This is a genomic window from Melaminivora sp., assembly GCF_032059615.1.
GTDB lineage: Bacteria > Pseudomonadota > Gammaproteobacteria > Burkholderiales > Burkholderiaceae_C > Melaminivora.
Genome location: NZ_DAMCAM010000021.1, coordinates 1 through 48150, shown reverse-complemented (window position 1 = coordinate 48150; position 48150 = coordinate 1). Strand labels below are relative to the sequence as shown.

General features: G+C 66.7%; 34 protein-coding genes, 2 pseudogenes and 1 other annotated feature. Of the genes and pseudogenes, 24 read left to right on the top strand and 12 right to left on the bottom strand.

Annotated elements, in window-relative coordinates:
* From RT051_RS06635 to RT051_RS06575, 13 genes and pseudogenes are all read left to right on the top strand, one after another.
* A pseudogene (locus tag RT051_RS06635) lies at window positions 1-302 on the top strand (hypothetical protein); the annotation flags it as partial.
* Between the two features lie 36 nt (window positions 303-338).
* Complete coding sequence (locus tag RT051_RS06630; RefSeq protein WP_313073971.1) at window positions 339-1103, top strand: SDR family oxidoreductase; 765 nt, start codon at window positions 339-341, stop codon at window positions 1101-1103.
* A gap of 112 nt (window positions 1104-1215) precedes the next feature.
* Window positions 1216-1836 carry a c-type cytochrome gene (locus tag RT051_RS06625; RefSeq protein ID WP_313073982.1) on the top strand — a complete coding sequence of 207 codons (621 nt, stop codon included), beginning with the start codon at window positions 1216-1218 and terminating at the stop codon, window positions 1834-1836.
* Window positions 1833-3146, top strand: a complete 1314-nt coding sequence (locus RT051_RS06620; protein WP_409520561.1) for a cytochrome c — start codon at window positions 1833-1835, stop codon at window positions 3144-3146. Before RT051_RS06625 ends, RT051_RS06620 begins: the two co-directional genes overlap by 4 nt.
* Before the next feature lie 31 nt (window positions 3147-3177).
* Window positions 3178-3537, top strand: coding sequence for a thioredoxin family protein (locus tag RT051_RS06615; protein ID WP_313073977.1), 360 nt, complete (start codon window positions 3178-3180; stop codon window positions 3535-3537).
* A 233-nt stretch (window positions 3538-3770) separates the two neighbouring features.
* Window positions 3771-4346: a ribosome maturation factor RimP gene (rimP, locus tag RT051_RS06610; RefSeq protein ID WP_313073969.1), complete on the top strand. Its 576-nt coding sequence runs from the start codon at window positions 3771-3773 to the stop codon at window positions 4344-4346.
* Between the two features lie 100 nt (window positions 4347-4446).
* Window positions 4447-5934, top strand: a complete 1488-nt coding sequence (gene nusA, locus RT051_RS06605; RefSeq protein ID WP_313073966.1) for a transcription termination factor NusA — start codon at window positions 4447-4449, stop codon at window positions 5932-5934.
* 24 nt (window positions 5935-5958) lie between these two features.
* Entirely contained in the window at window positions 5959-8772 is a 2814-nt protein-coding gene (gene infB / locus RT051_RS06600; RefSeq protein WP_313073963.1) for a translation initiation factor IF-2, read from the top strand.
* Between the two features lie 25 nt (window positions 8773-8797).
* A complete protein-coding gene (rbfA, locus tag RT051_RS06595; protein WP_313073960.1) occupies window positions 8798-9181 on the top strand; it encodes a 30S ribosome-binding factor RbfA in 384 nt (127 codons plus the stop codon).
* Entirely contained in the window at window positions 9178-10173 is a 996-nt protein-coding gene (gene truB / locus RT051_RS06590) for a tRNA pseudouridine(55) synthase TruB (protein WP_313073958.1), read from the top strand. The genes rbfA and truB overlap by 4 nt, the downstream gene beginning before the upstream one ends.
* Window positions 10174-10231: 58 nt before the next feature.
* Window positions 10232-12061, top strand: coding sequence for a translational GTPase TypA (typA, locus tag RT051_RS06585; protein ID WP_313073954.1), 1830 nt, complete (start codon window positions 10232-10234; stop codon window positions 12059-12061).
* Window positions 12062-12137: 76 nt separating this feature from the next.
* Entirely contained in the window at window positions 12138-12980 is an 843-nt protein-coding gene (locus RT051_RS06580) for a DMT family transporter (protein ID WP_312305791.1), read from the top strand.
* A gap of 2 nt (window positions 12981-12982) precedes the next feature.
* Entirely contained in the window at window positions 12983-14074 is a 1092-nt protein-coding gene (locus tag RT051_RS06575; protein WP_313073974.1) for an enoyl-CoA hydratase/isomerase family protein, read from the top strand.
* Window positions 14075-14149: 75 nt separating this feature from the next.
* Here the strand turns inward: RT051_RS06575 and RT051_RS06570 are convergent, their stop codons facing one another.
* Both RT051_RS06570 and smpB read right to left on the bottom strand, forming a co-directional pair.
* Window positions 14150-14545, bottom strand: coding sequence for an ATP-binding protein (locus RT051_RS06570; RefSeq protein WP_313073952.1), 396 nt, complete (start codon window positions 14543-14545; stop codon window positions 14150-14152).
* A 103-nt stretch (window positions 14546-14648) separates the two neighbouring features.
* A complete protein-coding gene (gene smpB, locus RT051_RS06565; RefSeq protein WP_313073948.1) occupies window positions 14649-15122 on the bottom strand; it encodes an SsrA-binding protein SmpB in 474 nt (157 codons plus the stop codon).
* Window positions 15123-15228: 106 nt separating this feature from the next.
* Between smpB and RT051_RS06560 the strand changes: the two genes are divergently transcribed.
* The 5 genes and pseudogenes from RT051_RS06560 to RT051_RS06540 form a co-directional block, all read left to right on the top strand.
* A complete protein-coding gene (locus RT051_RS06560) occupies window positions 15229-15669 on the top strand; it encodes a type II toxin-antitoxin system RatA family toxin (protein WP_313073945.1) in 441 nt (146 codons plus the stop codon).
* Window positions 15662-16000: an RnfH family protein gene (locus RT051_RS06555; RefSeq protein WP_313073942.1), complete on the top strand. Its 339-nt coding sequence runs from the start codon at window positions 15662-15664 to the stop codon at window positions 15998-16000. Before RT051_RS06560 ends, RT051_RS06555 begins: the two co-directional genes overlap by 8 nt.
* Before the next feature lie 55 nt (window positions 16001-16055).
* On the top strand, window positions 16056-17531 hold the full coding sequence (gene guaB / locus RT051_RS06550; RefSeq protein ID WP_313073940.1) for an IMP dehydrogenase: 1476 nt from the start codon (window positions 16056-16058) through the stop codon (window positions 17529-17531).
* A 72-nt stretch (window positions 17532-17603) separates the two neighbouring features.
* Complete coding sequence (gene guaA / locus RT051_RS06545) at window positions 17604-19220, top strand: glutamine-hydrolyzing GMP synthase (protein WP_313073937.1); 1617 nt, start codon at window positions 17604-17606, stop codon at window positions 19218-19220.
* Between the two features lie 301 nt (window positions 19221-19521).
* A pseudogene (locus RT051_RS06540) lies at window positions 19522-20590 on the top strand (tyrosine-type recombinase/integrase); the annotation flags it as partial.
* A gap of 22 nt (window positions 20591-20612) precedes the next feature.
* Here the strand turns inward: RT051_RS06540 and RT051_RS06535 are convergent.
* A protein-coding gene (locus RT051_RS06535; RefSeq protein WP_313073934.1) for an IS3 family transposase occupies window positions 20613-21823 on the bottom strand; the annotation gives its coding sequence in 2 pieces (ribosomal slippage) (window positions 20613-21511 and window positions 21511-21823; 1212 coding nt in all).
* On the opposite strand from RT051_RS06535, the gene RT051_RS06530 reads away from it, so the two are divergent.
* Window positions 21726-22957, top strand: a protein-coding gene (locus RT051_RS06530; RefSeq protein WP_409520560.1) for an IS3 family transposase whose coding sequence is annotated in 2 segments (ribosomal slippage) — window positions 21726-22017 and window positions 22017-22957 — 1233 coding nt in all. Because the reading frame shifts where the segments join, the coding sequence is not laid out codon by codon here. The two genes, RT051_RS06535 and RT051_RS06530, sit on opposite strands and share 98 nt — an antisense overlap.
* Window positions 22004-22120, top strand: a sequence feature (AL1L pseudoknot). Its footprint overlaps the gene before it by 117 nt.
* Here RT051_RS06530 and RT051_RS06525 read toward each other — a convergent pair.
* Genes RT051_RS06525 through RT051_RS06510 form a run of 4 tightly spaced genes read right to left on the bottom strand, consistent with a single transcriptional unit; the run spans window position 22912 to window position 31413 of the window.
* Window positions 22912-23805, bottom strand: a complete 894-nt coding sequence (locus RT051_RS06525) for a DUF5710 domain-containing protein (RefSeq protein WP_313073930.1) — start codon at window positions 23803-23805, stop codon at window positions 22912-22914. The genes RT051_RS06530 and RT051_RS06525 overlap by 46 nt on opposite strands.
* A gap of 32 nt (window positions 23806-23837) precedes the next feature.
* A complete protein-coding gene (locus RT051_RS06520) occupies window positions 23838-26621 on the bottom strand; it encodes an RNaseH domain-containing protein (protein ID WP_313073928.1) in 2784 nt (927 codons plus the stop codon).
* On the bottom strand, window positions 26621-30070 hold the full coding sequence (locus RT051_RS06515) for an ATP-binding protein (protein ID WP_313073925.1): 3450 nt from the start codon (window positions 30068-30070) through the stop codon (window positions 26621-26623). The genes RT051_RS06520 and RT051_RS06515 overlap by 1 nt, the downstream gene beginning before the upstream one ends.
* Entirely contained in the window at window positions 30067-31413 is a 1347-nt protein-coding gene (locus tag RT051_RS06510; protein ID WP_313073922.1) for a hypothetical protein, read from the bottom strand. Before RT051_RS06510 ends, RT051_RS06515 begins: the two co-directional genes overlap by 4 nt.
* Window positions 31414-31826: 413 nt before the next feature.
* On the opposite strand from RT051_RS06510, the gene RT051_RS06505 reads away from it, so the two are divergent.
* Genes RT051_RS06505 through RT051_RS06495 form a run of 3 tightly spaced genes read left to right on the top strand, consistent with a single transcriptional unit; the run spans window position 31827 to window position 37756 of the window.
* Window positions 31827-34172 (top strand): TerB N-terminal domain-containing protein, encoded by a 2346-nt coding sequence (locus tag RT051_RS06505; protein ID WP_313073919.1) that lies wholly within the window; start codon window positions 31827-31829, stop codon window positions 34170-34172.
* A complete protein-coding gene (locus RT051_RS06500; RefSeq protein ID WP_313073916.1) occupies window positions 34169-35473 on the top strand; it encodes an ATP-binding protein in 1305 nt (434 codons plus the stop codon). The genes RT051_RS06505 and RT051_RS06500 overlap by 4 nt, the downstream gene beginning before the upstream one ends.
* An 18-nt stretch (window positions 35474-35491) precedes the next feature.
* Complete coding sequence (locus tag RT051_RS06495) at window positions 35492-37756, top strand: DEAD/DEAH box helicase (RefSeq protein WP_313073913.1); 2265 nt, start codon at window positions 35492-35494, stop codon at window positions 37754-37756.
* A gap of 395 nt (window positions 37757-38151) precedes the next feature.
* Here RT051_RS06495 and RT051_RS06490 read toward each other — a convergent pair whose 3' ends face one another.
* Together RT051_RS06490 and RT051_RS06485 are read right to left on the bottom strand one after the other, a co-directional pair.
* Complete coding sequence (locus RT051_RS06490; RefSeq protein WP_313073910.1) at window positions 38152-39111, bottom strand: NAD(P)/FAD-dependent oxidoreductase; 960 nt, start codon at window positions 39109-39111, stop codon at window positions 38152-38154.
* 37 nt (window positions 39112-39148) lie between these two features.
* Window positions 39149-39439 carry a GNAT family N-acetyltransferase gene (locus RT051_RS06485; RefSeq protein ID WP_313073907.1) on the bottom strand — a complete coding sequence of 97 codons (291 nt, stop codon included), beginning with the start codon at window positions 39437-39439 and terminating at the stop codon, window positions 39149-39151.
* A gap of 268 nt (window positions 39440-39707) precedes the next feature.
* On the opposite strand from RT051_RS06485, the gene RT051_RS06480 reads away from it, so the two are divergent.
* Together RT051_RS06480 and RT051_RS06475 are read left to right on the top strand one after the other, a co-directional pair.
* Window positions 39708-43952, top strand: coding sequence for a response regulator (locus RT051_RS06480; RefSeq protein WP_313073904.1), 4245 nt, complete (start codon window positions 39708-39710; stop codon window positions 43950-43952).
* A 69-nt stretch (window positions 43953-44021) separates the two neighbouring features.
* Complete coding sequence (locus tag RT051_RS06475; protein ID WP_313073901.1) at window positions 44022-44618, top strand: hypothetical protein; 597 nt, start codon at window positions 44022-44024, stop codon at window positions 44616-44618.
* Window positions 44619-44733: 115 nt separating this feature from the next.
* Here the strand turns inward: RT051_RS06475 and RT051_RS06470 are convergent, their stop codons facing one another.
* From RT051_RS06470 to RT051_RS06460, 3 genes are read right to left on the bottom strand one after another with little or no spacing between them, the layout of a single operon-like run.
* On the bottom strand, window positions 44734-45570 hold the full coding sequence (locus RT051_RS06470) for a TlpA disulfide reductase family protein (RefSeq protein ID WP_313073898.1): 837 nt from the start codon (window positions 45568-45570) through the stop codon (window positions 44734-44736).
* A complete protein-coding gene (locus tag RT051_RS06465; RefSeq protein ID WP_313073894.1) occupies window positions 45567-47036 on the bottom strand; it encodes an ATP-binding protein in 1470 nt (489 codons plus the stop codon). The genes RT051_RS06470 and RT051_RS06465 overlap by 4 nt, the downstream gene beginning before the upstream one ends.
* On the bottom strand, window positions 47033-47728 hold the full coding sequence (locus RT051_RS06460) for a response regulator (RefSeq protein WP_313073889.1): 696 nt from the start codon (window positions 47726-47728) through the stop codon (window positions 47033-47035). Before RT051_RS06460 ends, RT051_RS06465 begins: the two co-directional genes overlap by 4 nt.
* Window positions 47729-48150: the final 422 nt, after the last annotated feature.

Sequence of the window (48150 nt, the reverse complement as noted above, 5' to 3'; positions counted from 1 at the left end):
GCGTGCAGGTCAGCCGCGTGGACCTCGACGGGCGGCGCATCGACTTTCGCCTGGTGCGCGACGATCTACTGCCTCCCGCGGGTACCCCGGGCAAGGGCCGCGAGGGCGCGCGGCGCCGCGCTGCCGAGCGCGGTGCCGGAACGGACGAGGGCGCGGCCCCAGACGCCGCCGAGGCCGCCCCGGCGGCGCGCAAGCGCGGAAAATCCGCTCCAGCCTCGGCGCCGCGCACTGGCGACACCAAGGGCAAGGGCAAGAATGGCGCCAGGACGGGTGCGCGCAAGACAGGCCGTTCGCGCTCCTGAGCGCTCGGAGAACCCATGCAGGAGGAATCGAAAGTCATGGCACAGGCAGAGACTGCGCCGCGGGTGGCGCTCGTCACCGGCGCCGGGACGGGAATCGGCAGGGCCGCGGCGCTGGCGCTGCTGGCAGACGGGTGGCGCGTCGCGCTGACCGGCCGGCGCGAGGCGCTGCTGGCACAGGTGGCGCAGGAGTCGCAGGCCGGCGCGCGCGCCTTCGCGGTGCCTGCGGACGTCACCGACCCGCAGGCCGTGCAGGCGTTGTTCGACCGCGTGGCGCAGCACTTCGGCCGCATCGACCTGCTGTTCAACAACGCTGGCACGGGCGCGCCCGCCGTGCCTCTGGAAGACCTGAGCGTGCAGCAGTGGCGCAGCGTGGTGGACGTGAACCTGAATGGCATGTTCTGGTGCATCCAGAGCGCCTTTCGCGTCATGAAGGCCCAGGCGCCACGCGGCGGCCGCATCATCAACAACGGCTCCATCTCGGCCCACGTGCCGCGCCCCAACTCCATCGCCTATACGGCCACCAAGCACGCCGTGGCGGGGCTGACCCGTGCAGCATCGCTCGACGGGCGCACGTACGACATCGCCGTGGGACAGATCGACGTGGGCAACGCCCACACCGAACTGGCCGAGCGCATGACGCAGGGCGTGCTGCAGGCCAATGGCGAGATCGCCTCCGAGCCCATGATCGACGTGGGGATCGTCGGGCAGTCGGTGCGCTACATGGCCGACCTGCCGCTGTCGGCCAACGTGCTGTTCCATACCGTGATGGCCACCAAGATGCCTTTTGTGGGCCGTGGCTGAGGGCGCGCTCCGCCGTGGGCGGCGCTGGCTGGGCGGGGCCTGCGCGGCCGTGGCACTGGCAGGCGCCGCGCTGGCGCAGCCGGTGCCCGGCAGTGGCACCGATCCGGACGGCATGCAGCGGCGCACGCTGGCCTGCACAGCCTGCCACGGCAGGCAGGGCCAGGCCACGCCGCAGGGCTACTTTCCGCGCATCGCGGGTAAGCCCGCGGGGTATCTTTACAACCAGTTGCTCAACTTCCGCGAGGGTCGGCGCAGCTATCCGCAGATGTCCTATCTGCTCGAGCACCTGACGGACGACTACCTGCGAGAAATGGCGCAGCACTTCGCCAGCCTGCAGTTGCCTTACGCGCCGGCCCCGGCGGCGCAGCTGCCCGCCAGCCTGCTCGAGCGCGGCAGGCAACTGGCGCTGCACGGCGACAAGACCCGTGACATACCTGCCTGTGTGAGCTGCCACGGACAGGCGTTGATGGGCGTGGCGCCCTGGCTGCCCGGCCTGCTCGGTCTGTCGCGCGACTACGTGGCCAGCCAGCTGGGAGCCTGGCAGACCGGCCAACGCCATGCCCAGGCGCCCGACTGCATGGCCGAGCTGGCGCGCCGGCTCGATGCGCAGGACGTGGGTGCCGTGGCGGCCTGGCTGTCTACCCAGCCGGTGCCGCCGGGCGCCGCGCCGCAGTCCGGCCCGGTCGCCGAACTGCCGCTGCGCTGCGGCGGCGTGCAGGGGGCGGGGCCGTGAAGCCGGGGGGGCGCCGCCGCACTCTGGTTCGGGCCTGGACGGCGCTGTGCCTGGTGCTGGCCGCCGTGGTGGTGGCCGTGGTCGTGCTCAACCGGCTCGATGAGGCGCCGCTGCCGGCGCATGAAGTGGCCGTCCCCGCCACCCCCGAAATCATCGTCCGTGGGGCCTACCTGGCCCGGGTGGGCAATTGCGCCGGCTGCCATACGACACCCGGCCAGCCGCCCTATGCGGGCGGGCCTGGCATCCAGACGCCGTTCGGCGTGGTGAGCGCGCCCAATCTCACGCCGCACGAAGGCGCGGGCCTGGGACGCTGGACGGGGGCGCAGTTCTGGCGCGCGCTGCACAACGGCCGCTCGCGCGACGGCCGCCTGCTGTACCCGGCCTTCCCCTATCCGAGCTACACCCAGGTCACGCGGGAAGATTCGGACGCCCTCTTTGCCTACCTGCGCAGCCTGCCGCCGGTGGACCGGGCAGCGGCGCCGCATGCGCTGCGATTTCCCTTCAACACCCAGGCGGCGCTGGCCGTGTGGCGCGCGCTGTTTTTCCGCCCCGGCGTGCAGCCGCCGGACCGGCCGGCCGACGAGGACGCACTCCTGGCGCAGCGCAACCGCGGAGCCTATCTGGTCCAGGGCCTGGGCCACTGCGCGGCCTGCCATACGCCACGCAACGCCTGGGGCGCTGCACGCTCGGGCGCGGGGCTTGCCGGCGGCATGGTGGCCGGGCAGGGCTGGTATGCGCCAGCGCTCGACAACCCGCGTGAGGGCGGCGTTGCCGACTGGCCGCTGCCGGAGGTCGAGGCCCTGCTGCGAACGGGCGTCTCGCCACGCGCGGGCGTCTCCGGGCCGATGGCCGAGGTGGTGTTCCACAGCCTCCAGCACTGGAGCGAAGCCGACGTGCGCGCTGCAGCCGTGTATTTGCAATCGCTGCCCGTGCGCAACAGGCCGGCGGTGCCCGGGCCGCGCCCGTCCGCGGGCGTGCTGCGCCAGGGCGAGAAGCTTTATGAACAACACTGCGCCTCCTGCCATGGCAGCCGGGGCGAAGGCGAGGAGGGCGCTTTTCCGGCACTGGCGGGCAACCGTGCCGTCGTGCTCGCCGAGCCCACCAACCTCGTGCGTGTGGTGCTGCAGGGCGGCTACCTGCCGGCCACGGCGGGCAATCCGCGCCCGTACGGCATGCCGCCTTTCATGCAGAAGCTGAGCGACGTGGAAATCGCCGCCGTGCTCTCCTACATTCGCAACGCCTGGGGCAACGAGGCCGGCGAAGTGGATACGATGGCGGTCCACCGTGCCCGCGAGCGGCGCGGCTCGTGAAACGGCGCACGGCGCCAGAGAGCAGATGAGCATGGACAGCGGGGCCGGGCAGGCCGCACAAGGGCAGGAGTGGTGGGTGGTCTGCCTGTGCGCGCAGTGGTGCGGCGTGTGCCGCGAGTACCGCCCGACGTTCGAGGCCCTGGCCCGCCCAGGTCTGCGCCTGGCCTGGGTGGACGTGGAGGACGAGGAGGACATCGTGGGCGATCTCGACGTCGAAACCTTCCCCACGGTGCTGATCGGCGGCGGCGGGCGAGCCCGGTTCTTCGGCACGGTGCTGCCCCAGCCGGGGGTGCTGACGCGCCTGATCGACAGTCTCAGGGAAACCCCTGACGCAGCGCCCGCCGACCCGGACGCGCAACGTCTTCTCGAGAGCATCATGGCAAGCCGGTGAGCACGTGCCGCGGCGCCTGCGCGCTGCGGCCCCACCTCGTTTCCCGAGGCGCCATGCAAGATGCATGCCGCGGGCTTTTGCATTCCCTGGTTTTCGCGGATACAATACGCGCTTCACGACCAAACGGGCGGGTATCAACCGCCCTTTTTTTTTGGCGTTTCATTTGTCTGGCCCGTGGGCGGGCTTGCTGCCCGGGCCGTATGAATCGGGTTTTTCAGGCAGAGCGCAGACACGTGGCATTGCAGCAAATCGTTGAACAGACCGTCACCGGACTGGGGTATGACCTGGTGGAGATCGAGCGCTCCGCAGGAGGCTTGCTGCGCATCACCATCGACATGCCCTGGGTGGAGGGCGCTGCGCAAGAGCAGTTCGTCACCGTGGAGGACTGCGAGAAGGTGACCCGCCAGCTGCAGTTCGCCCTCGAGGTCGATGGCGTGGACTACAGCCGCCTCGAAGTGTCCTCGCCGGGCATCGATCGGCCGCTGCGCCACGAGCAGGATTTCATCCGTTTCCAGGGCGAGGTGGTGGACCTCACGCTGCGCCAGCCCATAGGGGCGGCCGCCGGCGGCGCAGTTGCCGCCAACCGCAAGAAGTTTCGCGGCACCCTGGAGCGTGCCGAGGAGGGCGGCTGGCAGATCGTCTGGAGCGACGAGCCTCCGGTCAAGCCCGGCCAGCGCGTGAGCAAGAAGCGCGCGCCGGCGCCACTGCAGGCGCTGGGCTTCACGCTCGACGAGCTGCGCGAGGTGCGGCTGGCCCCCATCGTGAATTTCAAGGGCCGGGCTGCCAAGCCCGGGCCGGCCTCGGACTGAGGCAGCAATACAAGCCAAGCAAACAAACACACAAAGCGTGGCGGGCCGCCGTTGTTCAGACAGGCGCCGCCAGGAATTGAGAAACAGGAGAGTCGCCTTTATGAATCGCGAACTGTTGATGTTGGTGGATGCCATCTCGCGCGAGAAGAACGTCGAGCGCGACGTGGTGCTGGGCGCCGTGGAATCGGCCCTGGCGCAAGCCACCAAGAAGCTGTACGAGGGTGAGGTGGACATCCGCGTGGCCATCGACCGCGACAGCGGCGAGTACGAGACCTTCCGCCGCTGGCTGGTGGTGCCCGACGATGCCGGGCTGCAGAACCCCGAGGCCGAAGAGCTGCTTATGGACGCGCAGGAGCGCGTCGAAGGTGTCGAAGTGGGCGACTACATCGAGGAGGCCGTGGAGTCCGTGCCCATCGGGCGCATCGGCGCCATGGCGGCCAAGCAGGTCATCCTGCAGAAGATCCGCGATGCCGAGCGCGAGATGCTGCTGTCCGACTTCATGAGCCGCGGCGACAAGATTTTCACCGGCACCGTCAAGCGCATGGACAAGGGCGACATCATCGTCGAGAGCGGCCGCGTCGAAGGCCGCCTGCGCCGCGGCGAGATGATTCCCAAGGAAAACCTGCGCAACGGCGACCGCGTGCGCGCCATGATCATGGATGTGGACCTGACCCTGCGAGGCGCTCCCATCATCCTGTCGCGTTCGGCGCCCGAGTTCATGATGGAGCTGTTCCGCAACGAGGTGCCGGAGATCGAGCAAGGACTGCTGGAAATCAAGAGCTGCGCCCGCGACGCCGGCAGCCGCGCCAAGATCGCCGTCCTCAGCCACGACAAGCGCGTCGATCCCATCGGCACCTGCGTCGGCGTGCGCGGCACGCGGGTGAATGCCGTGACCAACGAGCTGGCCGGCGAGCGCGTGGACATCGTGCTCTGGTCGGACGACCCGGCGCAGTTCGTGATCGGCGCGCTGGCGCCGGCCAACGTGTCCTCCATCGTGGTCGACGAGGAAAAGCACGCCATGGACGTGGTGGTCGACGAGGAAAACCTGGCGATTGCCATCGGCCGCGGCGGCCAGAACGTGCGCCTGGCCTCCGACCTCACGGGCTGGAAGATCAACATCATGGACGCAGCCGAGTCGGCCCAGAAGCAGGCCGAGGAAAGCAGCACCCTGCGCAAGCTGTTCATGGAAAAGCTCGACGTGGATGAGGAAATCGCCGACACCCTGATCGAGGAAGGCTTCGAGAACCTGGAGGAGGTGGCCTACGTGCCGCTGTCCGAGCTGCTGGAGATCGAGAGCTTCGATGAGGACACGGTGAATGAATTGCGCGCACGCGCCAAGGACGCCCTGCTCACCATGGAGATCGCCCGCGAGGCGAGCGTGGGCAGCGTGTCGCAGGACCTGCGCGAACTCGAAGGGGTGGGCCCCGAGCTGTTGGCCAAGCTGGCCGAGGGCGGCGTGCACACCCGCGATGACTTGGCCGATCTGGCCATTGACGAGCTGACCGAACTGACCGGCCAAACTGAGGAAGAGGCCAAGGCCCTGATCCTGAAGGCGCGTGAGCACTGGTTCGATCAGGAGCAGGAATAAAGGTCGGGGAGGGACGAACGAAATATGTCGAACAACACAGTCGCCGAGTTTGCTGCCGAACTCAAGAAAACGCCCCAGGACCTGCTTGACCAGCTCAAGTCGGCCGGAGTGGCAAAGTCCTCTGCCTCTGACGCCCTGACCGAGGGCGACAAGCAGAAACTGCTGTCCTACCTGCAAGCCAGCCATGGCACCGCAGGCACGGACCGCAAGAAGATCACGTTGACCAAGAAATCCACCAGCGAAATCAAGCAGGCCGATGCCTCCGGGCGTGCACGCACCATCCAGGTGGAGGTGCGCAAGAAGCGCACCTTCATCAAGCGTGACGACCCCGCCGAGGCCACCGCCGCACCCCCGCCCGCGCCCTCCGCCGAGGACCAGGAGCTGGCCCGCCGCGCCGAGGAGGCGCGCCGCCAGGCCGAGCTGATCAGCCGCCAGGAGGTGGCTTTGGCCGAGGAGCGCGCCGAGCGCGAGCGCCGCGAGCAGCGTGAGCGCGAGGCTGAAGAGCGCGCCGCCGCCTACGCGGCACAGCAGGCCGGCAAGAAGGCCCAGGAAAACGCCGAACGCGAGGAAGCTCGCCGCGAGGCCGAGGCCGATGCCCAGGCACGTGCTGCCGCGCAGGCCGAGTCCCGCGCCAAGGCCGAGGCCGAGTCGCAGGCCCGCGCTGCCGAAGAGGCAGCGCGCGCCGCCGACCTGGAAGACCGCCGCCGCAAGGCCCTGGCCGAGGCCGAGGCCATCCGCGCCATGATGGCCGCGCCGCGCAAGGTGCTGGTGGCCAAGAAGCCCGAAGAGCCCAAGCCTGCTGCCAAGACGGCAACCGCCGACGCCAAGAAGGGCACGCTGCAAAAGCCCGCTGCCGGCGCGACCGGCGCCCGCCCGGGCGCTGCGCCTGCAGGCGGCAAGGAGCTCAAGTCGGCCAAGCTGTCGTCCAGCTGGGCCAATGACGCGACCAAGAAGAAGGAAATCAAGACCCGCGGCGACAGCAGTGGCGGCGTGGGCCGCAGCAACTGGCGCGGCGGTCCGCGCGGCCGCCGGGGCGACCGGGGCGACGATCGCCATCAGGCGGCCGCGCCGGCGGAGTTCCGTGCGCTGGAAGTGCACGTGCCCGAGACCATCACGGTGGCAGAACTCGCGCACAAGATGGCCATCAAGGCGTCCGAGCTGATCAAGGTGCTGATGAAGATGGGCCAGATGGTCACCATCAACCAGCCCCTGGACCAGGACACGGCCATGATCGTGGTCGAGGAAATGGGCCACACCGCCAAGGTGGCGGCGCTGGACGATCCGGAAGCCTTCACCGCCGAGGAAGTCTCCGGCCATCAGGCCGAGGCCGTGTCGCGCGCACCAGTGGTCACCGTCATGGGCCACGTGGACCACGGCAAGACCTCGCTGCTGGACTACATCCGCCGCGCCAAGGTCGCGCCGGGCGAGGCCGGCGGCATCACGCAGCATATCGGCGCCTACCACGTCGAGACGCCGCGCGGCATCGTCACCTTCCTGGATACCCCCGGCCACGAGGCGTTCACCGCCATGCGTGCCCGCGGTGCCCAAGCCACCGACATCGTCATCCTGGTCTGCGCTGCCGACGACGGCGTGATGCCCCAGACGCGCGAGGCCATCAAGCACGCCAAGGCGGCGGGGGTGCCCATCGTCGTGGCCATCACCAAGGCTGACAAGCACGAGGCCAACCCCGAGCGCGTCAAGCAGGAGCTGGTGGCCGAGCAGGTGGTGCCCGAGGAATACGGCGGCGACTCGCCCTTCGTGGCGGTGTCGTCCAAGACCGGCATGGGCATCGACGAGTTGCTGGAGCAGGTGCTGCTGCAGGCCGAGGTGCTGGAGCTGAAGGCTCCCGTCGAGGCCCTGGCCAAGGGCCTGGTGATCGAGGCGCAGCTGGACAAGGGCCGCGGCCCCGTGGCCACGGTGCTGGTGCAGTCGGGCACGCTCAAGGTGGGCGACGTGGTGCTGGCAGGCCAGACCTTCGGCCGCGTGCGCGCCATGACCGACGAGAACGGCCGCACGACGCGCGAGGCCGGCCCCTCCATTCCGGTGGAGATCCAGGGCCTGTCCGAAGTGCCTCTGGCCGGCGACGAATTCATGGTGCTGCAGGACGAGCGCCGCGCCCGCGAAATCGCCACCTACCGCGCCGGCAAGTTCCGCAACACCAAGCTCGCCCGCCAGCAGGCCGCCAAGCTGGAAAACATGTTCGCCGACATGCAGGCGGGCGAGGTGCAGCACCTGCCCATCATCGTCAAGGCCGACGTGCAGGGCTCGCAGGAAGCGCTGTCGCAGTCGTTGCTCAAGCTCTCGACCGACGAGGTCAAGGTGCAGCTGGTGTATGCCGGCGTGGGCGGCATCAGCGAGTCCGACGTGAACCTGGCGCTGGCATCCAAAGCCATCATCATCGGCTTCAACGTGCGGGCCGACGCCGGTGCGCGCAAGCTGGCCGAGACTCACGGCGTGGATCTGCGCTACTACGGCATCATCTACGACGCTGTGGATGAGCTCAAGGTCGCCATGTCCGGCATGCTGGCTCCCGAGCAGCGCGAGGAAGTCATCGGTATGGCCGAGATTCGCACGGTGTTCGTTGCCTCCAAGATCGGCACGGTGGCGGGCTCCTACATCACGCAGGGCATGGTGCACCGCAACGCACGCTTCCGCCTGCTGCGCGACAACGTGGTCATCTACACGGGCGAGGTCGAGTCGCTGCGCCGCATGAAGGACGACGTCAAGGAAGTGCGCGAAGGCTTCGAGTGCGGTATCAAGCTCAAGAACTACAACGACATCCGCGAGGGTGATCAGCTCGAGTTCTTCGACATCAAGGAGATCGCGCGCACGCTGTGAGGCGTGGCGCGAACGGGAAGCGACGATGGCAGCACGCAAGTCCGCCAGCTCCGGCCAGCACCGCGGCTTCAAGGTCGCGGACCAGATCCAGCGCGACCTCACTGAGCTCATCCGTGAGCTCAAGGACCCGCGCATCGGCATGGTGACGCTGCAGGGCGTCGAGGTGACGCCCGACTACGCGCACGCCAAGGTCTTCTTCAGCGTGCTGGTGGGCGACCCCGAGGCCAGCCGCGAGGCCCTGACCCAGGCGGCGGGCTTCCTGCGCAACGGCCTGTTCAAGCGCCTGCACATCCACACCGTGCCCACGCTGCACTTCGTGTATGACCGCACGCCCGAGCGGGCGGCCGACATGAACGCGCTGATCGCGCGCGCCGTGGCCTCGCGTTCCAAGGACGACGACGGGCAATGACGGCACGCGCTCCCCGCATCCGGGTGCAGCGGCGCCCGGTGCACGGAGTGCTGCTGCTGGACAAGCCCCTGGGCCTGTCCTCCAACGACGCCCTGCAGAAGGCCAAGTGGCTGCTGCGCGCCGAGAAGGCCGGCCACACCGGCACGCTCGACCCGTTGGCCACCGGCGTGCTGCCGCTGTGCTTCGGCGCGGCAACCAAGTTCAGTGCGCTGCAGCTCGATGCCCCCAAGACCTACGAGGCCATCGCCCTGCTGGGCACGACGACCAGCACTGGCGACGCCGAGGGCGTGGTGCTGCAGGAGCGCGCGGTCGACCCCGCGCAGCTCGCGCCCGAGCGCCTGGAAGCGGCGCGCCGGCAGTTCCTGGGGCGCATCCGCCAGGTGCCGCCCATGCACAGCGCCCTGAAGAAGGACGGGCGTGCGCTTTATGAATACGCCCGCGCCGGCATCGAGGTCGAGCGGCCCGCACGCGAGGTCGAGATTTTTGAGCTGAATCTGGCCTCAACCGTTGTGGGGAAAGGGCATGCAGCTATCAAAATGGTAGTCCGCTGCAGCAAAGGCACCTACATCCGCACCCTGGCCGAAGACCTGGGCGAGGCGCTGGGCTGCGGCGCGCACCTGATTGGCCTGCGGCGCACCGAAACCGGCGGCCTGCAGGTGACCGGGTGCATCACCCTGCAGGAGCTCGAAGCCCTCGACGAGCAGGGGCGCCTGGCCCGGGTGCAGCCCGTCGAGACGCTGCTGGCAGGGCATGTCGGCATCACCCTGGACGAGCAGGAGGCCGGGCGCTTCCTGTCGGGCCTGCGCCGGCGCGGCAGCTGGCCCGACGCGTCGGCCGTGGCCGTGCATGCCGAGCGGCCGCGCGCGCTGCTGGGCGTGGGTCACGTACGCGGCGGCGAGCTGATTCCGGACCGGCTGCTCAGCCCGCTGGAGATCCAGCAGATCCTGCAGGGCCCCCCGCCCGTGCCCGACCCCGGCGGCGGGCCCCCTTGAAGATTCCCCACCAGACAGATTGCCAGCCCAGGCACCAGCCATCCAACCAGACAACGCCATGAGCAAACAAATCCGCAACATCGCCATCATTGCCCACGTGGACCACGGCAAGACCACCATGGTCGACCAGCTGCTGCGCCAGTCGGGCACCTTCGCCGCCCACGAAAAAGTGGTCGATACCGTGATGGACAACAACGCCATCGAACGCGAGCGCGGCATCACCATCCTGGCCAAGAACTGCGCCGCGTCCTGGAAGGGCACGCACATCAACATCCTGGACACGCCCGGCCACGCCGACTTCGGCGGCGAGGTGGAGCGCGCCCTGTCCATGGTCGACGGCGTGGTGCTGCTGATCGACGCGCAGGAAGGCCCCATGCCGCAGACGCGCTTCGTGACCAAGAAGGCGCTGGCGCTGGGTTTGAAGCCCATCGTCGTCGTCAACAAGGTCGACAAGCCCGGCGCCAACCCGGACAAGGTGGTCAACGCCGCGTTCGACCTGTTCGACAAGCTGGGCGCCACCGACGAGCAGCTGGACTTCCCCGTGGTCTATGCCTCCGGCATCAACGGCTGGAGTTCGCTGGAACAGGGCCAGCCGGGCGAACAATGGGGCCCGGACATGTCGGCGCTATTCGATACCGTCCTGAGCCACGTGCCCGTGGCCGGCGGCGACCCGGCCGCGCCGCTGCAGCTGCAGATCTCGGCGCTGGACTACTCCACCTTCGTCGGCCGCATCGGCGTGGGCCGCATCAATGCGGGCGTGCTGCGCGCCGGCCAGGACGTGCTGGTCATGCATGGTGTCGATGGCGACAGCTACAAGGGCCGAGTGAACCAGATCCACCAGTTCCAGGGCCTGGACCGGGTGCAGGTCAGCGAGGCCGGCCCCGGCGAGATCGTGCTCATCAACGGCATCGAGAACGTCGGCATTGGCGAGACCATCACCGATCCGGCCAAGCCCAATCCGCTGCCCATGCTCAAGATCGATGAGCCGACCTTGACCATGAACCTCGGCGTCAACACCTCGCCGCTGGCCGGGCGCGAGGGCAAGTTCGTCACCAGCCGCCAGATCTGGGACCGGCTGCAAAAGGAGCTGCGCTCCAACGTCGCCCTGCGCGTCAAGGAAACCGCCGAAGACGGCGTGTTCGAACTCGCCGGCCGCGGCGAGCTGCACCTGACCATCCTGCTGGAGGAGATGCGCCGCGAGGGCTATGAGATGGCCGTCGGCAAGCCGCGCGTGGTCTTCAAGGAGATCGATGGCGAGCGCTGCGAGCCGATTGAACTCGTCACGGCGGACATTGAGGAAGGCCACCAGGGCGGCGTGATGCAGGCGCTGGGCGAGAGGAAGGGCGAGCTGGTGAACATGGAATCCGACGGACGCGGGCGCGTGCGGCTGGAATACCGCATCCCGGCGCGCGGCCTGATCGGCTTCACCAACGAATTCCTGAACCTGACGCGCGGCTCCGGCCTGATCAGCAACATCTTCGACGGCTACGAGCCGCACCGCGGCGACATCGGCGGGCGCAAGAACGGTGTGCTGATCAGCATGGACGACGGCGAAATCTTCACCTATGCCCTGGGCAAGCTCGATGACCGCGGCCGCATGTTCGTGCGCGCCAACGACCCGGTGTACGAGGGCATGATCGTCGGCGTGCACAACCGCGACAACGACCTGGTGGTGAATGCCACACGCACCAAGCAGCTGACCAACTTCCGCGTATCCGGCAAGGAAGACGCCATCAAGGTCACCCCGCCCATTGACCTGACGCTGGAGTACGGCGTGGAGTTCATCGAGGACGACGAGCTGGTGGAGATCACGCCCAAGAGCATCCGCCTGCGCAAGCGCTACCTGAAGGAACACGAGCGCAAGCGCGCCAGCCGCGAAAGCGCCTGATGCCGTGGACGGCACGCTGACCGTTCCTCCTGCCGCCACGCCCGCCGGCCTCACGCATGGCCGCGCGGTCTGGCTGATGGCTGCCGCCGCGCTCATGTGGTCGATTGCCGGCGTGGTCACGCGCCATCTGGAGCAGGCGCGCAGCTTCGAGATCACCTTCTGGCGCAGCTTCTTCATGCTGCTGTCGCTGATGGTGATCCTGCCCGCGCTGCGCGGGCGTACCGCCCTCGCACCGGTGCTGCGCGCCAGCGCCCCGCTGTGGCTGTCGGGTGTGTGCTGGAGCGTGATGTTCACCGCCTTCATGGTCGGCATCACCCTCATGCCCGTGGCCAACGTGCTGGTCACCATGGCCGCCGGGCCACTGCTCACCGCCCTGTTGGCGCGGGTGTTCATCGGGCACCGCATTGCGCCGCGCACCTGGTGCGCCATTGCCATGGCGGGCGCCGGCATCGTCTGGATGTACGGAGCCGAGGTTGGCAACCTGTCACCCCTGGGCTTGGCGGTGGCGCTGTGCATTCCGGTGGCCGCCGCCGTCAACTGGACGGTGGTGCAGCGCGCCCAGACGCAGGGCCACGCGGTGGACCTGGTGCCGGCGGTGTTCATCGGCGCGGCGCTGTCGGCGCTGGCCACGCTGCCCTGGGCGCTGCCGTTTGCCGCTTCGGGGCGCGACTTGGCGCTGCTGGCCCTGCTGGGCCTGGTGCAGCTGGCCATCCCCTGCGTGCTGGTGGTTTATTGCGGGCGCGTGCTCAAGGCGCCCGAGATTGCCCTGCTGGGCCTGCTGGAGGTCATTTTCGGCATCCTGCTGACCTGGGTGGGCGCGGGCGAGAAGCCGGCGGCCGCCGTTTTGATGGGCGGCACGCTGGTCATCGCCGCACTGGTTTTCAACGAACTGCTTGGATGGAAGGAGCAACAACAATGACGATGGAGATGAAGAGCGGCGAGATCGTGGCAGAGGTGCGAGGGCAGGTCGGCTGCATCACGCTGAACCGGCCCAAGGCGCTGAACGCGCTGTCGCTGGCCATGGTGCGCGATCTGATGGCTGCGCTGCTGGCCTGGCAGCATGACGACAAGGTGCTGGCCGTGGCCATCCGCGGCAATGGGCGCGAGGGCGCCTTCGGAGCCTTCTGTGCGGGCGGCGACATCCGCTTCCTGCACGCCGCGGGCAGCACGGGCAACCCCGAGCTGGAGGACTTCTTCACCGAGGAATACGCCCTCAACCACCTGATCCACACCTTCGGCAAGCCCTACATCGCCTTCATGGACGGCATCGTCATGGGCGGCGGCATGGGCATCAGCCAGGGCGGCAGCCTGCGCATCGTGACCGAGCGCACCAAGATGGCCATGCCCGAGACCATCATCGGCCTGTTCCCGGACGTGGGCGGCGGCTACTTCCTGTCGTGCTGCCCGGGCCGGGTGGGCGAGTGGCTGGCACTCACCGGCGAGACCATAGGCGCGGCCGACGCCATCGCCTTCAAGCTGGCCGACGGCTTCCTGCCCTCCGGCCAGCAGGCCGCCGTGTGGGAGCAGCTGGGCCAGCAGCCGTTTGCCGACGGCCAGGCGGTGCAGGATTTCGTTGCTTCGAAATTCGTAGCTGCAGGCCCTTGCCAGGTAACGGAAACAGCCCAAATCGACCAATATTTCGCGCTGCCCGGAGCCACGGCCATCCTGCACGCGCTGGAGGCCGTCGAGGGCGAGTGGGAGCGCGCCACCGCCGCGCTGCTGCGCAAGCGCTCGCCGCTGATGCTGCACGTGGTGCTCGAGCAGATCCGCCGCGCGCGCGGCATGACGCTGGCCGAGGACCTGCGCATGGAGCGCGACATGGTGCGCCACTGCTTCTACCTGCGTCCTGGCGAGAGCGAGACGGTGGAGGGCATCCGCGCGCTGGCCGTGGACAAGGACCATGCGCCCCGGTGGAACCCGGCGCGCGTCGAGGACGTGGCCCCGGGCCTGGTGCAGGCGTTCTTCCATAGCCCGTGGCCGGCCTGGGCGCACCCGCTGGCGGGGCTGCGCTGAAAAAAAGCCGGGATGGCGGCGCAGCCATCCCGGCAGTGTCATGGGGCCGGTGTGCCCACGAGCGGGCTCAGCAGTTCAGGGGCGCACCGTCTTCCAGTGGCCGCCCATACCGTGGCCGGCCATGTCGCCCGGCTTGGTGTCGCGGACGAAGTAGTACAGCGGCTGGCCCTTGTAGGCCCACTGGCGCGTGCCGTCCGAGCGCGTGATGATGGTGTAGTCGCCCATGGGCCGGGCGGTGGGGGCGACGGTGAGGGGCGGCCAGTTGGTGGCACACTGGTCATAGCAGCTCGATGCGCCATCCCGGTCCTGGCCATAGACGTAGAGCGTATTGCCGTTGGGGCCGATCAGGCGACCGTCGGCGGCGCGGGTGGGCATGTCCGGCCCGCGGGCGTCGCTGCCGTGCGAGAACGGGCCGCTGGCGCAGCCGGCCAGCAGGGCGGTGGTCATGAGGGCGGTGGCAAAGGCTTTCATCGGACGCTCCTGGTTGAAACACCGGCGCAGTGTAGGAGCGCCTCCGGGGCGGGCAATGTCGGAGAAAAGGCCGTCTTCCAGCGCCGATCCTGCCGCGGCAGGCTCAGCGGTGGCGGCTTTTCATGACCCGCTCCACCTCGCGCTTGCCTTCGCGCTCCTTGATGGTGTCGCGCTTGTCATGCTCGGCCTTGCCCTTGGCCAGGGCAATCTCGCACTTGGCGCGGCCGTCCTTCCAGTAGAGCTTGAGCGGCACCAGCGTGTAGCCCTTTTGCTCCACCTTGCCGATCAGGCGGCGGATCTCGTCCTTGTGCATCAGCAGCTTCTTGATGCGCGCCGCGTCGGGGTTTACGTGGGTGGAGGCCGTGCGCAGCGGGTTGATCTGGCAGCCCAGCAGGAAGAGTTCGCCATTCTTGATGACCACATAGCCATCGGTCAGCTGCGCCTTGCCGCTGCGCAGCGCCTTCACCTCCCAGCCGTGCAACACCATGCCGGCTTCGTGGCGCTCCTCGAAGAAATAATTGAATTGCGCCTTCTTGTTCTCGGCGATGCGCGGATGGGGATCGGGTTTCTTGGCCATGGTTCTCTACATGCGGTGCGAATGGCAGGATGAAAGGGCCTTCCCTACAATGCCAGCCGTCCCGCGCCGTCGATTCTAGGGGGCGCGCTGGCGCACACTGGCTCACATGAAAACCGTCAACAAATCCGTCCTCATCTGGTACAGCCCCGGAGAAATGTTCGCTCTCGTCACCGATGTGGCGCGCTACCCGCAGTTTCTGCCATGGTGCGACCATGCCCGGGTGCTGGAGCAGCGCGAGCATGGGATGACGGCCGAGGTGGGGATCGCCTTTGGCGGCATCAAGAAGTCCTTCGTCACGCGCAACACCCATGAGGAGGGGCGGCGGGTGGTGCTGGAGCTGGTCGAGGGGCCGTTTTCCCAGCTGCAGGGCGACTGGCAATTCCACCCCGTGGGCGACAGCACCCAGCGCGCGTGCAAGGTCGAGCTCACGCTGAGCTATGGCTTTGACAGCCGGGCGCTCGCTCTGGTTGTGGGCCCCGTGTTCGACCGTATCGCGGCGACGCTGGTCGACGCCTTCATCAAGCGCGCCGAGCAGGTCTATGGCTGAGGACGGCGCGCCGCTGGCCGTCACGGTGAGCGTCTCGCTGCATCCGGGCGAAGTGCGCGAATGGACGCTGCAGCTGCCCCGGGGCGCCACCGTGGCTGATGCCCTGCAGGCCTGTGCCCTGGACGCGGCCGAGCGGGCGAGCCTGGAGTTCGGCATCTGGACACGTGCCGTACCGCTGTCGCAGCCCCTGGCCGACGGCGATCGCGTCGAAGGCTGCCGCCCCCTGCGGGTGGACCCGAAACTGGCCCGCCGCCAGCGCTTTGCCCGCCAGGGTGCACGCACGGCCGGCCTATTCGCCCAGCGCCGGCCCGGCGCCAAGCCGGGCTACTGAGGCGCCTGCCCGGGGCGCGGGCCGTGGCTACAATCCATCTTTTGGAGCCAAACTCATGCGCCTTCTTGGAAAAGCGCTCACCTTCGACGACGTGTTGCTGGTGCCGGCGTACTCCCAGGTCCTCCCGAAGGACACCTCCCTAGCCACGCGCTTTACCCGCAACATCCAGCTCAACCTGCCCCTGGTGTCCGCCGCCATGGACACCGTGACCGAGGCGCGCCTGGCCATCGCCATCGCCCAGGAGGGCGGCATCGGCGTCATCCACAAGAACATGACGGCCGAGCAGCAGGCGGCGGAAGTGTCCAAGGTCAAGCGCCATGAGTCCGGCGTGGTGCACGACCCGGTGGTCATCACCCCCGAGCACACCGTGCTGCAGGTGCTCGAACTCTCGGAGAACTTGGGCATCTCGGGCTTTCCGGTGTGCGACGGCGGCAAGGTGGTCGGCATCGTGACCAGCCGCGACGTGCGTTTCGAGACGCGCTACGACGTCAAGGTGCGCGAGATCATGACGCCGCGCGAGCGCCTGATCACCGTCAATGAAAAGGACGGCACCACACCGGCCGAGGCCAAGCAGCTGCTGAACCGCCACAAGCTCGAACGCCTGCTGGTGGTCAATGACGCCTTCGAATTGAAGGGCCTGATCACCGTCAAGGACATCAACAAGCAGACCATCTTCCCCAACGCCGCACGCGACGCCACTGGCAGCTTGCGCGTGGCCGCCGCCGTGGGCGTGGGCCCGGGCACCGAGGAGCGTGTGGACCTGCTGGTCAAGGCCGGCGTCGACGCACTGGTGGTGGACACCGCGCATGGCCACAGCAAGGGCGTGATCGAGCGCGTGCGCTGGGTCAAGCAGAACTATCCGCAGGTCGATGTCATCGGCGGCAACATCGCCACCGGCGCGGCGGCGCTGGCGCTGGTCGAGGCCGGCGCGGACGCGGTGAAGGTCGGCATCGGCCCAGGCTCCATCTGCACCACGCGCATCGTCGCTGGCGTGGGTGTGCCGCAAATCATGGCCATCGACAGCGTGGCCACGGCGCTCCAGGGCACGGGCGTGCCGCTGATCGCCGATGGCGGCATCCGCTTCTCGGGCGACATCGCCAAGGCCATCGCGGCGGGCGCATCCACAGTGATGATGGGCGGCATGTTCGCCGGCACCGAAGAGGCGCCCGGCGAGGTCATCCTGTACCAGGGTCGCAGCTACAAGAGCTACCGCGGCATGGGCTCCATCGGCGCCATGCAGCAGGGCAGCGCCGACCGCTACTTCCAGGAAGCCACCACCGGCAACCCCAACGCCGACAAGCTGGTGCCCGAGGGCATCGAAGGCCGCGTGCCCTACAAGGGCTCCATGGTCTCCATCGTGTTCCAGATGGCCGGCGGGGTACGCGCGGCCATGGGCTACTGCGGCTGCGCCACCATCGCCGAGATGAACGACAAGGCCGAGTTTGTCGAGATCACCGCCGCCGGCATCCGCGAGTCGCACGTCCACGACGTGCAGATCGTCAAGGAAGCGCCCAACTATCGCGCCGACTGAGCGCACTTCAGTATTGATAGCGCCCGGCCCTTGATACATAAGGGCCGGGCGCTGATTTGTTTCAAAACCGCCATGCAGCACGACAAGATCCTCATCCTCGACTTCGGCTCCCAGGTCACCCAGCTCATCGCCCGCCGCGTGCGCGAGGCGCAGGTGTATTGCGAGGTGCACCCATGCGACGTGAGCAGCGAGTGGGTGCGCGAGTTCGCCGCCGATGGGCGCTTGAAGGGCGTGATCCTGTCGGGCAGCCACGCCAGCGTGTACGAGGTCGATGACCGCGCGCCGGACGCCGTGTTCGAGCTCGGCCTGCCGGTGCTGGGCATCTGCTACGGCATGCAGACCATGGCCATGCAGCTGGGCGGCAAGGTCGAGGGTTCGCACCAGCGCGAATTCGGCTACGCCGAGGTGCGCGCACACGGCCACACCCAGCTCCTCAAGGACATCCAGGACTTCGCCACGGCCGAGGGCCACGGCATGCTGAAAGTCTGGATGAGCCACGGCGACAAGGTCACCGAGCTGCCGCCCGGCTTCAAGCTGATGGCCTCCACCGCGTCGTGTCCGATTGCCGGCATGGCCGATGAGGCGCGGCACTACTACGCCGTGCAGTTTCACCCCGAGGTCACGCACACGCCGCAGGGCGCGGCGCTGCTGGCGCGCTTCGTGCTGCAAATTTGCGGCGCCCGGCCCGACTGGGTCATGGGCAATTACGTCGATGAGGCCGTGGCGCGCATCCGCGAGCAGGTGGGCGACGAGGAAGTGCTGCTGGGCCTGTCGGGCGGCGTCGATTCGAGCGTCGCTGCCGCGCTGATCCACCGCGCCATCGGCGACCGCCTGACGTGTGTCTTCGTGGACCACGGCCTCTTGCGCCTGCACGAGGGCGACATGGTCATGGAGATGATCGCCGGCAAGCTGCACGCCCGCGTCATCCGCGTGGACGCGAGCGAACTGTTCCTGGGCAAGCTGGCCGGGGTGAGCGAGCCCGAGCAAAAGCGCAAGATCATCGGCGGCCTGTTCGTGGACGTGTTCAAGGGCGAGGCTGAAAAGCTCAAGACCGCCGGCGGCGGCCACCGGGGCGTCACCTTCCTGGCCCAGGGCACCATCTACCCGGACGTGATCGAGTCCGGCGGCGCCAAGAGCAAAAAGGCCGTCACCATCAAGAGCCACCACAACGTCGGCGGCCTGCCCGAGCAGCTGGGCCTGAAGCTGCTGGAGCCGCTGCGCGACCTGTTCAAGGACGAGGTGCGCGAACTGGGCCTGGCCCTGGGCCTGCCGCGCGAGATGGTCTATCGTCATCCCTTCCCCGGCCCGGGCCTGGGCGTGCGCATCCTGGGTGAGGTGAAAAAGGAATACGCCGACCTGCTGCGCCGCGCCGACGCCGTCTTCATCGAAGAGCTGCGCAATACGGTGGACCCGGCCACGGGCAAGAGCTGGTACGAGCTGACCAGCCAGGCGTTCGCCGTGTTCCTGCCCGTGAAAAGCGTGGGCGTGATGGGCGACGGCCGCACATATGACTATGTGGTGGCCCTGCGCGCCGTGCAGACCACCGATTTCATGACCGCCGACTGGGCCGAGCTGCCGTATGCGCTCCTGAAACGCGTCTCAGGACGAATCATCAACGAAGTGCGCGGCATCAACCGCGTGACCTACGACGTGTCGAGCAAGCCGCCGGCGACCATCGAGTGGGAGTGAAATCGGGTCCTTCGGGGACTATCGCCAGCTATCGACAAAGCTGCCGTAACGTGTTGATTTGTAAGGAAATACGTCTCGGCATCTATCGGTAGCTATCGTCGGCCAGCAAAAACGGTTGACGGTAGCGCTGACGGTAAGAATTGATGCGGAATTAAGACACTCTCGTTCACTATTGAGGCTTTTACCGTCTTTGACGGTAAAAGCCTTCTCGGGAAAGCTTGTTTCATGCGGCTTTCCGGGCATCAGCGGGTCTCCTGGTCCCTGACGGTAAAAGCCGTCAAAAAAACAGGAGAAAACCTCGATGCTGACCGACACAGCGCTGCGCAATCTGAAGCCTAAGTCATTGACTTATAAGGTTTCTGACCGGGATGGGATGTACGTGACGGTATCGCCCGCAAATACCGTCACCTTCCGATACGACTACCGTCTCAACGGCCGCCGTGAGACCTTGACCATCGGCCGCTACGGGCCAGGTGGTATTTCGCTGGCAATGGCGCGCGAACTGCTCCTGGAGGCGCGCAAAGCCGTTCTCCAGGGCATCTCGCCCGCGCTGGAAAAGCAACGCGACAAGCGCCGGGTTCGCGCCATCAAGACCTTCGGCGCGGCGATGGAGACGTTCCTCGCCCATACGAGGTGGGCCGACAGCACCCGCGCCGCGCGCATGCACATCATCGACCGGGACATCCTGCCGGTCTTCCAGAATCGCCTGCTGACCTAAATCCAAGCCGAAGACCTGCGGATCTTGTGCAACAAGGTCAAGGAGCGCGGGGCAGCCGGCCACCGCGGTGCAGATCCGGGACATCGTGAAGCAGGTCTACGTCTACGCAATCGCCCACGGCGAAAAGGTGGTCAACCCGGCCGACAGCGTGGGACCGTCCTCGATCGCTACCTTTGTGCCGAAGGATCGTGCCCTGTCGCCTCTGGAAATCCGGCTGACGGTGCAGCAACTGGAGACGGTGGCGACCTATCCGACCATCAAGCTGGCGTTGCGCCTGATCCTGCTGACGCTGGTGCGCAAGAGCGAACTGATCCAAGCCACCTGGGATGAGGTCGATTTCGAGAACGCGACGTGGACGATCCCAAAGCAGCGGATGAAGGGGCGCAACGCGCACGTGGTCTATCTGTCGCGCCAGGCGCTCGACATCTTCGTCACGCTGCACGCCTGCGCCGCAGGCTCCAGCTTCGTCTTTCCTTTTCGCTACGATCCACGGCGGTGCATGTCCAATGCGACCTTGAATCGCATCACGATGCTCGTGGCAGAAGGCGCTAAGGCCAAGGGTCTGCCGCTGCAGCCATTCACCGTCCACGACCTGCGCCGCACCGGCTCGACGCTGCTGAACGAAATCGGCTTCAACCGCGACTGGATTGACCTGCCCCCACTCGCCGTACCAGTCATTGCGAGGGAGCCCTGGGGGTCAAGGGTATCGCCAGTGAGGCGGTTGAAGTTGAACTTTCATCAGCAGCCTGCTGCCGCTGAAGGCGTGCGAAGGACCTGGGCGGCATGCGGCCGATGCTTGAATGCGGGCGCACCTCGTTGTAGTCCTGCGCCCAGGCCTGGATCACAGCACGAGCCTGGGCCAGCGTCTCGAACCAGTGCTCGTTCAGACACTCGTCGCGGAACTTGCCGTTGAAGCTCTCGATGTAGCCGTTCTGCGTCGGCACACCCGGCTCGATGAGGATGTGCTTGATGCCATGCCGCTGAGTCCAGCCCAGGAAGGCCCGGCTGGTGAACTCCGGCCCGTTGTCGGTGCGAACCGCCTGGGGGTAGCCCCTGAACCGCGCCGCCTGGTCCAGCAACCGGGTGACGTACTCGCCGCCAATGCCGAAGTCCACCGCAATGTCCACGCACTCGTGGCTGAAGTCGTCGGCCACCGTCAGACACTTCAGACGCCGGCCGCTGCACAGGCTGTCCGAGACGAAGTCCATGCTCCAGGTGGCGTTGATGTGGCTGGCCGCCACCAGCGGCGTGCGCGCACCCACCGGGCGCTTGGCCTTGGCGCGCTTGCGCACCGCCAGGTCCGCAGCCCGGTACAGCCGGTACACGCGCTTGTGGTTGACGCCGGGGTGGATCGCGCGAAGCAGGTCGTGCACGCGGCGGTAGCCGAAGCGGCGTCGCTGCAGCGCGATGGTCTTGATGGCTTCGCTCAAGGTCTGATTCTCCGTGCTCGCCGCCGGCGGGTGGCGGTACGCATCTCGGCTCAGCCCCACAAGGCGACAGGCGCGGCGTTCGCTCAATTGGTGTTCGTCCACCATGCGACGCGCAGCGTCCCGGCGCACTTGCGGGGCTAGCGCTTTACGCCCAGCACGCTCTTGAGCGCGTGCATGTCCAGGTGCGCCTCGGCCAGCAGCTTCTTGAGCTTGCCGTTCTCGGCTTCGAGTTCACGCAGCCGCACGGCCTCGCTGACCTGCAGGCCGCCGTACTTGGCCCGCTGAACCGCCCCGGCTTTTGAGGAGGTGAACCGCCCCGGCTTTTGAGGAGGCTTTTTTCTCTGAGAGGATTGAGCTATGAAGAAGTCGAACAAGTTCTCGCCCGAAGTCCGTGAGCGGGCTGTGAGGATGGTGCAGGAGCACCGGGGGGAGTACCCATCGCTGTGGGCAGCCATTGAATCTATCGCCCCCAAGATTGGCTGCGTGCCGCAGACGCTGCATGAATGGGTAAAGCGTGTCGAAGTCGATAAGGGTGTGCGCGAAGGCGTCACTACCAGCGAGGCACAGCGTGTGAAGGACCTGGAGCGCGAGGTCAAGGAACTGCGCCGGGCCAACGAGATTCTGAAGCTGGCCAGCGCGTTTTTCGCCCAGGCGGAGCTCGACCGCCGACTCAAGTCCTGAGGGACTTCATCGACAAGCACCGCAACACTTTCGGGGTCGAGCCGGTCTGCAAGGTATTGCAGATCGCCCCGTCGGGGGATCGAAGACACGCGGCGCTGCTGCGCGAGCCGCACAAACGCTGCGCCAGAGCGCGCCGCGATGATGTCCTCGTGCCGGAGATACAGCGCGTCTGGCAGGCCAACATGCAGGTCTACGGCGCCGACAAGGTCTGGCGGCAGTTGGCACGCGAGGGCACGGTCGTGGCGAGATGTACGGTCGAGCGCCTGATGCGCCGCATGGGACTGCGTGGCGTAATGCGCGGCAAGGTCGTGCGCACCACTATCAGTGACGCCAAGGCTGCTTGCCCGCTGGACCTCGTCAACCGGCAGTTTCGTGCCGAGCGCCCGAATCAACTATGGGTCTCGGACTTCACATACGTGTCGACCTGGCAGGGATGGCTCTATGTAGCCTTCGTCATCGACGTGTTTGCTCGTCGCATCGTGGGCTGGCGTGTGAGCAGTTCGATGCGCACGCACTTCGTGCTCGATGCACTGGAGCAGGCCCTGCATGCCCGGCAGCCTGAACGCGATGGCAGCCTTGTGTGTCACTCGGATCGCGGCTCTCGGTACGTCAGCATTCGGTACACCGAGCGGCTGGCAGAAGCGGGTATTGAGCCGTCTGTGGGCAGCAAGGGCAACTCCTATGACAACGCCCTGGCCGAGACGATCAATGGCCTGTACAAGGCCGAGCTGATTCACCGCCGGGCACCGTGGAAAACCAAGGAGTCCGTTGAATTGGCGACGCTTGAATGGGTGGCGTGGTTCAACCACCACCGACTGCTGGAGCCCATCGGGTACATCCCGCCTGCAGAAGCTGAGGCAAACTACTGGCGGCATCTCGCCTGTAAGGCCAGCACGATGGCGGCCTGACTTAAACCAAACAGCCTCCACGAATCCCGGGGCGGTTCAGTCAGCGCAGTGCGAGCTGCCTCAATGATCTCCTCTGCGGCGCCAGGACCCTGAAAGCGGCTGTGTGCGTAGACAAAGCGGCAAACACCGGCACGGTCCAGCCGTTGAGCTTCGGCACGGAAGTCGCCGAGCCCGGCAGCGTCCTCTGGTGCAATCACAAGCACGGCGCGGAAGTCCCAAGGAAAGTCCAACGCCTTGTTGAGTCCCCACAGGTCCTGTTGTTGCAGGCGCGCGCGAATTTCACGCTTGCGTGCCTCAAGCTCGCCCAGAGTGAAGTCCGGGTCAATGGCATCGAGGATGAGCCTGAAGCCGTACTGCACGTTGAATATGGGGCGAGCCCGCACGAGCAGCTTCATGCCCGGTCCGATGGACATCCCAGTTGCCGCTTCGAACGGCGGCAGGATCTGGTCGGCGATGCTGGCCCAGATCATGGCATTCGCCTTGGCAAGCACGACGCCATTTGAGTCTCGCTCGGCAAGCTCCAGGAACACATGCTTCCTGACGGAGACCTGCACGACGTCGACGATAGTCCACTCGCCCTGGTGGAAGGTCCGATTGACAGCATCCGCCACACCGGCCAAGAGCAGCGATAGCGACTTGCCTCGACGCTGCACTTGCACGGCACCGATGCTGGATTCCGCAACAGCCGTGTCGGTGAACCGCCGCTCAGCAGGCAGCCAAGCGCCAAAGGGTGCCAGGTCACGCCCCTCGGGCACAAACCATTTGCGCGCCTCTGCATCCCACCTTGCACCGAGCGCCTTTACGGCGCCGCGCTGAGCGTATTCGACGTTGAGGTAGGTGAGGGGCATGGCTGGCTGGGGGAGGGGCAAGCGCGATATCGTCAACCGCCCCTCATGTACTCGGTGAGCTTGTCGATGATGCGCAGCGGGGTAGGGGCCGTGACCCAGCGCTCATTGCGTGCCGTCAACAAGCCGGCCCGCAAATGCTGCGCGAACGAGGCGAGTTGCACCTCGTCGTCGTCGGCCTGCTTCTGCAGGATGACGACCTCCACGGCCCGGGAGTTCAGATGCTGCTTGTCGGGCTGTGCAGGAAAGGGGACGAACGCTTTTGGGTTGTCCTCTGTTTGATTGCTGTTCGGCAGCAGCATCTCTCGGTAGCAGCTTGCCCCCCGCTTGTGATGTGTCCCGGGCCTGGCCAGTGACCAGAAGGTCGGCGCTGAAGCGCCACTGACCCGAAACAGGCGGGGCGTGGATGTCCAGGTACGCAGCGGCGCCTCTGCCCCGTTGGAAACGCCGAAGATCTTCTCTTGGCCGATCGTCGGGGCCTGCTCACGAATCCGGATCAAGCGCAAGGTGGGCCAGCGCTGCGCGGTCAACACACCTGGCGCCACTTGGCGCGAGGTCTCGCGCATGCCCGAATCAGACAACCACGAAGCCAGTCGAGCAGCTCGAGTCGAGTCGATGAAGACCACGGCGTTTGGATCGACGGCGACCATGTCGTCGAAGGTGCTTTGGAAGAACTGCGCGAGCAGCTCGCGCTTTGCGGCCCAAGGGGCTGGCAATTCCATTCGGGTGGATGCCAGGTATTTGGCCCCCTCGTCGAAGCGCATCCAGTCCGTCTGCACGATCTCGGCCGTCTGATGGGCGAAACGCACCCAAGCCTGACCGGTCTCGCAGTCCATGCGGGTGGCGACGAACACGGACTGCGCACGGTCGCGGAACCATTCGGACTGCACGACCAGTGAACTCACTGCACCGACCCAACGTGGGGGCGACACTGATCCCGTGAAGCATGCCTCACCGGCTTGCTTCAGGCCCCAGACCGAGCCTGCGTGGCCGAACACCAGGTCGAGAAGCGCGGCCTGCACACGCGGCAGGAACTTGTCGACGCGACCGTGCTCGCTAGGCAGCAGATACTGGACGGTACAACCCAGGCTGCCGAGCGCCTTGCGCGCCGCAAGCTTGTTGACGTTGTCGTCGGGTTTGAACTTGTCGCCCTCGACCTTATAGAACATGGGCGCCTGGACCAGCACCATCGAGCGGGGTCCCAGCTTGAGGCTCTCGCCGAACTTGAGCCACTCGCGCACACGTGCGTCGAAGCGCTGCTTGCGCCGGCCTTCGGTGAAGTTCTGCATGGGGCCGTGGGTATTTGCTGGCAATGGCACGCTTAACACCTTGATGACGTCGCCCAGCATGGCTGCTGCCGTGGTCTTGATCCATTCGACGTCCTCGGGTGTTTGAGTGACCACATAGAGCTGATGACGGGATGTGTCGGCTATATATGCCGTATCTGCAGTCAGCGTGCGAACCGCCGCGACCACCCTGTCGCGTTCGGCATCGGGGGCAGGAACGTCCGCCTTGAACCAGCGGTCAGGGGAAACTGACGTGATGGCCTCGAGTGCCTTACCGGGTGGCGCCTCATCATCGTCGTGCTCGTGGCGATCGAGCAGGCGCCCGAGCGTGACCTCAGCCTTAAGCATCGCCAAGGGCGGGGCCTTCACGGTCACTGCTTTGGCTGTGCTGAAATCGGTGAAGGGACGCAGGCCTAGTTCGCCAAGCACCGCAGAGATCCGCTCGAACGCGTCCGCCTGGTCGACCAGCGGAACGCCGGCTTGCAGCTTGGAGTGGTGCTGTTCGGTCACCTCGGGCTTGAGCATGACCAGGACGCTGGCTGCCTCTTCGCTTGGGTAGGTGAAGACGCCCTCGTTTTCGTGTCCAGGGACCAAGTTGAAGGCATATTCGTACTGTTGGTAGCCGAGGTCGGTTATCCACTTCCCGGCTCGCTGGCGCATCACGCTGAAGCGGTAGGCACTTTGCGGCCGCATCGCGTGCGGCAGGACGAACCCTCGAATCGACGAACTCACGGTGTAGCCGCTCTTCAGGCCATCGGCCCAGCGGCGGCGCTTGAACTCGCAATAGATCAACGGCTTGGTGGAGCCAGGTAGCGTCTGCACGCTGAGCTCACACACTAGGCTGAAGCGGCCGCCCGCAGCCATGTGCGGCCGCGTCATGACTTCTGCACTGTTGTGCTCAGGGCCTCCGACCACGCGCACTACCGGACCGAGTCCAGGGAAGAGTTCCTGACCGGCCAGGTGGGCAGCCAACACCCCGGCCGTGACATCAAATGGCGTGGGCGTGCCGGACTTGGCTTGGGGCATCCTGCCCCAGGGAAATATCTGGACCCTTGATGGAGTGGTGCGGACGATCCGATCTTCTTGGCCCAGCCGCCGCAACGCGGCGACTCCGGGAGCATAGGCCCCGCGTGACTCGCAGTAGCGCGCCAAGACGCCTTCCGACCATGTCGCGAACGCATCTTTGATCTTCTGCAGGTCTGCGCGCGCATCGGCACTTACCAGATAGCCCCAGGCCTCGGGGGCGGCCGCCGAATTCGACGGCACGTACAGGGAACGCAAGCCGATGTCGTCATCGATGCCAACCCAGGCGTCGATCTGCAAATGCAACTGGGCACGAAGGTGCGCGTACGGTAGATGAAGGAATGCCTCTTCGTCTTCTTCTTGCGCACGTGTTGTTGCTTCATCGCGGATTTGCTTGAGCACCCTGAGCGCATCAACGGTCCACGATACCGCGACGACGTTGCGCGTCAGCGGCGTGGTGTCATCAGCAAATTCCATGGCGAATGCCGCATCGCGCGAAATGGCTTTCATCAAGTTTCCTCCCCTTTCAATGGGGCATCGGCCGCCCATAACGGGTTGTCGTGCCATTCCTCTTCCACCGAAGTGTCCTCAAGCACCGGGGCCACGTTCAAGCCGTGGATGTCTGTCAGCGGTCGCAGGAACGCGCCGTACAGAGCCTGGTAGAGCGCAGCTTCCCTCGGGTCGTCGGAGGACACACCCTTTTCTAGGATGACGCGTAGCTGGACGAGCATGCTGCTCGTTTCATTGTCCAGTTCGCCCCGCGAGGTCTTTTCGGCCCACGCTCGATCGACGAAGAAGCACTGCACCGGGCAGCCATTGCGCATGGCTCGTCCAATCGTCTGCATCAGGTTCACGGCGATATTTGCCGTGAAGGGCTCGAACAACTTGCCTAGCCCGCGCGCGTACAGAGGCCGGCGGAGCAATCGGCCGATCTGCTGATAAGCCTGCCGGCGTGCGCCAAGCCACCGGCGGCCGAGCTGTTCGAGCGACGTGGAATCGTCCTGGCGCAGATCGAAGTCGAGCGTTGCCTTCGCAGCCATGCTCACCGGCAGGCTCATGTCGTGAGGCGTTGGATGAGGTCGGGTCAAGAAGTACAGGGTGCCGATCGCCGCGTCACGCTGCCTGGGCCCTGTGGTGAACACAACGTTCGTACCTCGTCCGAGGGCCCCGGGCGGAAAGATCAGTACCTGCCAGCGGTCGTCGTCGCCCAGACTCTCGACGCGAGAGGAGGTCACATAGCCTGTCGTGAGTCCGAAGTCGGGCAGATCATCGACGACAGCGACGACCTTGTCCCGCCAGGCCGGCAGGCGCAGATCGATGAAGTGCTTCAGGCGCCGTGCCTGGTCGTAGCTGTTCACCACAAAGGCAGCTTTGCGCGGCACGCCATCCCGTGGATCGAATTTAGCGCAGTCTCGCGCCAGCTGCGAGTTGATTGGCCCGCCATCGAGCAGTGCTAGCGCCATCTTTTCCAGATTGGCCATGCGAACGGTCTCGGAGCGCTCCCCGCTGAAGCGAAGAAAGGGAGCATCCGCGGCTTGGCCGTCTCGGATGGGGCGGAATTCGTAGTAGGAATCGGGCGCGTCTTCACGCTCCGGGCGCAAGCGCTGCAGCACATAGTGGGGCGCAACTGCGACATGGTGTGCCGGACTTGGGGGGAGAAAGCTGGTGGCGCTGGTCAGCAACACCGCAGGACCGTCGCGCGTGCCGTCTGCGCGCTTGATCCATTCGTGCATCCGATACATGAGCAGCCGAGGCGTGCCGGCGAACACCACGTATTGCAACTGCAAATCGACGGCGCGTCCCAGCGGGTCACGCGGCGACGGCGTTGAAAAGAAGCGCACGCCGCTCAAAGACCCGAGGATGTTGTCTGGAGAGGCCAGCAAGAGAGCCTTGGACACGAGCTCGTCGACACGCACGGGATCGAGTAGCCCCTGATCGATCATGTCATTGAGCCGAGGCGACAGGCGGCGGTAGCTGAGGATGGTGAAGGTCACCGGCAACAGCAGACCGACGAGCTGCTGTGCCTCCGCGTCGCTGGAGGTTCGCCGGACTTCGTGCAACTGTTCCGCGATGCGCTTGGTCAACCCTGCTAGCTCCTGCAGGCTCGACTCGGCCAGCCAATCGGACATCGACTTCGAGAGCTCGTCGTGTAAAGCCGCAGCGCGCTCGATCGACAGGCCAAATGCGTTGGCGGTACGGGCGATGGCGTCCGGCGCTGCGGCAACGCTGCCCGAGCGGGCGCCACGTAGCTGAAACGCGCGAATGGCCGCACCCTCCCACAGTTCGCACAGTGCATCCTTGGCTTGCGCCTGAGGGTCAGCACCGAGATCGTCCGCCAGAGTGCTAAGACGTTTGGGCGAGAGCCAATCACCGATGATGCGAAGCGGAGACATCAGCAACCCGTCAAACGCCTTGCGCAGATCGTCCGTGAGGCGTAGGACGGCGTGCGTCAGAGCGACATTGAGCTTCTCGAACTCGGCGATCTCGATGGCCAACTGAGCATAGTCGACGCCATGCAGCACTGCATTCTGTCCCGAGGCGATGGGTTGCAGCGTGCCGCGCTGCACTTGGCGATGAAATGACCTGTCGTGACCCGAGAGGCTAAGTTCGGCAATCCCGCCGCGATCCAGGTCTTGTTGCGCTCGGTCGGCCTCATCGAAGATCACGACATCGAAGACACGCGCGATAAGGTCGAAGTAGCGCTCGTCGAGTGCCGTGGTCTGACGAGGAACTTGAGTGTCTGCCGAGAGGATGTGGCCCAACCAAACGCTGGCAGTTGGCAGCTCACGCGGTGCCCGTGTGAAACCGCAAAGCGACCACACTGGGCACAGCCGGCGCTCGAGGTCCTTGCCTTCGGCATCGTCACTCGGTTCCGCTGTACGGCGCTGCCAAATGCGTGAGCAAAAGCTGTCAGCGATAGCGAAGGCTGCGCTGGGCGCGGATGTCAGGGCGGGCAGGGCGCAGACGCCCTCGAACAATGCCGCGCTGGCCGTTGTCGTGCAGAACCCTCGCAGGGGGTCGTCTGTTGCCAACGCCTCGGCAAGCTTGTGCGCGTGACGCAATCGGGTGTCGCGTGACTGACCCACTAGTAGGCCTGCGGCGACACCGTAGCGGCACAAGTCCTCGAGGTACTGACGACACACCTCGATCGACGGGAAGAAGACGGCAGCCTTGATGCCACGCACTCCCAGATAGCGCAGCAGACACATCAGCAGCGTCGTCTTGCCAGCGCCTGGCAGGCCGATCAGGTGCTTCAGCCCGTCCAGCGCCAGCTCACCCTCCACCTTGAACTCACCGTCAGCGTCAACGCTTTGCAATGCTACGGCTTGTAGGCGCTGGGCCCAGTTGCCTCGACGTGCGACATGCAGGCGTTCATCGATCGCATCCATCTCCCGTGCCTCATTGATGAGGTCCGACCAGCTCACCATGATCGGACGCCGCGTAGGGCGCTCGGCGTCGTGTCTCGTCGGTGGCGGCAGGCTGGAGGGAAGAGACTGGACGGCGTAGCGGCGCGACTCCCCGGCAAATTGCACATGGATCGCTATGGGCTTGTCTGGCCGAGCCAGTGTCATGCCATGGGGCTGGGGTACATGGGGCACTTTCAGGGCGGATAGGGCTTCGCTGAGCTCCGGCGCAACGATGTCGAACTGCGGTTTGATTGCCAAGGTCCGTTCGTCAATCCGAAACAGCCGTCGGTGCCCCGACGCCAGCGAAATGTCGTTATAGCGAACAGCTGCCCCTTTCAGAGCGGCAAGCGTTGACAAGCCGCTGCACGCGCGGCGAAGGTTGTCGAGTTCTGTCTCGCGCTCACGCAGCAAGGGCGTGCGCGCGACGCTGCGAAAGCCCATCAGGAGCGCCGGCGCGTTTTGCAGCGACCTGACTCCCAGCTCGTGAAAGAAGAAGCCCGCCAGCAGATCCAGGCGGTGCAATTGCAAGGCCTTTAGGCGCTCAGCGATCATGCCCTGGCCCTCAAATCACGCCGCAGGGCGCTCACGGATGTGAACTCGACGTCATGCCGGTTGCACTCCCGGCGCAAGATATCCAAGTAGTCGGGGAAGTGCGACAGCGCTTGGTCGTTGATGGCGATGACCTTCGTGGTGTAGAGCTCGAGACCACCAAGGCTGCGATTGAGACTAGCGGCAAGGACAAAAGGATTTGCGTGGCTCTTGACGTCGATGCCAGTGCCTTCGGCGTCAAGGCTCAAATCGCATCGGTCACGGCCTGGGTACAGCGCGGCATCCAATCCAGAAGGCTCAGTTGTCGCCGTGTCGTACAGGGCAATCTCGTCCTGGCCAGGACCACACCAGTACACCAAGATGTGTGCCTTGACGATCAGTGCGTCTTGTAGCGTGACTGCGCGTGCGAGCTCTCGCGGCACCGGCGACTCAAAGGCTTTGCACTGCCGGACTGTGCAGCTCACATGTGCATCGACCGTGGACTCGATCAAAGGCGCCCCACACGTTGCGCATCGGAATAAACCGCCTTTGACAAGGTGATGTGGCTGAACTTGCTCGTAGCAAGAGGCCAAAAAAGGGGCCGCAAGCTGAAGATTGCCGGCCTCGAGAAAACGGCGCTGCTCCGCGGCCGAGCTGATCGGGTGGCGCGTAATGAATTCGCGCAGCGCCGAGTACACCTCGCTGCCACGCGAGCCGAACAGGTCGCATGCGGATTCCAGTTGAGCGAAGGCCTGCTGCTCCTTCAGGTCGAGTTCAGACGCGGTCTGACGTGCTAGGTCGATGCACTCGATGGTCGGCAGCCTCGCGCCAGGGTCCAGCAACCGAACGCCATGAAAGCGGAACCCCGGAGTGTCGAAGACGGGCAAGTCCCATTCGCGCTCGCGCAGGGGCAGCGTACTGTTGGCCACGAGTGTGTGGGCGCCATCGGCCTGCACCGGTCGGCCGTAGAGGACATACAGGCTGGCCAGGCGCAGCATCGCAGCGCGCAGCCAGGGGGACATGGCAGCGTCGTGCACGAGAGGTTGCCCCGCGCGTGCGCGCCGGAAATGTTCCGCGAGCCCGGCCGCCAACAATGGAACGGCCTCGTGCGCCAGCTCCAGCGTCCGCGACTCGTCAACGGTCACTGATGGTGCATGTGGTCCGGGCGGCGAGGCGTTTTCTGAAGATGCGTGCTCAAGCAAAGCAACAAGCTCGGTCGGCGCCAGCGACTGCATGCGCTTGCTCACTGACTTTCGCGTCTGGCCGAGCTGTACGAGCACGCAAGCCACAACCAATTGCACCAAGTGGCGCCACTGATAGCGCTTGCGCAGCGCAGGGGCGATGATGCCCACGTTGCGGTAGTCCACGACCACGGATCGAGTGGGTGCTCGCAGAGGATGTCCTTGCCAACTGCCCTGCTCGAGCAGCAACTGCCCTGCCGTTGCGGCGAGGTCTTCAAGGGACCCGTTCCATGTAGACAGTTTCAGGAGCGTCTGGGGCAGTATCGATATCACAATTACTGGTGGGCGATATTTGAATTTGTATTCTGATATCTGAATATAGATTTGTCTAGACCTCCCATTAGCTCATAAGCTCATTGAAGGTGTTCATTGGTTACGCCATATCAAGATCGCGCTCCTTCCCAAATACGAGTAAGGAAGTAGGGTGTTCCTGATTGCCGTGCACAATATTCGTAACGATTGTTTGCAGCGGTAGGAGGGTGCAAAGCATGGCGAGGCGGAAGAAAGCGGGGGCCGGAGGGGGAATTGGCGCAGTCGTCGTGGGGCTGCTGGTGCTACTGGCCGCCATTCCGCGCGAGGTCTGGATCGGGGTTGGAGTACTCGCCGCCGTTGGCGTCGGCATCTATCTCTATCTCAAGTCCAAGGGCAGTGCGCAAGCTGCCCCACAGGAGGCCGCTCCTCCCGCTCCCGCTGTCCCTCGTCCCGAGAGTCGCGCACCGGTTGTGTCGAGTCCCGTGGTCAATTCCCGCGTGGCCAGCCGGCTCTCGGATGAGCAACAGCCTGTACCGGTCGCGGCGAGCCCGGCGCCTGCCGCACCGTCGTTTCGCATTCCGGCAGCGCCCAAGCGTTTCGGTCCTGGTGCCTGGATCCCTGCTGGAGAAACGATAGAAGTCGGTGGTATCTTGATTTCCGGTGGCCTGGTCTATGTTGGTACGTCGTTGCCGACGCCCATGGGTGGCAATGATCCGTGTCTCATCGACCCATCGAAGTCTGTTGCGTCGCATGGCGACTACACAGAGCGGCAGATGGGTTACTGGCCGAGCTACTCGGAGATTTCGCCTTCCGCCCGGCGTGCCTACCTGAATTGGCTGGCGGGCGGCAGGCAGGATCCCGAGGCGGATGTCGGGTACGTCTTCATCTTCTTCTACGGGTTGGAGCGTCGCGCCATTCTGGATGCCTCGAAGGACGAGGCGGCCAAGGGCGATTGGCCCACGATTGCGGCAGAGCTGCGTCGGCTGCTGGACATCTATGGCGCCAAGTCGGGCTCATTCCAAAGCTACGCCGGTTCGCTGCTCGATTGGGTCTCGTTGGCCGAGCACCCCGAGAAAGCCTATCTCAAGCCCATTCCGAGTTTTCCCAAGACCTACGAGCTGCCGCTCTACATCCGTGTCGCCCTGGGGCAGGCGGCGGTGGATGGTGTGCCGGTGCCAGCGCAACTGGCACTGGCCTGGGCCAAGCTGGATCCGACCAGCTACCTGCGAACACCGGCAACGCGTTGCGCGGAGGAGTTCGACAAGCTGTTCGTATCCAAGTACCACGAGACGTTTGGGGAGGGCTTGGTTCTTCCCAGGAACAAGACCAAGATCAAGCTGGTTCACCGACCAGCCTCCGCCGGCTTTCGCGGGTACACGGATTTGAGCCTGTCCTTTGGGAACACGCCCGACGTCACGGTCCTTACAGGGCCCATCAACAAGCTGCGCCAGGTTGTTGAGGCGGCCACGAAGGAACTGGAGCCGTTCAGCCGCTATGTGGGGCGGAACCCGGATTCCAGGCATGCGCTGGAGGGGCTGCTGCAATTGCCCGCCGCGTTGTGGCCCGAAGGTGCCCAGAAGGCCTTGCACGCCCTGAAAGCGCGTATGGGCGAGGGGATGATCGCCATGTCGTTCCAGGAACTGCTTGGCAGCCTGGATGCGAAGACGACGCTGACGAGGGACCGAACGCTGGCGTTGGCGCGAGCTCTCGAATCCTTGAACATCGGCATCGAGCCCGATGTCTTGGGTGGGGCCAAGCTGCCCAAGGCGGACGAGAAGGTCGTGCTGTTCTCCGTTCCGCCAGGAGAGGTCACCAGCCGATCGACGCCGGACTATCAAGCCGCCGCGTTGACGCTGGATTTGGCATCGGCCGTGGCTGCGGCTGATGGCGAGTTCAGTGTCGAGGAAATGGGGTATCTCCGGGCGCAGGTGCAGTCCTGGGCGCATCTCACGCCGAACCATGTCCGCAGGCTTCTGGCGCACCTACGTCTGCTGATGACGACGCCGGCATCGCTGACCACGCTCAGAAAGAAGCTGGAGCCGCTGGACGCTGGCGCTAAGGAGACCATAGCCACCTTCATGGCCACGGTTGCGCAGTCCGATGGAAATGTGTCGCCGACAGAAGTGAAGATGCTGGAGAAGGTCTACAAGGCTCTCGGCGTCGAACCCAAGAAGGTGTTTTCCGACGTGCATGCAGTGGCTGCGGGGGCAAAACCAACGGCGGCGGCTACCGCGAAGGTCGAGGAAACGGGGTTCAAGCTCGATCCCGCACGCATTGCCGCCCTCCAGAAGGACACCGAGGCCGTATCAGCACTGCTGTCGGGTATCTTCAAAGAAGAGAGCCCGCCCGAGCCGGTGTTCGCCGAACCCGAGCCTGAAGGTGATGTGGAGCCGACGCCACCTGGACTGCTTGGCCTGGACGAGGCGCACAGTGCGCTCGCACGCCTGCTGCTGTCGCGGCCGGAGTGGACGAAGGACGAACTTGGCGATGCAGCAGCAGATCTGGACCTGATGCTCGACGGCGCCATTGAAACCCTCAATGAGGCGGCCTTCGACCTGCACGACGTACCGTTCACCGAAGGCGAGGATGTCGTGACCGTGAACCCTGAACTATTGGAGAAGCTGGAAGCATGAACGCACCGATCCGCCCCAGAGACCGTGATGCGGTCATCCAATCGTTGCGCGCGGGTGTTGTGCCCCGCAGCGGCCAGCACCTCATTCAGGTCGGCCGTGCCCGGGAAATCGAGACGCTGGTAGCCGATATCGCCCGCATCGCTGATGGGGGCTCGGCATTCCGTGTCGTCATCGGTGAGTACGGCGCTGGCAAGACCTTCTTTCTGAACCTGGTGCGTGCCGTGGCACTGGAGAAGAAGCTCGTGGTGGCGACGGCCGACCTGAACCCGGATCGGCGTCTTCACGCCAGCGGCGGTCAGGTCCGCTCCCTCTACGCCGAACTCATGCGCAACCTGTCGACCCGAACGAAACCGGATGGGGGTGCGCTGGCGGGCATCGTCGAGAAGTTCATCGCTACGACCAAGACGGAGGCCAAGGCGTCGGGCCAATCGACCGAGGCGCTCTTGCGCCAGAAGCTCGACCAATTGACTGAGCTGGTGAATGGCTACGATTTCGCGGATGTCATCGCGGCATACTGTCGTGGCTATGAAGAGGGCAACGAGAAGCTGAAGTCCGATGCCATCCGCTGGCTGCGGGGGGAATTCGCCACCAAGACAGATGCCAGGCAGGCGCTCGGCGTGCGGAGCATCGTCGACGATTCCGAGGTCTATGACCAGCTCAAGCTCATGGCGCGCTTCGTGCGCCTGGCCGGCTTCGCGGGCCTGCTGGTCGGCCTGGATGAACTGGTCAATCTCTACAAGCTGGCCAACACGCAGGCCCGCAATGCGAACTACGAACAAATCCTGCGCATCCTCAACGACTCGCTGCAAGGCACGGCCGTGGGCCTTGGGTTTGTCCTGGGCGGGACACCCGAATTTCTGCTGGACACCCGGCGGGGACTCTACAGCTATCCGGCCTTGCAGAGTCGCCTGGTGCAGAACACCTTCGCCTCGGATGGACTGGTCGACTTCAGCGGACCGGTGGTCCGGCTGTCGAGCCTTACGCCCGAGGACTTCTACGTCCTGCTGCAGAAGATTCGTTTCGTCTATGCCTTCGGCGAGGCCGACAAGTTTCTCGTGCCGGACCAAGGTATCTTCAGCTTCATGGAGCATTGCTCCAAACGCATCGGCGATACGTATTTCCGAACGCCGCGGACGACCATCACAGCCTTTATCAACATGCTTGCCGTGCTCGAACAGAACCCTGGCGCGGCATGGCAGGACTTGCTGGGCGGCATAGAGGTCGCTGCGGACACCGGCGGTGTGGCCGATCAGCAGGTTGACGCGGACGACAGCGATGAATTCGCCTCGTTCAAGATGTGACGGTCTCGGCCTGAACACATGTCCGGCGACAGCGCTTCCTTCTTCCTGCTCGACGAGCGCATCCAGCGCTTCATATGGGCCGAAGGCTGGGAGTCGCTGAGAGATGCCCAGGAGGCAGCTATTCCGTTGATCGTCAAGGCGGACCGGGACGTCATCGTGGCAGCCGCCACTGCCGCCGGCAAGACGGAGGCGGCATTTCTGCCGGCGTTGACGCATCTGCTTCAGGCGGAGCCGATGGGGCTCATCGTCTACATCAGTCCGCTCAAAGCGCTCATCAACGACCAGTTTGGGCGCCTCGACCGACTGTGCGAGCAACTGGAGGCCCCAGTCTGGCCCTGGCATGGCGACATTTCTTCCTCGGCCAAGGCGCGCTTCCTGGCGAAACGGCAAGGGGTGTTGCTCATCACGCCGGAATCACTGGAGGCAATGTTGTGCCATCGCGGCACGTCAATCGGTGCAGTGTTCGACCGGCTGGCGTTCTTCGTTGTCGACGAGCTTCACGCCTTCATCGGTTCAGAGCGTGGCAAACAGCTTCAATCCCTGATGCACCGTATCGAGCGGGTCATCGGGCGCCAGGCGCCGCGCGTAGGTCTTTCGGCAACACTGGGCGACATGCGCCTGGCAGCCGATTTCCTGCGTCCGGGACAGGGAGTATCGGTCGCCCTGGTGGAGTCGAAATCTTCGCACAGTGAACTGAGAGTCCTGGTCAAAGGGTATGAGGAGCCCTTGGCCGTGCGCAATGAGGATGGCGACGAGGAGTTGGAATCCGTCACACCAGCGAAGATCGCCTTGCATCTTTTCCAGGGTTTGCGCGGCACGAACAACCTGGTCTTCCCGAACTCTCGCCGTGAGGTCGAGCGCTACACGCACCTTCTCAACAGACTGTGCGAGCAACAAAAGGTGCCGAACGAGTTCTGGCCGCACCACGGCAGCCTGTCCAAAGAGATACGGGCGGAGACCGAGGCTGCCCTGAAGCAGAAGGAGTTCCCGGCGACGGCCATCTGCACCAACACGCTGGAGTTGGGCATCGACATTGGTGCCGTCAGGAGCGTGGCCCAGATCGGCCCGCCGCCTTCGGTGGCCAGCTTGCGACAGCGCCTGGGGCGATCTGGCCGTCGTAAGGGGGAACCGGCCATCTTGCGAGGCTACAGCGTGGAGAACGCGCTTGGCGGGAAGCCCTCACTCGCCGACGAACTCCGGCTGGAGACGGTGAAGGTGACGGCGATGATCTCGCTGCTGCTGGAAGGCTGGTTTGAGCCACCCATGGCGCATGGCGTTCATCTGTCGACGCTGGTTCAACAAATGCTGTCCTATGTGGCGCAGAACGGTGGGGCTTCCATCGGGCAGCTCTATGCGATGTTCTGTGCTTCCGGAACTCCATTTGTTGGGCTGGACAAAGGGGAGTTTGTTGAACTCGTTCGCCATCTCGGCCAGAAAGAACTGCTGATGCAGGAGTCCAGCGGTCTCTTGCTGCATGGCCGTATCGGCGAGAAGTTCGTCAACCATTACACGTTCTATGCCGCGTTTGCCGCTGATGAGGAGTTTCGCATTGTCTGCGGTGGGAAAACGCTCGGCACTTTGCCGGTATCGCAGATGCTCAGTGTGGGCCAGCGCATTCTGTTTGCCGGCAGGACCTGGCTGGTGGAAGACATCGACGAGGAGCAAAAAACCATATTTGTCGTCCGCTCTGGTGGCGGAGCGCCGCCGTTGTTTTCGGGCGGAGCCGGGCGCACGCACACACGCGTTCACCAGCGAATGCGCCAATTGTTCGAGTCCTCCGATGTGCCGCCGTTTCTGGATGAAGTGGCCAAGCGGTTCCTGGCCGAGGGCAGGGCGAACTACGCCGTACGAAACCTAGCGAATGACTTCGTGATTGACCAGGGGCGGGATGTAGTGCTGCTGACCTGGCTCGGGGATGCCGCCAACGAAGCGCTGGCTTGCCTGCTCCGCCGGCGAGGCTATTCGGCGAATGCGGCCGGTCCGGGCATCGAAGTCGCTAAGGGGGATTCGGGTGTCGAGAGCATCGTCGATGCCCTTATCGATGCGGCGGTGGATGAGCCTCCGCCGCTCGACATGCTTCTGGCCGATGTCCGCAACCTACAGCGCGAGAAGTGGGATTGGGCGTTGCCCGATGAACTTCTGCGCAAGGCGTATGCAAGTCTGTACCTGAACCTTGAAGAGGCTCTCTCCTGGGCGAGGGCACTTCCTGGTGATCAGGCATTCCATAGCCGTGAGTCACCGTTGAGTCGGGTGGATGAGGGGGGCGCGGCTAGTGCAGCGTAGCAGTCGTTTAGTTGTATTTCAGATATTTTGCGTTTACCTGAATCCCGAGTAGCGGCGATGCCGCAAGATTTCTGACCGCGTGCCGCTGATGCCGTCTTGGGCGGGACCGAGTAGGCAGCAAGGGCACTTGGGGTGGTGCCGTAAGCGAGAGAAAACTCGATCGTTCCAAGGCTGGATGAAGCGCGCTAAGATATATCGTGATTGACAATCGGGTCGAGGAAGTGTCAATGAGCCGCCAATCGGGCCATCTCCCGCGCCAGCAAAAGGTGTCCGATGCAGACGGTAAAAGCGACGGTAAGGCCCCATTTCGATCACCGCAAATCCCTTTAACCATGAGGACTTGCGAGTCTCATTGATGACCGAGTGGGAGTGAACCACCACACGACAGGGCGCGCTCACAGCCGCCGATGCATCGCCGCAGCGGCGATTGCGCCCCCGGCCATCGCAACGGTGATCTGGTTCAGGCCTTGCGACACGTCTCCGGCAGCCCACAGGCCGGGCACGGTGGTGGCGTGGTGGTCGTCGATCACCAGATAGCCGTCGTCATTGGTCCGGGCGCCCAGCCGCCGTGCCAGCGAGGCATGGATGTCCAGGCCCAGTGCGCAATAGAGCGAGTCGCAGACCGTTTCGCGCTGGCCGTGGCGCACCGTGATGCGCTCTTCCCAGTGCCGGATGCTGTCGATCGGCTCGTCGGCCCAGGCGATGCCGGCTTCGGCCAGCCGGCGCCGCGCGCCTTCGTCCAGCGCGGCCGCGCCCTGTTCCATGAACAGCGTGATGTGCGGCGTGAAGTGCCGCAGGTAGAGGGCCTCTCCCACGCCGGCCTCACCGTCGGCAATGACGCCGACGGCCTGGTCGATGGCCTCGTAGCCGTCGCACACCGGGCAATAGCGCAGCACGCCGGCGCGTAGCGCCTCCAGCACGTAGGGCATGGCCGGCGGGATGTCGGTGACCCCAGTGGCCAGCAGCACCTGCCGCGCGCGCGCCGAGCCGCCGGCCCAGCCGACCTCGAAGCCGTCGCCGCGCCGCTCCACGGTGTCCACGTAGGCCGTCACGGCATGGACGGGGTAGCGCAAGGTCTGTTCGCGCAGCATCGCCAGCAGGTCGGTGCCGGTGACGCCTTCGGCAAACCCCGGATAGTTGTGCGAGCGCGGGATCTTGGACAGCCGGCTCTGCGCCGCGTCCAGCAGCAGCACCGAGCGGCGAAAGCGCGCGAGGTAGAGCGCCGCCGTCAGCCCGGCCGGGCCGCCGCCGATGATGACGGCATCGACTTCGGCGGGCGGGGCCGCGGCGGCCGGCCCTGCAGACGCATCGGCGCCGCTGGCGCCGGAGCGGGAGGAAGCAGGATGGGTCGGCATGGCGTCTCCAACGGTGGGCGGCGTGCAGGGCAGGGTGCTAGGCGCCTTGCACCAGGTTCTGGAACTCCGGGTGCCGTTCGGCCCAGCCGGCCATGAAGCTGCATTCCGGGCGCACTCGCAGACCTTCGCGCCGGGCCGTGTCGAAAGCGTGGCGCGCAAGCCGGGAGCCGACACCCCGGCCCTCGAACTCGGGCTGCACCACCGTGTGCGGCAGTGTCAGCGTGTCGCCGGTGCGCCGATAGTCGGCGAACCCGGCAAGCGTGCCGTCGTCGCCACGGGCCTCGTAGCGGCCGCGCTGCGGGTTGTCGGTCACGGCGTAGTGGCTCATGGCATGGCTCCTGATGACGTGGCGGTGCGGGGCTGGGCGAAGGGTGTCTGCAGGGCGCAATGTACAGCGGCGGCGGTGTGCACGGCGGCGCGGCCACGTGTGAAGTGGAGCCCGGGCGGTGGCCGGGCTGGCGCGCCCGGCTGTGTTGCGCGATGGGGGCGCGAGCAGCCGGGAATGCGGGCAGGCAAAGCCCGGTTGGAGGCCGGAAGTCGATAATTCCGCCTTCCCAAACCCCGAAGCCGCAGGCAACCGCGTGGACCACTCCGTCATGCCCCCCAGTCCCCAGCCAGACGCCACTGTTCCACCCTGCCTGTCCGCAGGCGGAGAGCTGGCGGCCCTCATGCGTGCCCGCGACTGGGCTGCGACGCCACTGGGGCCGGCGCACGCGTGGCCGCAGAGCCTCAAGACGGCGGTCGGCATCATGCTGACGTCGCGCCAGCCGATCTGGATCGGCTGGGGCAAGGAGCTGATCTACCTGTACAACGACCCGTACAAATCCATCATCGGCGGCAGGCATCCGTGGGCGCTGGGGCGCCCGGTCTCGCAGGTGTGGCGCGAGATCTGGAACGAGATCGGCCCCATGCTGGAGTCGGCGATGGGCGGCGTGAGCGGCATCTATGTCGAGGAGCAGCTCCTGATCATGGAGCGCAACGGCTACCCCGAGGAAACCTACTACACCTTCTCCTACAGCCCGATTCCCGACGATGACGGCAGCCCGGGCGGCATCATCTGCGCCAACACGGACGACACCCGCCGGGTGATCACCGAGCGCCAGCTGGGGCTGCTGCATGACCTGTCCTTGCGCATCGTGAACGCACGAACGTGCGAGCAGGTGTGCCAGCGCAGTGCGGCGGCGCTGGCGACCAATGGGCACGACCTGCCCTTCGCGCTGCTCTACCTGGCTGAGCCCGATGGCAGCGCCATGACGCTGGCGGCTGCGGCCGGCATCGTCAGCGGGCACGCGGCGGCACCTGCGTCCGTGGCCCTTGATGGGCCCTCCCCCTGGCCGCTTGCCGAGGTGTTGCGCGAGCAGGAGATGCGCGTCGTGCCCGGTCTTGCGGCCCGGTTTGCCGACCTGCCGACCGGCGCCTGGCATCTGCCGCCCACGCAGGCCGTGGCGCTGCCCCTCGCCCCGTCGGGCGAGGCTGGGCAGGCGGGGGTGCTGATCGTCGGGTTGAACCCGTTTCGCCAGTTCGACCCGGATTACCGCGGCTTCCTCGCGCTGCTGACGGGGCAGATCGCCGCCGCCATCGCCAACGTGGAGGTCTTCGAAGAGGAGCGCAAGCGGGCCGAAGCGCTGGCTGCCATCGACCAGGCCAAGACGCTGTTCTTCTCCAACGTCAGCCACGAGTTCCGCACGCCGCTGACCCTGATGCTGGGCCCGCTGGAGGAATCCCTGGCGCAGGCCGGGCGCCTGCCCGAAGACGAGCGCGAGCGCGTGGAGATCGCCCACCGCAATGGCCTGCGCCTGCTCAAGCTGGTCAACACGCTGCTGGAGTTCTCGCGCATCGAGGCCGGGCGCGCCAAGGCACGGTTCGAGGCGACGGACCTGGCCACGCTCACGGCCGAGCTGGCGAGCAACTTCCGCTCGGCCACAGAGAAGGCCGGGCTCGAGCTGGTCGTGGAATGCCCGGCGCTGCCCGAGCCCGTCTTCGTCGACCGCGAGATGTGGGAGAAGGTCGTGCTGAACCTTGTCTCCAACGCCTTCAAGTTCACCTTCGACGGGCAGATCACGGTCAGCGTGGCGCCGGCGGCCGGCGCGGCTACCCTCACGGTGCGCGACACCGGCACGGGCATTCCTGCCCATGAGCTGCCGCGCATGTTCGAGCGCTTCCATCGCATCGACGGCGCGCGCGGGCGCAGCTTCGAGGGCAGCGGCATCGGTCTGGCGCTGGTGCACGAGCTGGTCAAGCTGCATGGGGGCACCATCGAGGTGGCGAGCGAGGAGGGGCGCGGCACCGCCTTCACCGTCACCATTCCCTTCGGCACGCGGCACCTGGCGGCGGACCAGGTCCACGAAGAGCGCGCGCTCGGCTGGTCTGCCGGGCGCGCGCGCGTCTATGTGGATGAAGCCCTGCACTGGCTGCCGGGCGCTGAGCCCGCCGCCGGGGTGCTTGACGGCGTGGTGTCGGAGCTGGCGGAGGAGCCGCAAGCGCCCGGCGAGCGGGCGCGCGTCCTGCTGGCCGACGACAACTCCGACATGCGCCACTACGTCCGACGGCTGCTGTCGGGGCGCCACGAAGTGGAGGCGGTGGCCGACGGCCAGGCCGCACTCGAAGCCATCCGCGCGCGCCGCCCCGACCTGGTGCTGACCGACATCATGATGCCGCGCCTGGACGGCTTCGGCCTGATGCGCGCCATCCGCAGCGACCCGGCCCTGCAGGACCTGCCCGTGATCGCCCTGTCGGCCCGCGCCGGCGAGGAGGCGAGCGTCGAGGGGCTGAGCGCCGGCGCAGACGACTATCTGGTCAAGCCTTTCTCGCCGCGCGAGCTGCTCGCCCGGGTGGAGTCGAACCTGAAGCTGGCGCGGCTGCGGCGCGAGATCACGGCGGACCTGGAGCGGCGCGTGGAGGCACGCACGCAGGAGCGCGACCGCATCTGGCGCCTGAGCAAGGACCTGCTGGGCGTGGCCGATGCGCAGGGTGTCTGGCAGAGCGTCAACCCGGCGTGGACGGCATTGCTGGGCTGGAGCGAGGAGGAGCTCGTTGGCAGGACGACCGAGTGGCTGGAGCACCCCGACGACCGCGTCAAGACGCGCACGGAGGTGGCGCAGCTGGCCGACGGCGCCACGACCCTCGATTTCGAGAATCGGTTTCGCGCGCGCGACGGCTCCTACCACTGGCTGTCCTGGACGGCCGTGCCCGAGGGCGGGCTGCTGTACTGCACCGCCCGCGACGTGACGGCCGCGAAAGCCCAGGCCGAAGCCCTGCGGCACGCCGAGGAGCAGCTGCGCCAGGCGCAGAAGATGGAGGCGGTGGGCAAGCTCACGGGCGGCGTGGCGCACGACTTCAATAATCTGCTGCAGGTCATCGGCGGCAACCTGCAGCTGCTGCAAAAGGACCTGGCCGGGCACGAGCGTGCCGAGCTGCGCCTGCGCAACGCGCTCACGGGGGTCTCGCGCGGCTCCAAGCTGGCCTCGCAGCTGCTGGCCTTCGGGCGGCGCCAGCCGCTGGCGCCCAAGGTCGTCAACCTGGGGCGGCTCATCCGCGACATGGACGACATGTTCCGCCGCGCCCTGGGCGAGAGCATCGAGATCGAGACGGTGATCGCCGGAGGCCTGTGGAACGCGTTCATCGATACGGCGCAGGTCGAAAACGCCCTTCTCAACCTGGCCATCAACGCCCGCGACGCCATGAAGGGCCACGGCCGGCTGACCATCGAGGCCGGCAACGCCCTGCTGGACGACGACTACGCCCTGCGCCACACCGACGTGACGCCCGGGCAGTACGTCGTGTTGGCCGTGACCGACACCGGCTCGGGCATTCCCGCGGAGGTGATCGAGCACGTGTTCGAGCCGTTCTTCACGACCAAGCCCGAAGGGCAGGGCACGGGGCTGGGCCTGTCCATGGTGTATGGCTTCGTCAAGCAGTCCGGCGGGCACATCAAGCTCTACAGCGAGCCCGGTCATGGCACCACGGTGCGCATCTACCTGCCGCGCGCCCACCAGCAGGAGGACGTCGCCATCGACACGCGCACCGGGCCCGCGGTGGGCGGCACCGAGACGGTACTGGTCGTCGAGGACGACGAGGGCGTGCGTGCCACGGTGGTCGAGATGCTCTCCGACCTGGGCTACCGCGTGCTCAAGGCGCGGGACGCCGACAGCGCGCTGGTGGTCGTGGAAAGCGGCGTGCCCATCGACCTGCTGTTCACCGACGTGGTCATGCCCGGCACGCTGCGCAGCCCGGAGCTGGCGCGCAAGGCGCGCGAGCGGGTGCCGGGCATCGCGGTGCTGTTCACCTCGGGCTACACGCAAAACGCCATCGTGCACGGCGGGCGGCTGGACGCGGGCGTGGAGCTGCTCAGCAAGCCCTATACCCGCGAAGAACTCGCGCGCAAGGTGCGCCACGTGCTGCGCGGCCAGCAGCAGGTGCAGGTGCTGGAGCAGGCCCGGGCGCAGCAGCTGCCCGCCGTGCCCGCGCAGCCGCCGGCGCCGCCGGGCCTGCGGGTGCTGCTGGTCGAGGACGAGGAGATGATCCGCCTGATCACCGCCGACATCCTGACGGACCTGGGGCATGCGGTGCTGACGGCGGGCGATGCGGCCAGCGCGCTCGCGCTGCTGCAGGCGCACCCCGTCGATGTGCTGCTCACGGACATCAGCCTGCCCGGCCGCTCGGGCATCGAGCTGGCCGCTGAGGCCGGCTGCCGCCTGCCGCAGCTGCGCGTCGTCTTTGCCTCGGGGTATGACCTCGCACCCGCCGTGATGGACGCGCACCCGGGCCCCCGGCCCGTGCACCTGCCCAAGCCGTACGATGAACGGGAGCTGGTCAGGGCCCTGGAGCTGGCCATGCAGTGAACGGGGCGGGCCGGCGGCGACAATCGCGGGTCCCGTCCCTGCAAATCTCCCAGCCGCTGGAAAGATTCCATGATCCGTTTTCTCGCCCTCCCGCTTGCCGCCACGCTGGTGGTGCTGTCCGGCTGCGCCAGCCGCCAATCCCTCGTGCCCGACGTGCAGCGGCAGGAGGCGGCCGGGGGCGTCCGGACCGTGTCCGTCGCGCCCGAGCGGCTGGCATGCACCGGGGGCACCCGCTGCCCGGTGCTGGCGGCGTCCTGGACCAGCGAGAAGAAGAGCCAGGCCGTGCTCGGCATCGGCCTGCCCGGCCAGGCCGCGGTGACGGGCGCCGACGTGCACGTCGGGGGCTCGGAGGTGGTGCGCCTGCGCGTGCCGCTGGCCACGCCCGGCGCCGGCATGGCGCAGCCGCCGGGCTACGCACTGACGGGGTTTGACGTGCCGCTGCGCCTGGTGGACCAGATCGCCCACGGCACCCGCACCTGGATGCGCGTGTACACCGCCAATGGCATGCAGGTGGATGAGTCCATCTTCAGCGGCGAAGAGCGCAGTCGGGCCTCCGAGGCCATGGCGCAGTTCCTCGGCGCGGTGCAGGCCGCCGGCGGCGAAGGCGTGGGCCTGCAGGGCTCGCGGGGCGGGCTGCTGGAGCAATTCGGGGGCGGGGCAAAATGAGCGGCTCCAGCGGCTCCGGTTGCTTTTGCTACTGAAAATGAAGCAATAACCCAGTGCCAGCCGGACACTTTTGGGTCATTTGTGGCGTAGAACGCGGGCTGACGCGGAGGTGGCGCTATTCTTTGGATAGCCCGGCGCCCATCGCCTCCAGGTGCTGGGCCAGTGTCCCGGCCGACAGTTCGCCGCTACGCACCAGGGCCAGGCGCCCTGCAGCGTCATAGAACAGCGTGGTCGGCAGGGCCCGGTGGCCCAGCAGGCGGCCCAGCTGCCCTGCCTGGTCCAGCACCACGTCGGCCACGGGCAGGCCCTGCGCGGCGGCAAAGCCGGCCGCCACCTCGGGCGACTCGCCCTGGTTGACCCACAGAAAGCGCACTCCGGGGTGCGTCTGCTGCGCACTCAGCAGCACCGGCATTTCGCGCCGGCAGGGCGGGCACCAGCTGGCCCACAGATTGATGACCACGGGCCGCCCCTGCAGCGCCGGCAGCCGCACGGTGCTGGCGTCGAGCGCCACACCCTGCCAGGCCGGCAGCGGGGCGCGGGCGCCGGGCTGGGCCAGGTGCAGCGCGGCGCTGCCTGCCAGCCACAGCGCCATGCCCACTCCCGTGCCCAGGCCCACGGCGCGGCGCCAGGCATTGCGCCGCAGCCACAGCAGCAGCACGTAGGCACCGGCGGCCGCCAGGCCCCACGCGGGCGACCAGCCGCCGTCCCGGATGTCCAGGGCCGCCCAGGGTTCGGCCGCATACGCGCCGGCGTAGCGCAGCACGAAGGCCAGCCGCGCAGCGGCCAGTGCCGCCAGCGCCACGCCCCAGGCATGCGGGCCGGGCGGCAGCCCGGCGCGCGCGGCGCTGCGGTCGTGCACCGTGCTGCCGGCCAGCCAGGCCAGCAGCAGCACCACGCCGGCCCAGGGCAGGACCAGCGGGCCGAGCGTCAGCACCTGGGCGTCGCCCGTCATGGCCTTGGCTGGCGGAAGTGCGCCAGGGGCCAGCGCAGGCAGGCGCGCAGCCCGGGCTGCGCGGGCGCCAGCGTCAGCGTGCCGCCCCCGCTCTCGGCGATGCGTCGGGCGATCGTCAGGCCCAGGCCGCTGCCGGCGCTGCTGCTGGCACCCTTGCGCCAGAAGCGCTGGGTGGCCTGCGCGCATTCGTCTTCGCTCAGGCCCGGCCCCTGGTCGCGGATGCAGACCTCGACGGCGGCCCCGCCGCCAGCCCCGGCCGCGTGCAGCGCCAGCGTGCATTCGACCGGCGCCTCGCCCTGGTGGTGGCGCAGGGCGTTGTCCAGCAGATTGCCGATGGCGCTGGTCAGCAGCGCCGCCGGCACGGGCAGGCTGGCGTGCTGCCAGGCCGGTGGCTCGGGCTCGCAGCGCACGGCCACGGCCGCGGCGCTGCGCCCCTCGTCCTGCGCGCGCTGGCGCGACTGTTGCACCGCCAGCTCGAAGGCCTGCACGATGGCGCTGCCCCGGGCGCCGTCCGCGCCGGCGCCGCCCGCGCCCTCCAGCCGGGCCAGCTGCAGCAGCTGCTCCAGCGTGCCGTGCATGTGGGTAATGCCTTGCAGTGCACCTGCCAGCGCCTCGTGCGCGACGGCCCCGCGCCCGGGCGCGGCCAGCGCCAGCTGCGCGACCTGCACCTGGGTCTTGATGGCGGTGAGCGGCGTGCGCAGCTCGTGGGCGGCGTCGGCCGTCCAGCGGCGTTCGTGCTCCAGGGTGCTGCGCGTGCGCTCCAGCAGCGCGTTCAGGCTGGCCACCAGCGGGCTCAGCTCGCGCGTGTCCTGGCCGGCGCGCACCGGCTCGGTGGACTGGGGCGTGCGCGCCAGCAGTTCGCGCTGCAGCTGCCCGAGCGGGCGCAGGCCCAGCGTGGCCACCCACCACACCAGCAGCCAGACGCAGGCCAGCGCCAGTGCAAAGGGCAGGGCCAGCGCCAGCACGGCGGCGCGCACCAGCTGCTGGCGCTGCGGCAGCGGGTCGGAGGTGGCCACGCGCAGCTCGCCCTCGGCCAGCACGTAGGTGCGCCAGGCCTTGCCGCCCTTGGTGATCTCCTTGAAGCCGGGCTCGCCCAGCGTGGACTGCGCCGGCGCCCCGCCGGTGCGCGCCAGCGGCAGCACCTCGACCTCGCTGCGCGCCAGGCTCACCTCGCAGGCCACGCCGTCGCGGCCGATGACCGAGTGCACCTGGTCCTGGACTTGCTGCTGCTGCTGCTGCGCGGGCGGCGGGCCGTCCGGCGCGGCCGGCTGCAGCTGCTGCACGATGCTGGCCACCATGCGTGCCGAGGCCACCAGGCGCTCGTCGAGCATGGTGTTGATCTCGTGCTGCAGGCTGTTGATGCGCCAGGCCGCGACGCCTCCCCACAGCACGCTGCTGGCCAGCGCCAAGCCCAGCACTAGGCGCAGGCGCAGGCTTTTCAGGCGCGGAGGCAGGCTGGCGTTCATGGCGCGGCGGGCGGCGGGGGCGCCGGCGGGTGGTGGCGCGCCCCCAGGCGAAAGCCCAGGCCGCGCACGGTGTCGATCAGGTCGGCGCCGAGTTTCCTGCGCAGGTGGTGCACGTGCACGTTCACGGTGTTGCTGCCCACCTCTTCATCCAGCCCATAGAGGCTGTCGTGCAGCTGCGCCGTGCTCAGCACCCGTCCGCCGGCCTGCACCAGCGCGGCCAGCAACAACCATTCGCGCCGGGGCAGCTCCACTGGTTCGCCCGCCCGCCAGACGGCGCCGCTGGCCATGTCGATTTCGCATTCGCCCAGGCGCACCCGGTCACTGGCCCGCCCGCCGGCGCGGCGCACCAGCGCCTGCAGGCGCAGGGCCAGTTCTTGCAGGTCAAAGGGCTTGGTCAGGTAGTCGTCCGTGCCTTCCTGAAAGCCGGCGATCTTGTCCTCCAGCGCGCCGCGCGCGGTCAGGATGAGCACCGGCAGGCCTTCACCCGCCGCGCGCCAGCGGCGCAGCAGGGCCAGGCCGTCGCCGTCGGGCAGGCCCAGGTCGAGCACGCAGGCGTCGTAAGCGCGCGCGTCCAGGTGCGCCTGGGCGTCGGCGGCGGTGCCGGCGACGTCGGCTTGCAGGCCGTGCAGATGCAGGCCGGTGCGGATGCCGCTGGCGACGAGGGCGTTGTCTTCGACGATCAGGATATGCATGAAGGGGGATGATGCCTTTTGGTTTGTTCTTGTGGCTGGTTTGGTGCTGGTTTTGATGTTGGGGTTGGTTTGGGCGTGGGGGGCCGGGACTCGCCCCGGCGGGCGACCTACTTTTCTTGCCCGCGCAAGAAAAGTAGGCAAAAGAAGCGCGCCCCCGCTGCCCGTATCCCCAACGCTGCGCGTTGGGGCAGCCTGCGGTGCTCGGGCGGTCGGCGGGCGCGTGTGCCTGCGGCTCACGCGCCCGCCGCCCGCCCTGTGCTCCTCGGTACGGGCAAAGGGGGGTTGGAGGGGCGAGTCGGGCCGACGCTTCGCTCGGCCTCGCATTTCAGCCCATCTGGGCGTGTTCTTTCCCTTCCCCTCTCTCTTTCTTTCTTACTCCCTCCCCCTCTGGGGGAGGGCAGGGGTGGGGGCCAGCCGCGCTG

What these genes read in the sequence shown, in the direction of transcription:
- RT051_RS06630 (WP_313073971.1), top strand. Translation starts at nt 339, where the DNA reads ATGGCACAGGCAGAGACTGCGCCGCGGGTGGCGCTCGTCACCGGCGCC.
- RT051_RS06625 (WP_313073982.1), top strand. Translation starts at nt 1,216, where the DNA reads ATGCAGCGGCGCACGCTGGCCTGCACAGCCTGCCACGGCAGGCAGGGC.
- RT051_RS06615 (WP_313073977.1), top strand. Translation starts at nt 3,178, where the DNA reads ATGGACAGCGGGGCCGGGCAGGCCGCACAAGGGCAGGAGTGGTGGGTG.
- nusA (WP_313073966.1), top strand. Translation starts at nt 4,447, where the DNA reads ATGAATCGCGAACTGTTGATGTTGGTGGATGCCATCTCGCGCGAGAAG.
- infB (WP_313073963.1), top strand. Translation starts at nt 5,959, where the DNA reads ATGTCGAACAACACAGTCGCCGAGTTTGCTGCCGAACTCAAGAAAACG.
- rbfA (WP_313073960.1), top strand. Translation starts at nt 8,798, where the DNA reads ATGGCAGCACGCAAGTCCGCCAGCTCCGGCCAGCACCGCGGCTTCAAG.
- truB (WP_313073958.1), top strand. Translation starts at nt 9,178, where the DNA reads ATGACGGCACGCGCTCCCCGCATCCGGGTGCAGCGGCGCCCGGTGCAC.
- typA (WP_313073954.1), top strand. Translation starts at nt 10,232, where the DNA reads ATGAGCAAACAAATCCGCAACATCGCCATCATTGCCCACGTGGACCAC.
- RT051_RS06580 (WP_312305791.1), top strand. Translation starts at nt 12,138, where the DNA reads ATGGCTGCCGCCGCGCTCATGTGGTCGATTGCCGGCGTGGTCACGCGC.
- RT051_RS06575 (WP_313073974.1), top strand. Translation starts at nt 12,983, where the DNA reads ATGGAGATGAAGAGCGGCGAGATCGTGGCAGAGGTGCGAGGGCAGGTC.
- RT051_RS06570 (WP_313073952.1), bottom strand. Translation starts at nt 14,545, where the DNA reads ATGAAAGCCTTTGCCACCGCCCTCATGACCACCGCCCTGCTGGCCGGC.
- smpB (WP_313073948.1), bottom strand. Translation starts at nt 15,122, where the DNA reads ATGGCCAAGAAACCCGATCCCCATCCGCGCATCGCCGAGAACAAGAAG.
- RT051_RS06560 (WP_313073945.1), top strand. Translation starts at nt 15,229, where the DNA reads ATGAAAACCGTCAACAAATCCGTCCTCATCTGGTACAGCCCCGGAGAA.
- RT051_RS06555 (WP_313073942.1), top strand. Translation starts at nt 15,662, where the DNA reads ATGGCTGAGGACGGCGCGCCGCTGGCCGTCACGGTGAGCGTCTCGCTG.
- guaB (WP_313073940.1), top strand. Translation starts at nt 16,056, where the DNA reads ATGCGCCTTCTTGGAAAAGCGCTCACCTTCGACGACGTGTTGCTGGTG.
- guaA (WP_313073937.1), top strand. Translation starts at nt 17,604, where the DNA reads ATGCAGCACGACAAGATCCTCATCCTCGACTTCGGCTCCCAGGTCACC.
- RT051_RS06525 (WP_313073930.1), bottom strand. Translation starts at nt 23,805, where the DNA reads ATGCCCCTCACCTACCTCAACGTCGAATACGCTCAGCGCGGCGCCGTA.
- RT051_RS06520 (WP_313073928.1), bottom strand. Translation starts at nt 26,621, where the DNA reads ATGAAAGCCATTTCGCGCGATGCGGCATTCGCCATGGAATTTGCTGAT.
- RT051_RS06515 (WP_313073925.1), bottom strand. Translation starts at nt 30,070, where the DNA reads ATGATCGCTGAGCGCCTAAAGGCCTTGCAATTGCACCGCCTGGATCTG.
- RT051_RS06500 (WP_313073916.1), top strand. Translation starts at nt 34,169, where the DNA reads ATGAACGCACCGATCCGCCCCAGAGACCGTGATGCGGTCATCCAATCG.
- RT051_RS06495 (WP_313073913.1), top strand. Translation starts at nt 35,492, where the DNA reads ATGTCCGGCGACAGCGCTTCCTTCTTCCTGCTCGACGAGCGCATCCAG.
- RT051_RS06490 (WP_313073910.1), bottom strand. Translation starts at nt 39,111, where the DNA reads ATGCCGACCCATCCTGCTTCCTCCCGCTCCGGCGCCAGCGGCGCCGAT.
- RT051_RS06485 (WP_313073907.1), bottom strand. Translation starts at nt 39,439, where the DNA reads ATGAGCCACTACGCCGTGACCGACAACCCGCAGCGCGGCCGCTACGAG.
- RT051_RS06480 (WP_313073904.1), top strand. Translation starts at nt 39,708, where the DNA reads ATGCCCCCCAGTCCCCAGCCAGACGCCACTGTTCCACCCTGCCTGTCC.
- RT051_RS06475 (WP_313073901.1), top strand. Translation starts at nt 44,022, where the DNA reads ATGATCCGTTTTCTCGCCCTCCCGCTTGCCGCCACGCTGGTGGTGCTG.
- RT051_RS06470 (WP_313073898.1), bottom strand. Translation starts at nt 45,570, where the DNA reads ATGACGGGCGACGCCCAGGTGCTGACGCTCGGCCCGCTGGTCCTGCCC.
- RT051_RS06465 (WP_313073894.1), bottom strand. Translation starts at nt 47,036, where the DNA reads ATGAACGCCAGCCTGCCTCCGCGCCTGAAAAGCCTGCGCCTGCGCCTA.
- RT051_RS06460 (WP_313073889.1), bottom strand. Translation starts at nt 47,728, where the DNA reads ATGCATATCCTGATCGTCGAAGACAACGCCCTCGTCGCCAGCGGCATC.